Source organism: Stenotrophomonas sp. Marseille-Q4652, assembly GCF_916618915.1.
GTDB lineage: Bacteria > Pseudomonadota > Gammaproteobacteria > Xanthomonadales > Xanthomonadaceae > Stenotrophomonas.
On sequence record NZ_CAKAKE010000001.1, the window covers coordinates 2,326,961 to 2,382,360 of the forward strand.

The 55,400-nt window shown below is 68.4% G+C and carries 55 protein-coding genes (2 of these 55 running past the window's edge); 40 read left to right on the forward strand and 15 right to left on the reverse strand.

What is annotated here, in order from left to right:
- Positions 1-2,023 carry the 3' portion of a bifunctional proline dehydrogenase/L-glutamate gamma-semialdehyde dehydrogenase PutA gene (gene putA / locus LG380_RS11060; RefSeq protein ID WP_225765152.1) on the forward strand. The gene continues 1,217 nt to the left of window position 1, outside the view, so 2,023 of the gene's 3,240 nt are visible here — the last part of the coding sequence; the start codon falls outside the window, past its left edge; it ends in the stop codon at positions 2,021-2,023.
- Positions 2,024-2,153: 130 nt separating this feature from the next.
- Here the strand turns inward: putA and LG380_RS11065 are convergent, their stop codons facing one another.
- Entirely contained in the window at positions 2,154-3,587 is a 1,434-nt protein-coding gene (locus LG380_RS11065; RefSeq protein WP_225765153.1) for an outer membrane protein transport protein, read from the reverse strand.
- Positions 3,588-3,804: 217 nt separating this feature from the next.
- On the opposite strand from LG380_RS11065, the gene LG380_RS11070 reads away from it, so the two are divergent.
- Together LG380_RS11070 and LG380_RS11075 are read left to right on the forward strand one after the other, a co-directional pair.
- Positions 3,805-4,497, forward strand: a complete 693-nt coding sequence (locus LG380_RS11070; RefSeq protein ID WP_225765154.1) for a rhomboid family intramembrane serine protease — start codon at positions 3,805-3,807, stop codon at positions 4,495-4,497.
- A gap of 57 nt (positions 4,498-4,554) precedes the next feature.
- A complete protein-coding gene (locus tag LG380_RS11075) occupies positions 4,555-4,875 on the forward strand; it encodes a DUF1820 family protein (protein ID WP_225765155.1) in 321 nt (106 codons plus the stop codon).
- An 81-nt stretch (positions 4,876-4,956) separates the two neighbouring features.
- On the opposite strand, the gene LG380_RS11080 is transcribed toward LG380_RS11075, so the two are convergent.
- Both LG380_RS11080 and LG380_RS11085 read right to left on the reverse strand, forming a co-directional pair.
- The gene (locus tag LG380_RS11080; protein WP_225765157.1) at positions 4,957-6,315 is read right to left on the reverse strand and encodes a S41 family peptidase; all 1,359 of its coding nucleotides are present in this window, start codon (positions 6,313-6,315) and stop codon (positions 4,957-4,959) included.
- Positions 6,316-6,413: 98 nt separating this feature from the next.
- Positions 6,414-7,625, reverse strand: coding sequence for a peptidoglycan DD-metalloendopeptidase family protein (locus LG380_RS11085; protein WP_225766580.1), 1,212 nt, complete (start codon positions 7,623-7,625; stop codon positions 6,414-6,416).
- A 180-nt stretch (positions 7,626-7,805) separates the two neighbouring features.
- Here LG380_RS11085 and LG380_RS11090 point away from each other — a divergent pair, with 180 nt between their 5' ends.
- The 3 genes from LG380_RS11090 to ubiA all read left to right on the forward strand — a co-directional run bounded on the left by LG380_RS11090 (position 7,806) and on the right by ubiA (position 11,243).
- Positions 7,806-8,468, forward strand: coding sequence for a hypothetical protein (locus LG380_RS11090; protein WP_225765158.1), 663 nt, complete (start codon positions 7,806-7,808; stop codon positions 8,466-8,468).
- Positions 8,469-8,527: 59 nt separating this feature from the next.
- Complete coding sequence (locus LG380_RS11095; RefSeq protein ID WP_225765160.1) at positions 8,528-10,249, forward strand: M28 family metallopeptidase; 1,722 nt, start codon at positions 8,528-8,530, stop codon at positions 10,247-10,249.
- 91 nt (positions 10,250-10,340) lie between these two features.
- The gene (gene ubiA / locus LG380_RS11100) at positions 10,341-11,243 is read left to right on the forward strand and encodes a 4-hydroxybenzoate octaprenyltransferase (RefSeq protein ID WP_225765161.1); all 903 of its coding nucleotides are present in this window, start codon (positions 10,341-10,343) and stop codon (positions 11,241-11,243) included.
- A gap of 15 nt (positions 11,244-11,258) precedes the next feature.
- On the opposite strand, the gene LG380_RS11105 is transcribed toward ubiA, so the two are convergent.
- Positions 11,259-11,927, reverse strand: coding sequence for a ComF family protein (locus LG380_RS11105; protein ID WP_225766582.1), 669 nt, complete (start codon positions 11,925-11,927; stop codon positions 11,259-11,261).
- A gap of 106 nt (positions 11,928-12,033) precedes the next feature.
- On the opposite strand from LG380_RS11105, the gene bioB reads away from it, so the two are divergent.
- From bioB to bioC, 4 genes are all read left to right on the forward strand, one after another.
- Entirely contained in the window at positions 12,034-13,062 is a 1,029-nt protein-coding gene (gene bioB / locus LG380_RS11110) for a biotin synthase BioB (protein WP_225765162.1), read from the forward strand.
- 86 nt (positions 13,063-13,148) lie between these two features.
- Complete coding sequence (gene bioF / locus LG380_RS11115) at positions 13,149-14,360, forward strand: 8-amino-7-oxononanoate synthase (protein ID WP_225765163.1); 1,212 nt, start codon at positions 13,149-13,151, stop codon at positions 14,358-14,360.
- Positions 14,361-14,362: 2 nt separating this feature from the next.
- On the forward strand, positions 14,363-15,121 hold the full coding sequence (bioH, locus tag LG380_RS11120) for a pimeloyl-ACP methyl ester esterase BioH (protein ID WP_225765164.1): 759 nt from the start codon (positions 14,363-14,365) through the stop codon (positions 15,119-15,121).
- A 119-nt stretch (positions 15,122-15,240) separates the two neighbouring features.
- A complete protein-coding gene (gene bioC / locus LG380_RS11125; protein ID WP_225765165.1) occupies positions 15,241-16,128 on the forward strand; it encodes a malonyl-ACP O-methyltransferase BioC in 888 nt (295 codons plus the stop codon).
- 12 nt (positions 16,129-16,140) lie between these two features.
- Here bioC and LG380_RS11130 read toward each other — a convergent pair whose 3' ends face one another.
- Together LG380_RS11130 and LG380_RS11135 are read right to left on the reverse strand one after the other, a co-directional pair.
- Positions 16,141-16,752: a YdcF family protein gene (locus LG380_RS11130; RefSeq protein ID WP_225765166.1), complete on the reverse strand. Its 612-nt coding sequence runs from the start codon at positions 16,750-16,752 to the stop codon at positions 16,141-16,143.
- A complete protein-coding gene (locus LG380_RS11135; RefSeq protein WP_225765167.1) occupies positions 16,749-17,708 on the reverse strand; it encodes a pyridoxal-phosphate dependent enzyme in 960 nt (319 codons plus the stop codon). Before LG380_RS11135 ends, LG380_RS11130 begins: the two co-directional genes overlap by 4 nt.
- Before the next feature lie 141 nt (positions 17,709-17,849).
- Here LG380_RS11135 and LG380_RS11140 point away from each other — a divergent pair, with 141 nt between their 5' ends.
- The 12 genes from LG380_RS11140 (at position 17,850) to LG380_RS11195 (ending at position 30,659) form a co-directional block, all read left to right on the forward strand.
- A complete protein-coding gene (locus LG380_RS11140) occupies positions 17,850-18,398 on the forward strand; it encodes a hypothetical protein (RefSeq protein ID WP_225765168.1) in 549 nt (182 codons plus the stop codon).
- 487 nt (positions 18,399-18,885) lie between these two features.
- On the forward strand, positions 18,886-20,778 hold the full coding sequence (gene mnmG / locus LG380_RS11145) for a tRNA uridine-5-carboxymethylaminomethyl(34) synthesis enzyme MnmG (RefSeq protein WP_225765170.1): 1,893 nt from the start codon (positions 18,886-18,888) through the stop codon (positions 20,776-20,778).
- A 105-nt stretch (positions 20,779-20,883) separates the two neighbouring features.
- Positions 20,884-21,447 carry a gamma carbonic anhydrase family protein gene (locus LG380_RS11150; RefSeq protein WP_225765172.1) on the forward strand — a complete coding sequence of 188 codons (564 nt, stop codon included), beginning with the start codon at positions 20,884-20,886 and terminating at the stop codon, positions 21,445-21,447.
- The gene (locus LG380_RS11155; RefSeq protein WP_225765174.1) at positions 21,444-22,289 is read left to right on the forward strand and encodes a MoxR family ATPase; all 846 of its coding nucleotides are present in this window, start codon (positions 21,444-21,446) and stop codon (positions 22,287-22,289) included. The genes LG380_RS11150 and LG380_RS11155 overlap by 4 nt, the downstream gene beginning before the upstream one ends.
- A gap of 1 nt (position 22,290) precedes the next feature.
- Positions 22,291-22,536 (forward strand): DUF2164 domain-containing protein, encoded by a 246-nt coding sequence (locus tag LG380_RS11160; RefSeq protein ID WP_225765176.1) that lies wholly within the window; start codon positions 22,291-22,293, stop codon positions 22,534-22,536.
- Positions 22,537-22,539: 3 nt separating this feature from the next.
- Positions 22,540-23,718, forward strand: a complete 1,179-nt coding sequence (locus LG380_RS11165) for a VWA domain-containing protein (protein WP_225765178.1) — start codon at positions 22,540-22,542, stop codon at positions 23,716-23,718.
- 141 nt (positions 23,719-23,859) lie between these two features.
- Positions 23,860-24,537: an RDD family protein gene (locus LG380_RS11170; protein WP_225765180.1), complete on the forward strand. Its 678-nt coding sequence runs from the start codon at positions 23,860-23,862 to the stop codon at positions 24,535-24,537.
- Positions 24,534-25,532: a stage II sporulation protein M gene (locus tag LG380_RS11175; RefSeq protein WP_225765183.1), complete on the forward strand. Its 999-nt coding sequence runs from the start codon at positions 24,534-24,536 to the stop codon at positions 25,530-25,532. The genes LG380_RS11170 and LG380_RS11175 overlap by 4 nt, the downstream gene beginning before the upstream one ends.
- On the forward strand, positions 25,522-27,063 hold the full coding sequence (locus LG380_RS11180; protein WP_225765184.1) for a DUF4129 domain-containing protein: 1,542 nt from the start codon (positions 25,522-25,524) through the stop codon (positions 27,061-27,063). Before LG380_RS11175 ends, LG380_RS11180 begins: the two co-directional genes overlap by 11 nt.
- Positions 27,060-28,340 (forward strand): DUF4350 domain-containing protein, encoded by a 1,281-nt coding sequence (locus tag LG380_RS11185; RefSeq protein ID WP_225765186.1) that lies wholly within the window; start codon positions 27,060-27,062, stop codon positions 28,338-28,340. The genes LG380_RS11180 and LG380_RS11185 overlap by 4 nt, the downstream gene beginning before the upstream one ends.
- Positions 28,337-29,326: a MoxR family ATPase gene (locus LG380_RS11190; protein ID WP_225765187.1), complete on the forward strand. Its 990-nt coding sequence runs from the start codon at positions 28,337-28,339 to the stop codon at positions 29,324-29,326. The genes LG380_RS11185 and LG380_RS11190 overlap by 4 nt, the downstream gene beginning before the upstream one ends.
- A gap of 34 nt (positions 29,327-29,360) precedes the next feature.
- On the forward strand, positions 29,361-30,659 hold the full coding sequence (locus LG380_RS11195) for a DUF58 domain-containing protein (RefSeq protein WP_225765188.1): 1,299 nt from the start codon (positions 29,361-29,363) through the stop codon (positions 30,657-30,659).
- A gap of 24 nt (positions 30,660-30,683) precedes the next feature.
- Here the strand turns inward: LG380_RS11195 and LG380_RS11200 are convergent, their stop codons facing one another.
- The 3 genes from LG380_RS11200 to LG380_RS11210 all read right to left on the reverse strand — a co-directional run bounded on the left by LG380_RS11200 (position 30,684) and on the right by LG380_RS11210 (position 33,672).
- On the reverse strand, positions 30,684-31,781 hold the full coding sequence (locus LG380_RS11200) for an NAD(P)-dependent alcohol dehydrogenase (protein WP_225765189.1): 1,098 nt from the start codon (positions 31,779-31,781) through the stop codon (positions 30,684-30,686).
- A 141-nt stretch (positions 31,782-31,922) separates the two neighbouring features.
- Positions 31,923-33,110 carry a glutathionylspermidine synthase family protein gene (locus LG380_RS11205; protein WP_225765190.1) on the reverse strand — a complete coding sequence of 396 codons (1,188 nt, stop codon included), beginning with the start codon at positions 33,108-33,110 and terminating at the stop codon, positions 31,923-31,925.
- A 4-nt stretch (positions 33,111-33,114) separates the two neighbouring features.
- Entirely contained in the window at positions 33,115-33,672 is a 558-nt protein-coding gene (locus tag LG380_RS11210) for a DUF1190 domain-containing protein (protein ID WP_225765191.1), read from the reverse strand.
- Positions 33,673-33,867: 195 nt separating this feature from the next.
- Between LG380_RS11210 and ilvD the strand changes: the two genes are divergently transcribed.
- The gene (gene ilvD, locus LG380_RS11215) at positions 33,868-35,706 is read left to right on the forward strand and encodes a dihydroxy-acid dehydratase (RefSeq protein ID WP_225765192.1); all 1,839 of its coding nucleotides are present in this window, start codon (positions 33,868-33,870) and stop codon (positions 35,704-35,706) included.
- A 33-nt stretch (positions 35,707-35,739) separates the two neighbouring features.
- On the opposite strand, the gene LG380_RS11220 is transcribed toward ilvD, so the two are convergent.
- Together LG380_RS11220 and LG380_RS11225 are read right to left on the reverse strand one after the other, a co-directional pair.
- Positions 35,740-36,807 (reverse strand): integron integrase, encoded by a 1,068-nt coding sequence (locus LG380_RS11220; protein WP_225765193.1) that lies wholly within the window; start codon positions 36,805-36,807, stop codon positions 35,740-35,742.
- A 137-nt stretch (positions 36,808-36,944) separates the two neighbouring features.
- A complete protein-coding gene (locus tag LG380_RS11225) occupies positions 36,945-37,232 on the reverse strand; it encodes a hypothetical protein (protein WP_225765194.1) in 288 nt (95 codons plus the stop codon).
- 198 nt (positions 37,233-37,430) lie between these two features.
- Between LG380_RS11225 and LG380_RS11230 the strand changes: the two genes are divergently transcribed.
- From LG380_RS11230 to LG380_RS11245, 4 genes are all read left to right on the forward strand, one after another.
- Positions 37,431-37,712, forward strand: coding sequence for a hypothetical protein (locus LG380_RS11230; protein ID WP_225765196.1), 282 nt, complete (start codon positions 37,431-37,433; stop codon positions 37,710-37,712).
- 173 nt (positions 37,713-37,885) lie between these two features.
- Positions 37,886-38,218 (forward strand): quaternary ammonium compound efflux SMR transporter QacL, encoded by a 333-nt coding sequence (gene qac, locus LG380_RS11235; RefSeq protein WP_015059047.1) that lies wholly within the window; start codon positions 37,886-37,888, stop codon positions 38,216-38,218.
- Between the two features lie 71 nt (positions 38,219-38,289).
- Positions 38,290-38,637 (forward strand): hypothetical protein, encoded by a 348-nt coding sequence (locus LG380_RS11240; RefSeq protein ID WP_225765198.1) that lies wholly within the window; start codon positions 38,290-38,292, stop codon positions 38,635-38,637.
- A 759-nt stretch (positions 38,638-39,396) separates the two neighbouring features.
- On the forward strand, positions 39,397-39,810 hold the full coding sequence (locus LG380_RS11245) for a hypothetical protein (RefSeq protein ID WP_225765200.1): 414 nt from the start codon (positions 39,397-39,399) through the stop codon (positions 39,808-39,810).
- A gap of 367 nt (positions 39,811-40,177) precedes the next feature.
- On the opposite strand, the gene LG380_RS11250 is transcribed toward LG380_RS11245, so the two are convergent.
- Together LG380_RS11250 and LG380_RS11255 are read right to left on the reverse strand one after the other, a co-directional pair.
- Positions 40,178-41,269 (reverse strand): IS110 family transposase, encoded by a 1,092-nt coding sequence (locus tag LG380_RS11250; protein WP_225765202.1) that lies wholly within the window; start codon positions 41,267-41,269, stop codon positions 40,178-40,180.
- Positions 41,270-41,717: 448 nt separating this feature from the next.
- On the reverse strand, positions 41,718-42,641 hold the full coding sequence (locus tag LG380_RS11255) for an IS110 family transposase (protein WP_225765080.1): 924 nt from the start codon (positions 42,639-42,641) through the stop codon (positions 41,718-41,720).
- Between the two features lie 384 nt (positions 42,642-43,025).
- Here LG380_RS11255 and LG380_RS11260 point away from each other — a divergent pair, with 384 nt between their 5' ends.
- The 8 genes from LG380_RS11260 to LG380_RS11295 all read left to right on the forward strand — a co-directional run bounded on the left by LG380_RS11260 (position 43,026) and on the right by LG380_RS11295 (position 47,128).
- Entirely contained in the window at positions 43,026-43,397 is a 372-nt protein-coding gene (locus tag LG380_RS11260) for a hypothetical protein (RefSeq protein WP_225765204.1), read from the forward strand.
- A gap of 617 nt (positions 43,398-44,014) precedes the next feature.
- Complete coding sequence (locus tag LG380_RS11265) at positions 44,015-44,305, forward strand: hypothetical protein (RefSeq protein WP_225765206.1); 291 nt, start codon at positions 44,015-44,017, stop codon at positions 44,303-44,305.
- Complete coding sequence (locus LG380_RS11270) at positions 44,302-44,805, forward strand: hypothetical protein (protein ID WP_225765208.1); 504 nt, start codon at positions 44,302-44,304, stop codon at positions 44,803-44,805. Before LG380_RS11265 ends, LG380_RS11270 begins: the two co-directional genes overlap by 4 nt.
- Before the next feature lie 42 nt (positions 44,806-44,847).
- Positions 44,848-45,150, forward strand: a complete 303-nt coding sequence (locus LG380_RS11275; RefSeq protein WP_225765210.1) for a hypothetical protein — start codon at positions 44,848-44,850, stop codon at positions 45,148-45,150.
- Complete coding sequence (locus tag LG380_RS11280; RefSeq protein ID WP_225765212.1) at positions 45,147-45,578, forward strand: hypothetical protein; 432 nt, start codon at positions 45,147-45,149, stop codon at positions 45,576-45,578. Before LG380_RS11275 ends, LG380_RS11280 begins: the two co-directional genes overlap by 4 nt.
- Positions 45,579-45,687: 109 nt before the next feature.
- Positions 45,688-46,026, forward strand: a complete 339-nt coding sequence (locus LG380_RS11285; protein ID WP_225765214.1) for a tRNA-binding protein — start codon at positions 45,688-45,690, stop codon at positions 46,024-46,026.
- A gap of 65 nt (positions 46,027-46,091) precedes the next feature.
- Positions 46,092-46,364, forward strand: coding sequence for a DUF1653 domain-containing protein (locus LG380_RS11290; RefSeq protein WP_225765215.1), 273 nt, complete (start codon positions 46,092-46,094; stop codon positions 46,362-46,364).
- The gene (locus LG380_RS11295; RefSeq protein WP_225765217.1) at positions 46,364-47,128 is read left to right on the forward strand and encodes an SDR family oxidoreductase; all 765 of its coding nucleotides are present in this window, start codon (positions 46,364-46,366) and stop codon (positions 47,126-47,128) included. Before LG380_RS11290 ends, LG380_RS11295 begins: the two co-directional genes overlap by 1 nt.
- Before the next feature lie 13 nt (positions 47,129-47,141).
- Here the strand turns inward: LG380_RS11295 and LG380_RS11300 are convergent, their stop codons facing one another.
- A complete protein-coding gene (locus LG380_RS11300; RefSeq protein ID WP_225765218.1) occupies positions 47,142-47,786 on the reverse strand; it encodes an NAD-dependent dehydratase in 645 nt (214 codons plus the stop codon).
- 99 nt (positions 47,787-47,885) lie between these two features.
- Here LG380_RS11300 and LG380_RS11305 point away from each other — a divergent pair, with 99 nt between their 5' ends.
- From LG380_RS11305 to LG380_RS11315, 3 genes are all read left to right on the forward strand, one after another.
- Positions 47,886-49,433 (forward strand): GGDEF domain-containing protein, encoded by a 1,548-nt coding sequence (locus LG380_RS11305; protein WP_225765219.1) that lies wholly within the window; start codon positions 47,886-47,888, stop codon positions 49,431-49,433.
- Between the two features lie 84 nt (positions 49,434-49,517).
- Positions 49,518-50,069, forward strand: coding sequence for an RNA polymerase sigma factor (locus LG380_RS11310; RefSeq protein ID WP_225765220.1), 552 nt, complete (start codon positions 49,518-49,520; stop codon positions 50,067-50,069).
- Entirely contained in the window at positions 50,059-50,727 is a 669-nt protein-coding gene (locus LG380_RS11315; protein WP_225765221.1) for a hypothetical protein, read from the forward strand. Before LG380_RS11310 ends, LG380_RS11315 begins: the two co-directional genes overlap by 11 nt.
- A 15-nt stretch (positions 50,728-50,742) precedes the next feature.
- On the opposite strand, the gene LG380_RS11320 is transcribed toward LG380_RS11315, so the two are convergent.
- Complete coding sequence (locus LG380_RS11320) at positions 50,743-51,654, reverse strand: DUF808 domain-containing protein (protein ID WP_225765222.1); 912 nt, start codon at positions 51,652-51,654, stop codon at positions 50,743-50,745.
- Positions 51,655-51,835: 181 nt separating this feature from the next.
- On the opposite strand from LG380_RS11320, the gene LG380_RS11325 reads away from it, so the two are divergent.
- Together LG380_RS11325 and LG380_RS11330 are read left to right on the forward strand one after the other, a co-directional pair.
- The gene (locus LG380_RS11325; RefSeq protein ID WP_225766584.1) at positions 51,836-53,476 is read left to right on the forward strand and encodes an AarF/UbiB family protein; all 1,641 of its coding nucleotides are present in this window, start codon (positions 51,836-51,838) and stop codon (positions 53,474-53,476) included.
- A 196-nt stretch (positions 53,477-53,672) separates the two neighbouring features.
- Positions 53,673-55,400, forward strand: partial view of a phosphoglycerol transferase I gene (locus LG380_RS11330; RefSeq protein WP_225765223.1) — the 5' portion only. Its footprint extends 378 nt past the window's final position; the window shows 1,728 of its 2,106 coding nt (coding positions 1-1,728); its start codon is at positions 53,673-53,675; its stop codon lies off the right edge, out of view.

The window sequence follows — 55,400 nt, forward strand, 5'->3', positions numbered from 1 at the left end:
GCAGAACACCGACGTGTCCTACCTGGCCTGCGCCAGGCGCCTGTTCGGCCACGCCGACGTGTTGTACCCGATGTTCGCCACCCACAACGCGGCCACCATCGCCGCGGTCCGGCAGATCGCGTGCGGCCGCACCTACGAGCACCAGAAGCTGCACGGCATGGGCGATGACCTGTATGCCGAGGTGATCCCCGCCGACCGACTGGGCGTGCCGTGCCGCGTGTACGCGCCGGTCGGCTCGCACGAGGACCTGCTGCCCTACCTGGTGCGCCGCCTGCTGGAAAACGGCGCCAACTCCAGTTTCGTCAACCGGATCACCGACGAGGACGTGTCCATTGACGAGCTGATTCGCGATCCGGTCGAAGCCGTGTCCTCGTTCGCCTCCATCCCGCATCCCAAGATCCCGCTGCCGGTCGACCTGCTGCGCAGCCAGAACCATGACAGGAACAATTCCATGGGCGTGAACCTCGCCAACGACAACGCGCTGCGCGACCTCGCCGGCCAGCTCCATGCCGCCCTCGCCGCCGCCGGCCCCGATGGCTGGCAGGCCGCACCGCTGGTACCCGGTGCCAGCGCCACCGGCGCGAAGACCGCGGTGACCAACCCGGCCGACCGACGCCAGGTAGTGGGCCACTGGCAGGCCGCGGACAGCGCCACCGTGGAGAAGGCGCTGGCCAATGCCGTGGCCGCGCATCCGGGCTGGAACCGCACCCCGGCCGCCAGCCGGGCCGCGATCCTGGAGAACGCCGCCGACCTGCTGGAAGCACGCATTGCCACCTTCATGGCGCTGTGCGTCAAGGAAGCCGGCAAGAGCCTGCCCGACAGCGTGGCCGAGGTGCGCGAGGCCGTCGACTTCCTGCGCTACTACGCCAAGCTGGCGCGAGAGCAGTTCGGCCACGCCGAAAAGCTGCCCAGCCCGACCGGTGAGTCCAACGAGCTGCAGCTGCATGGCCGCGGCGTGTTCGTGTGCATCAGCCCGTGGAACTTCCCGCTGGCGATCTTCCTGGGCCAGGTGGCCGCGGCGCTGGCCGCCGGCAACAGCGTGATCGCCAAGCCGGCAGAACAGACCAACCTGGTCGGTGCCGCCGCGGTGAAGCTGCTGCACGAAGCCGGCATCCCCGAAGCGGTGCTGCAGTTCCTGCCCGGCGACGGCGCCACCGTCGGCGCGGCCCTGACCGCCGATGCGCGCGTGGCCGGCGTGGCCTTCACCGGCTCCACCGAGACCGCACGTGCGATCAACCGCGCGATGGCCGCGCGTGATGCCGCCATCGGCGTGCTCATCGCCGAGACCGGTGGCCAGAACGCCTTCATCGCCGACTCCTCGGCCCTGCCCGAGCAGCTGGTCAAGGACGCGATCGGCTCGGCCTTCACCTCGGCCGGCCAGCGCTGCTCGGCCGCACGCGTGCTGTTCGTGCAGGACGACATCGCCGACAAGGTGATGGGCATGCTGGCTGGCGCCATGGCCGAGCTGAAGGTCGGCAACCCGGGCGAGCTGTCCACCGACGTCGGCCCGGTGATCGACGCCGATGCGCTGAAGATCCTCGAGGAGCACGCCGCGCGCATGGACCGCGAGGCGCGCCTGATCGCCGTCGCGCCGATGTTGGAGGACACCGCCCACGGCACGTTCTTCGCCCCGCGCGCCTACGAGCTGAAGGAGCTGGACCAGTTGCAGCGCGAGGTGTTCGGGCCGGTGCTGCACGTTATCCGCTGGAAGGCCGACCAGCTCGATGCGGTGATCGACCAGATCAACGCCACCGGCTACGGCCTGACCCTGGGCGTGCACTCGCGCATCGACGAGACCGTCGAGCGCGTCGCCTCGCGGGTCAACGTCGGCAACGTCTACGTCAACCGCAACCAGATCGGCGCGGTGGTGGGCGTGCAGCCGTTCGGTGGCCAGGGTCTGTCCGGTACCGGTCCCAAGGCCGGCGGCCCGCACTACCTGCTGCGCTTTGCCACCGAGAAGACGGTGACGGTGAACACCACCGCCGCCGGCGGCAACGCGTCGCTGCTGACGCTGGGCGACTGAGGAAAACCGGTACCCAGTGATGCAAAAAACCCCGCGAAAGCGGGGTTTTTCATGTCTGCGCAGCCTTGGCCACAGGCCAAAAAAGAACCCCGCCGGAGCGGGGTTCCCTTGCAGCTCATGGAGCGTTCGATCAGAACTTGTAGTTGATCGAGGCAGCCAGGATGTCGCCGCCCACGTCGTACTTGCCCTGCAGCACGTTGCCGGTGGCGCTGGTGACGTTGATCGCCGGCGAGTTGGTGAACAGGTGGGTGTAGCCGAAGTTGAACTCGGTCTGCTCCGACGGGGTCCAGCCCAGGCCAATCGAGACCCACTTGCGGGTCACGTCCGGCACGCGCACGTCGCGGTGGGCGTAGCTGGTCGGGGACTCGTCATAGGCCAGGCCGCCACGCAGGGTGACGGTGTCGCTCAGCTTGTACTCGGTACCGATCGAACCGTAGGTGGTGTCGTCGTACTGGAACGACAGCACGCTGTCCGGCTGGTTGGAGGCGAAGTCCACGGTCACCTGGTCGAACGCGCTCTTCCACGCGGTGCGGCTGACGTCGGCCATCACGGTCCAGCGGTCATTGACGCGGTGGGTGACCGAGATGGTGGCCGAGGCCGGCAGGGTCAGGGTGGCCTTGCCGCTGCTGTCGGTGAACAGGCCGCTGGCCGGCTGGCCCAGGGCCACGCCGACGTTGGCCGGCACGGTGAAGTCACCGGTGCCGCCGGTGATCTTGTGCTTGACCTTGGAGCGGTAGCTGATGGCGATGTTGGTGTCTTCGCTCGGGCTCAGGGTCGTGCCCAGGGTGTAGCCGATGGCGTTGTTGTCGCCTTCGATGGTCACGAAACCATCAGCGCTGCCCGGGTAGAAGCCCTGGCCAGCGGCGGCCATGGCAGCCTGGTTGGCGATCGCGGCCAGCTGGGCCGGATTGGTGATGCCGGCGGCCTGGGCCTGGGCAACGGCGCGCTGCTGGGCCTGGCCATTGATCACCGAGCCCATGTCCAGGGCGTTGGAGATCTCCATGGTCAGGTGCTCGACGAACACCGAGGCGCCGAAGGACACGTACGGGTTGACGTCATACGAGAACGAGGCACCCAGGTCGATGGCCTTCAGGTCGGTGGTGACGCCGTGGTAGCGGCCCACCCAGTCGTTGTCGTATTCGGTCTTGAAGCCGAACGGCACGCTCAGGGACATGCCGAAGTGCATGTTGTCATCGCCCAGCGGCATGTAGAAGTACGCAGCCGGGACCGGCGCGATCATGCCGGCGTCGCCACCGTTGCCACCGGACACCGGGGTGCCGTTGGAGTTGCGGGCGCCGTACTTCTCGAAATCGGCCGAGAAGCTGATGGCGCTCAGGTCGGCCTGGAACTGGCGACCTTCGAGCAGGCGCATCGAGGCCGGGTTGGTCGCGACGACCGAGGCATCGCCCCAGGCGCTGGTGGAACCAGCGAACGCGCGGCCGAGGCCCTTGGCGGAATTTTCCTTCAGCTGGAAGGCAGCAGCGCTGGCGTCGCCAACAGCCAGGACACCGGCAATACCCACGGCCAGGGCGGTGACGCGGGCGATATTGGAAGCGATGGACATATGTTTTTTCTCTCCGGAAAACGGTGATGGTTCGTCTTTTGCGCGCCTGCGTCCCACCCTCGCGTACGACGGATGGAACGCGCCGGAGTCCCCTCCCGACATACGACGCCGTATGCAGTATACCCAGCACCGTTAACTAAACAATAACGACGAAAGGGTAAGGAACGGGCCGGATTGTGGACGGTTCCGGGCAGCCCCGGGGTACGCTTCCCACCCCATGTTCATCTCCATTCCGACCCGCAGGAAGCCGGCGCTGCGCTGGGCCGCCCCGCTGCTCTTCCTGGCCATCTGGATCGCGTTCCTGTGGTCCCTGTCGCGGCCGGACGAGGCGCGCGGGGTGCTGTGGATGGACTGGGGCGCCCTCTCCACCGGCCTGGACCACCCCCGCGACTGGTGGGCGGCGCTGCGCGATGGCAGCGTGCTGCGGTTGTTCACCGCGCTGTTCCTGCACGCGGACTGGTCGCACCTGCTGGGCAACCTGGTGTTCCTGCTGATCTTCGGCCTGCCGGCCGAACGGGTGCTCGGGCCGTGGCGGCTTCTGCTCCTGTTCCTGGTCGGCGGCGCGGTAGCCAACCTGGTCGCGCTCTACATGATGGGCACCCCGGGCCGGGTGATCATCGGCGCCAGTGGCGCGGTGTCGGCGCTGATCGGCACCTACCTGGCGCTGTTCCCGGGCGCGCGGCTGGGCGTGGTGCTGCCGCTGGGGCTGTTCCTGGAATTCATCCGCGCCCCGGCCTACCTGCTGATCGGTGTGTGGGCGGGCCTGCAGGTGGTGTTCGCCTACATCGGCCCGAGCTTCGGCAAGGTCGCCTGGGCCGCGCACGTGGCCGGCTTCGTGTTCGGCGTGGCCTACGGGCTGTACGTGCGCGCGGCCATTGCCCGCCGGTTGCGCAAGCGCCACGGTTTCTGAGCCGTGGGCGGCCTTGCCCGGGTGGGTCGCGTCGACCCGCACCCTATAATCCGCGCCATGAGCAAGCCCCTGTACAAAGTGACGTTCCTCAACCACGGCAAGGTCTACGAGGTGTATGCCGGGCGCGTGGGCAGCAGCCACCTGTGGGGATTCAACGAAGTGGCCGACCTGGTGTTCGACCTGCGCGACGGCGTGCTGGTCGACCCGACCGAAGAGCGCCTTCGCGACGAGTTCGCCAACACCAAGGTGCTGCACCTGCCGATGCAGAGCATCGTGCGCATCGAGGAAGTGGAGAAGAAGGGCCAGTCGGCGATCCGCGACGCGGCCACCGGTGAGAAGGTGGTCACCCCGTTCCCGCTGCCGGCCCGGCCGCGCTGACCTTTCCTCCCGTCATCCCATGGACGACACAGGCCGCTGGCTCCTGCCAGCGGCCTTGCTGTTGGACCGCGCAGGGGCCGATCAATCCGCCGCAGGGGCTGCGACCGGTTTGCCGGCGGCCACGGCCTCGCGTACCGACGGCTGCGAGCTGGGCTGCTTGAGTTCGGCCAGGGCAGCGGCGATCGGTTTGTCGCCGGGCAGCACCGCACCGGCCTTGTAGCCTTCGCCGGCCTCGCCGCCCTCCTCGTCACCACGCAGGTGGCCCGGCAGCGTGGCCTCGCTGTAGTCGGCGCTGGTGGCCACTTCCTCGCCCTCGGCGGCCTCAGGCTGCAGTTCAACGTCCGGGACGATGCCGGTGGCCTGGATCGAGCGGCCGCTGGGCGTGTAGTAACGCGCGGTCGTGAGCTTGACCGAGTCGCCATTGTCCAGCGGCAGCACGGTCTGCACCGAGCCCTTGCCGAAGGTGCGGCTGCCGATCACCCGCGCGCGGCCGTTGTCGCGCAACGCACCGGCAACCACTTCCGAGGCGCTGGCCGACCCGGCGTCCACCAGCACCATTACCGGTGCGCCGTTGAGCAGGTCGCCCGGGGTCGCGTCGAAGCGGGTGTCGCTGATCGACAGGCGGCCGCGGGTACTGACGATGCCGCCCTTCTCCAGCAGGTCGTCGGCCACCTGTACCGCGGCGGTGAGCAGGCCGCCGGGATTGCTGCGCAGGTCCAGTACCAGGCCCTCGAGCCGGCCGTTGGCCTTGTCCTGCAGCTGGCGCACGTGCTTCTGGAAGTCGGCACCGGTGTCGGCCTGGAAGGTGCTGATGCGCACGTAGCCATAGCCCGGTTCCAGCAGGCGGCTGCGCACGCTGGTGACGCGGATCGTCTCGCGGGTAATCGACAGGTCGAACGGTTCCTTGCGACCGTCGCGCACCACGGTCACCACCACGCTGGAGCCTGAGGGCCCACGCAGCGGCTCCATCGCCTCGATCGCGCTGATCGGCTTGCCGTCGATGGCGACGATGACGTCACCGGCACGCAGACCGGCGCGGGCGGCCGGGGTGTCGTCGATCGGTGACACGACCTTGAGCGTGTTGTCCGGCTGCTGCAGCAGTTCCACGCCGATACCGTCATAGGCACCGGTGGCCTGCTCGTCGAAGGCTTCCGCGTCGGCGCGGTCGAAATAGGTGCTGTGCGGATCCAGGTCCAGCAGCAGGCCGCGGATCGCCGACTGCATCAGCCTGGCATCGTCCACCGGCTCGACGTAGGCCGCACGCACCGCGTTGAACACCGCCACATACCGGCGGATCTCGTCCAGCGGCACCCTGGAGGTCACCGACTCCTTGGCGTCGGCGTCCTCGCTGCCTGCTGCCGCGGGGCCGGGCTGGTTCTGGGCCCAGGCCAGGGCGGGCAGCAGGGCAAGCAACAGGGCAGCGGGACGGATGACGCGCATGGACCACTCCGGAAGAAAGGAAGACGCGCCGGTGGCGCGCGTGGCGGATTATGCGTCAGGGCTGGCTAAATTCCCGTTGAACCCAGCCATGCCAGGGCTCAGCGTCGTTGCAGCCAGCTCGACGGATCGACCGGCTGCCCATTGCGGCGCAGTTCGAAGTAGAGCGCCGGCACGCCCTGCCCGCCGGAGTTGCCGACCCGCGCCACCGCCTCGCCGCGCTTGATGCGCGCGCCGGCATCGCGCAGCAGCGCGTCGTTGTGCGCGTACAGGCTCATGTAGCCGTTGCCGTGGTCGATGATCAGGATCATCCCGTAGCCGGTCATCCAGTCGGAGAACACCACGGTGCCATCGGCCACCGCGGTCACCGGCGTACCGGCCGGTGCCCCGATCAGCACCCCGCTGCTGGCACGCCCGTCGGGCAGGCGTCCGCCATAACGGGACAGCAGGTTGCCCGACACCGGCCAGCCCAGCCCGCCCACGCGGGGCGGCGGCGCACTGGCAGTCACCCGTGGCGGCACCTTGCCGGCGCGGGGGCGTTCAGTGCCTGCCGGCGGCTTGGCCGCAGCTGCCCTGGCGGCTGCCGCGGCGGCGGCACGACGCTCGCGCTCGGCCTTGGCCGCGGCCTGGCGCAGATTGCGCAGCAGCGTTTCAAGCGACTGCGCGTCGCGGCCCAGCGCCTGTTCGCGCTCGGCCCGGTCGCGGTAACGCTGGTCCAGTTCGGCCATGAGCCTTTCCCGCTCGCGGCGGTCACGCTCGAGCGTGCTGGCCTGCTGCCGGTGCGCGTCGCGGGCACGTTGCAGTTCATCGCGGCGCTGGGTGACCTGCTGCTCGAGGCTGGCCAGGGTTTCCAGCTCGCCGGCCAGGGTGGCGATGCGCGAGGTCCGCTCGCGTTGCAGGTAACGGTGGTAGGCCAGGGTGCGGTTGGCATCGGCCACGGTGTCCTGCGACAGCAGCAGCTTCAGCGGCGCGTGGTTGCCGAGCCGGTAGGCACCACGCAAAAGGCCGGCCAGTTGCTGGCGCTGCTGCGCCAGGCCCTGCTGCATGCGGTCGCGTTCGCCCTGCAGGCGGGCCAGCTCCTGCTGCTCGCGGGCGATGGCCGCCTCGGTTTCGGACAGCGCGCGCGCGGCACGGGACACCTTCTCGTCAGCCTCGCGCAGCTGGCGCGCGGCCTGGCCGCGCTCGCTTTCGATCCTGCGCCGCTCCTGGGCCACGCTGCGCAGCTCGCCGCGCACCTGCTCCAGCTTCTTCTGCGCCTCGCGGGTGTCCTGGGCCGGGGCCAGCGCCACCCAGCAGCCCACCAGCAGTGCCATCCCCACGCGCACGCCACGACGGCGCGGGCGGGCCGCAACGTCAACCGGGGCGTGGTCAGGCGGGCGAAGGCGCAAGGCAGGTCCAGTGACTTCAGGCAGGTGCGGATTGTAACCATGCATGCTTCCATGGCTTCAGCTGGTCACGCACCCGGCGGACCAGACCTGATCCGGAGGCAACCCATGAAGCAGAACCATCTTGCCCCGCTGCTCCTGCTCGCCCTGGCCGCCAGCCCGGCGCTGGCCAGCAACGACATCAGCAAGGTCAACGGCAGCATCCACGCCGAAGCAGGCCAGCAGTACCGCGACCTGGAAACCGTGAACGGCAGCATCAAGGTCGCCGAGGGCGTGCAGGCGCGACAGATCGAGACCGTCAACGGCAGCGTCACCCTTGGCGACCGCGTGCACGCGCACAGCGTGGAGACGGTCAACGGCGACATCCGCCTCGGCCGCGACGTGGTCATCACCGACGACCTCGAATCGGTCAACGGCAGCGTGTTCACCGACCAGGGCAGCCGCATCGGCGGCAGCATCGAGACCGTCAACGGCAACATCGGCCTGGTCCGCACCGAGCTGGCGCGCGGCATCGAGACCATCAACGGCGACATCACCGTGGGCATCGGCTCGCACGTGCGCGGCGGGGTGAAGGTCCGCAAGGCCAAGGTCAACCTGTCGCTCACCCCGCAGCGGAAGCAGCGCGTGATCGTCGGCCCTGGCGCGGTGGTCGACGGCCCGCTGGATTTCGAACGCGAGGTCGTGCTGTACGTGCACGCCAGCGCCAAGGTCGGCCCGATCAGCGGTGCCACCGCGCAGCGCTACGAGACCGATACCGCACCGCGCGACTGAACGGCCTGCTGATCCCGGTTTGCATAGAATCGGGGCATCGTCGCCCAACAGGAGCCTCCATGCCCCGCAAGTTGATGTCGTGCCTGGCTGTTGCCATGGCCCTGAGTGCCTGCCAGCGCGAGCCGCAGGCCCCGGACCAGTCCCAGGCACAGGCCGTGGACGTGGCTCCCGCCGCGCCCGGCCATGCGTTCTCGCCGCAGATCACCGCCGACGATTTCGCCGAGCTGGTGAAGACCCTGTCCTCGGATGACTTCGAAGGCCGCGCCCCGGGCACCCGCGGCGAGGAACTGACGGTCAACTACATCCGCGACCAGATGCAGCGCATCGGCCTGCAGCCGGGCAACGGCGACAGCTGGTTCCAGGAAGTGCCGATGGTCGAGAGCACGGCCGGCGCGGACACGGTCCTGCGCGTGGAGCGCAACGGCAAGGTCAAGGAACTGGAGTTCGGCACCGACATGATGATCGGCACCCGCAGCGGGCAGGCCGAAGTCAGGGTCGATGGCAGCGAGATGGTGTTCGTCGGCTACGGCGTGGACGCGCCGGAGCAGGACTGGAACGACTACGCCGGCCAGGACTGGACCGGCAAGACCGTGGTGATGTTCGTCAATGACCCCGGCTTCCACGTCGATGACGACAAGCTGTTCGAAGGCAAGCGCATGACCTATTACGGGCGCTGGACCTACAAGTTCGAGGAAGCCGCGCGCAAGGGTGCCGCCGCCGCGCTGATCATCCACGATGCCCCCGGCGCAGCCTATGGATGGGACGTGGTGAAGAATTCCTGGTCCGGTCCGCAGTACGACCTGCCGGCCAAGGATGATCCGGCCCCGCGCCTGCCGGCACAGGGCTGGCTCAGCGCCGAGGCCGCACGTGCGCTGTTCGCCGAGGCCGGGCTGGACCTGGACAAGGCCTACCGCGATGCCAGCAAGCGCGGCTTCAAGCCGGTGCCGCTGGGCGCGAAGCTGTCGCTGGAGCTCAGCAGCACCATCACCGAGAAGAAGTCGCGCAACGTGGTCGGCGTGCTGCCGGGCCAGGGCCGCGCCGACGAGGCGGTGCTGTACATGGCCCACTGGGACCACCTGGGCAAGCGCGAGGGCGACGAAGGCGACGACATCTACAACGGCGCGGTGGACAACGCCACCGGCGTGGCCGGTGTCCTCGAGATCGCCGAGGCGATGGCCAACCAGCAGCCGCGCCCGGAGCGCTCGGCGGTGTTCCTGGCGGTGACGCTGGAGGAATCGGGCCTGCTCGGTTCGCAGTACTACGTCGCCCATCCGACCTTCCCGCTGGAGAAGATCGCCGGGGTGATCAACATCGACGCGATGTCGATCTATGGCCGCACCCGCGACGTGACCGTCACCGGCATGGGCAGCTCGGAGCTGGAGGACATCCTCAAGCCGCTGGCGGCAATGCAGAACCGCGTGCTGCGTGGCGAGCAGTCGGTGCAGAGCGGCTCCTACTTCCGTTCGGACCATTTCAGCTTCGCCAAGGCCGGCGTGCCGGCGCTGTACGCCGGTGGCGGCAGCGACCTGCGCGAGGGCGGCACTGCCGCGTCCAAGCGCATCCGCGAGGAGTACGGCCGCACCCGCTACCACGCCCCGGGCGATGAGTACGATCCGGCGGTCTGGAAGCTGGACGGCACCGTGGAGGACCTGGAGCTGCTGTACGGCGTGGGCAGGGAGCTGGCTTCCGGTGATCGCTGGCCCAACTGGTACGAGGGCAATCCGTTCAAGGCCGCGCGCGATGCACAGATGCGCACGCGCCCGGCTGGCGGCAGCCGCTGAGCCGGAGGAAATGGTTGATCGGGGACGGCGCCTGCGGGCGCCGTCGTCGTTCCCGGGGCAGGCACCGGCAGGCAACTGGTAACCTTTGCCGATGGCTTACGAACGTTACGAACAACCGGATTCGGGCGCGCCATCGCGCGCGATGCAGTTCTGGAAACTGATGCGTGCCGACCGCCCGATCGGCACGTTGCTGCTGCTGTGGCCGACCTGGTGGGCGCTGTGGCTGGCGGCCGGCGGGCTGCCCTCGCTGTGGATCCTGTTCGTGTTCACCGCCGGCGTGTGGTTGACCCGCTCGGCCGGCTGCGTGATCAACGACTACGCCGACCGCTGGCTGGATCCGCACGTCAAACGCACCCGGGACCGTCCGCTGGCCACGGGCGCGGTGTCCGGTCGCGAGGCGCTTGCGTTGTTCGCCGGGCTGATGCTGGTGGCCTTCGCGCTTGTGCTCACACTCAACCGGCTGACGATCCTGCTCAGCTTCGTCGGCGTGTTCCTGGCCGCCAGCTACCCCTACCTCAAACGCTACACCCACCTGCCCCAGGTCTACCTGGGCCTGGCCTTCGGCTGGGGCATCCCGATGGCGTTCGCCGCGGTGCAGGGCGAGGTGCCGGCACTGGCCTGGCTGCTGTACGTGGCCAACATCGTCTGGTCCACCGCCTACGACACCTGGTACGCGATGGTCGACCGCGACGACGACATCCGCATGGGCTCGCACTCCACCGCGATCCTGTTCGGTGACCTGGACCTGGTCATCCAGGGCGTGCTGTACGCGCTGTTCCTGGGTGCGATGGCGATGGTCGGGCAGCGCGCAGGCCTTGGCCTGGCCTACTGGATCGGACTGGGCGTGGCCGCGGTACTGGTGGCCTGGGAGTTCTTCCTCGCCCGCCACCGCGGGCGCGAGGCCTGCTTCAAGGCGTTCCTGCACAACAACTGGGTCGGGATGGCCCTGTTCGCCGGCATCGCCTTTGCCCTGGCCTGGCCGGAACTGGGCTGAGATTGCCGCGCAGTGCTACGGCACCCGCGCACACACCCAGGCATCGACCCGCTCCACCCCGGCCCGGCGCAGGGCCATCGCCGCCGCACGCAGCGTCGCGCCTGTGGTCATCACGTCATCGACCAGGGCCACGTGTGCGGGCAGGCCCCGCCGCGCCACGAAGGCGCCGCGCAGGTTGCGGCGGCGTGCGGACGCATCCAGTTCCGACTGCGCATGGGTGGCACGCACCCGCTGCAGCCCCTCGACCAGCGGCAATCCCAGCTCCCGGGCCACTGGCCGGGCCAGTTCCAGCGCCTGGTCGTAGCCACGCTGGCGCAGGCGCCTGCGATGCAGCGACACCGGCACCACGGCCTGCGGGCGCGGCGCCTGCTGCAGGGCCTCGACCATCAGCTGCGCCAACAGCCGGCCGGCGGCGAGGTCCTGGTGGAACTTGAAGCGTCGCAGCAGCCGATCCACCGGGGCGGCGTACACCAGCGCCGCACGCACCTGCAGCAACGAGCCACGCACCCGTTGGCAGGCACCGCACAGCTCGGCGCTTTCGCCGGCCGGCAGCGGCAATGCACAGCGCGCGCAGGCCGGCTGGTTCCATGGCAGGGCCGCATGACATTCGCCACACAGGTCACGGCCTGCGCCGCCGCGGGCCGCGCAGGCCAGGCAACGGGCCGGCAGCAGCCAGGTTCCAATCCCTGAGCATGACCTGTAAACCACTCGGAATAATTGATTGTTGACAGGGCGAGGCATGCTCACCAGACTGCCCGGCTTTCGCTGCCCACGCTGTCAGGTAATCCCGATGCCCCCTGTCATCCGTCACGACTGGCACCTCGACGAACTGCTCGCCCTGTTCGAGCTGCCACTGCCGGAGCTGCTGCACCGGGCCGCCAGCATGCACCGCACGCATTTCGATCCGGCCCAGGTGCAGGTCTCGACCCTGCTCTCGGTCAAGACCGGTGGCTGCCCGGAGGACTGCGGCTACTGCCCGCAGGCGCAGCGTTACGCCACCGGGGTGGATGCGCAGAAGCTGATGGACACCGAAGCCGTGCTCGAGCGCGCCCGCCAGGCCCGGGCCGCCGGCGCCTCGCGTTTCTGCATGGGCGCGGCGTGGCGTTCGCCCAAGGACCGTGACATCCCCAAGGTGGCGGCGATGATCCGCGAGGTGAAGGCGCTGGGCCTGGAGACCTGCGCCACCTTGGGCATGCTCGAAGGCCACCAGGCCCGCGCGCTCAAGGAAGCCGGGCTGGACTACTACAACCACAACCTCGACACCGCGCCGGACTACTACGACTCGGTCATCCACACCCGCCAGTACCAGGACCGCCTGGACACGCTGGCGCACGTGCGCGAGGCGGGGCTGAAGACCTGCTGCGGCGGCATCGTCGGCATGGGCGAGACCCGCGCGCAGCGCGCCGGCCTGCTGCAGGCCCTGGCCAACCTGCCCGCGCATCCGGATTCGGTGCCGATCAACCGCCTGGTGCAGGTCGCCGGCACCCCGCTGCATGGCAGCCCCGAGCTGGATCCGTTCGAATTCGTGCGGATGATCGCGGTGGCCCGCATCACCATGCCGCGGTCGATGGTGCGGCTGTCGGCCGGGCGCGAGACGATGAGCGATGAGCTGCAGGCACTGTGCTTCCTCGCCGGTGCCAACTCGATCTTCTACGGCGAGAAGCTGCTGACCACCGGCAACCCCGACACCGCGCGCGACCGCCAGCTGTTCGCGCGGCTGGGCCTGGTGCCGATGGAAGTGACCGTGGATGCCGACGACCACGATCATCCGGGGACTGTGCACATGGACATCGCTGCCGAGTGCGCCGACCCGGCCTGAGGCCGGCCCCGGCCCTACGCGGCTGCACGCAATCCGCTGCAGCTAGCGGTTACGCTATCGGCCCTTTCGACCATGAAGCCTTGACCATGGCCCGCCCCGACCTGCACGAACGCATCCAGGCCCAGCAGAAACTGCGTGGCGCCCAGGGCCGCACCCGCGCCCGCCGGACCGTAAGCCGTCGCGATGGCGTGCGGCTGGAAGTCGACGGCCGCTGGCTCACCGGCTTCTGCAGCAACGACTACCTCGGCCTGGCCCAGCAGTTCGAGGTCGTGGCCGCACTGCAGGACGCGGCCGCGCGCGACGGTGCCGGCAGCACCGCCTCGCACCTGATCTGCGGCCACCACGCCAACCACGACGCGCTCGAGCGCGAGATGGCCGAATGGCTGGGCTATCCGCGTGCACTGCTGTTCGACAGCGGCTTCAGCGCCAACCTGGCCGTGCAGCAGGCGCTGCTGGGCGATGACAACGACGTCTGCGTGCAGGACCGGCTCAACCACGCCAGCCTGCTCGATGCCTCGCGCCTGGCCGGCTGCCGCCTGCGCCGCTATCCGCACCTGGATACCGAAGGCGCGATGCGCCAGCTCAAGCACGCGCCCGATGGCGCGGCGATGCTCGTCACCGATGGCGTCTTCAGCATGGATGGCGACATCGCCCCGCTGCGCTCGCTGTCGCTGGTGGCGCGCATGCAGCAGGCGCTGTTCTACGTGGACGATGCCCACGGCGTGGGCGTGGTCGGCGAGGACGGTCGCGGCTGCGTGGCCGATGCCGGCCTGGGCGTGAACGAAGTGCCGCTGCAGCTGGCCACGCTGGGCAAGTCCCTGGGCGGCCACGGCGCGGTGGTGCTGGGCGACGAGGCGCTGATCCAGCACCTGTCCGAGACCGCCCGCCCGTACATCTACACCACCGCCCTGCCACCCGCGCTGGCCGCGGCCTCGCTGGCGGCGATCAAGCTGGCCCGCCGCGACCACTGGCGCCGCGAGAAGCTGACCGAACTGATCGCGCTGTTCCGCGAGGGCGCACGCCGCAACGGACTGGAGCTGATGCCCTCGGAAACGCCGATCCAGCCGTTGCTGTGCGGCGACGAGAGCCACACCGTGGCCATGGCCAACCGCCTGGTGGAGGCTGGCTTCCTGGTCAGCGCGATCCGTCCGCCGACCGTGCCCGAAGGCAAGTCGCGGCTGCGGGTCACCCTGTCGGCACTGCACACCCCCGCGGAGGTCAACGCGCTGCTGGAGGCCATCGCCCGCGCCCGCGACGTGGCCAGCTTCCAGCAGTCGCTGCTGGCCAGCGGCAGCTAGGCATGCATATCGAGGTCACCGGCACCGGCCCGGCCCTGGTCCTGATCCATGGCTGGGCGCTGCACGGCGGGATCTTCGCTCCGCTGGTGGAACGGCTGGCACCGCACTTCCAGCTGCACGTGGTCGACCTGCCCGGCCATGGCCACAGCCGAGACGACACCACCGCACTGCGCCTGCCGCAGGTGGTCCGCGCGATCGCCGCGGCCACGCCGCCGGGGGTGTGGTGTGGCTGGTCGCTGGGTGGCCTGTTCGCGCTGCACGGCGCGGCCACGTTGCCGCAGGTGCGCGGGCTGGCCATGCTCGCGGCCACGCCGCGCTTCGTCATCGACGGCAGCTGGCCGCATGGCGTGCAGCCCCAGGTGTTCGCGCAGTTCGGCAGCGACCTGCAGGCCGACTACCGCGGCACCCTGGACCGGTTCCTGGCGCTGGACGTGGTGGGTTCCGAACACGCCCGCAGCGAGCTGCGCACCCTGCGCCAGACCCTGGCCGATCGTGGCGAACCGGCACCGCGTGCGCTGCACGAAGGCCTGGCCCTGCTCGAGGGCACCGACCTGCGCGGCGCGCTGCCTGCGCTCGGCAAGCCCGGGCTGTGGATCGCCGGCCAGCGCGACCGGCTGGTCCCACCGGCCGGCATGCATGCGGCCGCTACCCTGGCCGGCCACCCGGCCCACACCATCAGCGGCGGCGGGCACGCGCCCTTCCTCGGCCACGCCGACCAGGTGGCCGCCCTGCTGCATGACTTCGTGGCGGGCTGCGGATGATCCCCGGCCCGGCCGACTGCCACGGCTGACCCGGCGCCATTCCTGCCCGGCTCATCCACTCCTTCCTACACTGCACTGCTGCCGCGCGCAGCGGCCCGCCTGACCTCCACGCCCTGCCCATGCCCTCTATGTTCGATCCCCGCCACGTCCGCCGCGCGTTTTCGCGCGCCGCTTCCAGCTACGACGCCGCCGCCGCGCTGCAGCGCGAAGTGCAGAAGCGGCTGCTCGAATCGCTGGACTACCTGGACGATCGCGCGCCGCAGGTGGTGCTGGATGTCGGCAGCGGCCCGGCCCACGCCAGCGCTGCGATGAAGAAGCGCTGGCCCAGGTCGCAGGTGATCGCGCTGGACCTGGCCGAACCGATGCTGCGCGAGGCGAAGAAGCAGGCCGGCTGGTGGCGTCCGTTCTCGCGCGTGTGCGCCGATGCCCAGGCCCTGCCGCTGCAGGACCAGAGCGTGGACGTGATCTTCTGCAACCTGTGCCTGCAGTGGGTGGACGACCTGCCAGCGGTATTCGCCGGCTTCCGCCGGGTGCTCAAGCCCGGCGGCCTGCTGCTGTGCTCCACCTTCGGCCCGGACACCCTGGTCGAGCTCAACGAGGCCTTTGCCGCGGCCGATGACATCCCGCACGTGAGCCGCTTCCCGGCCATCGCCCAGTTCGGCGATGCGCTGATGATGGCCGGCTTCCGCGACCCGGTGCTGGACCGCGACCTGTTCACCCTGACCTATGACGACCTGCCGGCACTGATGCGCGAACTGCGTGCGATCGGCGCCACCAATGCAATGCGCAGCCGTCGCCACACCCTCACCGGGCGCGGCCGCTTTGCCGCCGCGCAGGCCGCCTACGAACCGCTGCGCCGCGCCGACGGCAAGCTGCCCAGCAGCTGGGAAGTGATCTACGCCCACGCCTGGGCGCCGGAGCCGGGTGCGCCGATCCGCGAGCATGGTCATGACGTCGCCGCGGTGCCGGTCTCGGCGATCCCGATCCGCCGCAAGCCGCGCGACTGACCAGGTACGGAATCAGCGACCGCGCAGCACCAGGTCGCGGTGGAAGAAGTAGATCTCCTGCGCCAGGAAGCGCCAGCGCGTCTGGAAGCTGCGGAAGCGCGTGCTTGGCGTCGACGAGGCACGCGCGTCGATGCCCAGCTCGCTGCACAGGCGCAGCGCGCGGGCCATGTGCAGCGGGTCGCTGACCACGATCACCCGGTGCAGGTCGTGCTGGCGCATCAGCGCGCGCGCCTGCTCCAGGTTCTGCCGGGTGGTACGTGATTCGGTCTCGATCAGGATCGCTTCTTCCGGCACCTGCTGGCGCAGCGCGTAGCGCCTGGCCACCTGCGATTCGGCAAAGCGCGCGCCCGCCCCGCCATAGCCACCGGTGAAGATCAGCACGGGGGCGTAGCCACGCCGGTACAGATCCAGGCCGTGGCGGATGCGTTCCTCGAACACCGGCGACGGCTTGGCGTCATAGGCGGCGGCACCGAGCACGATGATCGCGTCGGCCGGCGCGGCCTGGTCGCGGTCGCCGACCCAGACGATCCAGCCGGCCACGCCCAGCAGCCACAGCAGCGCGATAACGCCCAGGCGCCAGGCCCAGCCCAGCAGGCCCCGCCGCGAACGCCGGCGCCGGCTCATGGCCGGCTCCACGGCAGCGAATCCAGGTCGACGTTGCCACCGGACAGCACCAGGCCGACCCTGCGCCCGGCAAAACGCTGCGGCTGCGCCAGCACCGCGGCCAGGGTGATGGCCGAGGACGGCTCCACCACCTGCTTGAGCACCTGCCAGAGCAGGCGCATCGCGGCGACCACTGCCGCATCGTCGACGGTGATGACCTGCGCCACGCCATTGAGCAGGGCGAAATTGGGTTCCCCCAGGATCCCGCGCAGGCCGTCGCACACGGTGTCCGGTTTGAAGTCGACCAGGCGTTGCCCTGAAGCCAGCGAGCGCGCGGTGTCGGCAGCGCCTTCCGGCTCGGCAAGCACCAGCTCGGCGCTGGATCCGGCCTGGCGCAACGCCAGCGCGGTACCGGCGGCCAGGCCGCCACCGCCGACCGGGACCACCAGCGCCTGCAGGTCCGGCTCGGCATGCAGCAGCTCCAGCGCGGCCGTGCCTTGGCCAGCAATCACCTGCGCGTCGGCATAGGGATGCACCAGCGTCGCACCGGTCTCGGCCTGCACCTGCGCGCAGCGCTGCTCGCGCGCGGCAATGCCCGGCTCGCAGCGCCACAGCGTCGCGCCGTGGCGGACGATGTTGGTCAGCTTGGCCGCGACCGCGCCTTCGGGCACCACAACATGGCAGGGGATGCCGCGCGAGCGCGCGGCCAGCGCCAGTGCGGCGCCATGGTTGCCGGAGGAATGGGTGACCACGCCGCGCGCGGCCTGCGCCTCGTCCAGCGCCCAGACCGAATTGCAGGCACCGCGGAACTTGAACGCACCGCTGCGCTGCAGGTGTTCGGCCTTGAAGGACAGGCGCGCCCCGCTGATCGCATCCAGTTCGCGCGAGCGCAGGACCGGGGTCAGCGCCGCATGCGGCGCGATTCGAGCCGCGGCGGCCAGGACCTCGGCAGCACCGGGCAGGGAGGCATCACTCATGCGCAAAGGTTAACGTAGCCCCGCGTGGCAGGACTACCGCGTCGCTCCGAAGCTGGACGGTTCAGCCAGATCCGGACAAGTTAAGGACCGATTCAATGCAGCGCCGCGAAGCTGGCAGCCTGCCCACAGGGGGATACGCGCGTGAAATACCGTCTGATCATCGCCGCCGGCCTCGCACTCGGTCTGTCCGGTTGCGTCACCTACGATTACGTGGGCGGCGGCTCAGGTGGTTACTACCACGGCACGCCGTCGACCCAGTACCGCTATCCCTACGGCTACCCGTATGGCTATGACGCCCCGGGTTACGGCTACTACGGCAGCTGGGGCTATTACGGTCCCACCTACATCTACCGGCCGCGTCCGGTGCAGCCGCCGCCCCGCCCGGGCCACCGCCCGCCGCCGCGCCCCGGCAACTACCAGCCCGGCCGTCCGGGGAACCACCAGCCTGGTCGCCCGACCCAGCCGCCACCGCCGGCCGGCAATGGCAGCAACAAGTCGCCGTGGCGCAACCTGGACGGCCTGCGCCCCCCGCGCAATGACGGCCAGCCCCGCAACGTGCCGCGCCCGCAGCAGCAGTCCCGCCCGGCGGCCGTGCAGGCCCCGCGCCCGGCCATGCAGAACCGGCCGGCGCCGCAGCGGCGCGAGAGCCCCCGTCGCAGCACTGAGACCCCGCGCACACAAGAGCCATAAAGGGGCTTGCAATTGGTCTCGGAACGGGGCCAATCTACGCAGGCCAAGTGACGGCCCGCGTCGGTTTGTGACCCACAACGGCTCCAAACGTTCCACCGCTTCAATGTCGATGTCCGACAGGAAATCTGGATCCCCCCTGTTCCGGCCCTGTCGGGCGTCGGCGCCCATAAAGCAGAAAGCCCCGGTTTCCCGGGGCTTTCTGCTTTTCCACTGCAGCCAGAGCACCGCTCGGGCCTTGTTACTGCAAGGGTAAGGGTGACAGTCCCCCGACTGTCGACCCTCCTGCTTCCCCATCGTGCGCGTAGCTGGCCCCTGTTCCAATTCCAGCCATTGCGCCGTGATGTCGCATGCCACGGTGGGTGCGGGTGGATGAACGCAGGTTCCGTGCCAAGTGCTGCCCGCGCCGCCCGGGATCCGGCGCGGCGCTAGAATCTGCGCCTCCGCGCGCGCGCACCACCGCTGCCGCGCCGCCTGCCGAAGAACCCTGATGAAAGACTCCTTCCACCACTACGACGTGATCGTCATTGGCGGCGGCCACGCCGGCACCGAGGCCGCGCTGGCGTCGGCACGCAGCGGCGCGCGCACCCTGCTGCTGACCCACAACGTGGAAACGGTCGGGGCGATGAGCTGCAACCCGGCCATCGGCGGCATCGGCAAGGGCCACCTGGTCAAGGAGATCGACGCCCTCGGCGGTGCGATGGCGCATGCCGCCGACCTGGCCGGCATCCAGTGGCGCACCCTCAATGCCTCCAAGGGCCCGGCCGTGCGCGCCACGCGCTGCCAGGCCGACCGCAACCTGTACCGGATGGCGATCCGCCGCATTGTCGAGGCGCAGGAAAACCTGACCGTGTTCCAGGCTGCGGTCGATGACCTGGTGATCGAAGGCGACGCCGTGCGCGGCGCCATCACCCAGACCGGGCTGACCTTCCACGCCGCGGCGGTGGTGCTGACCGCCGGCACCTTCCTGGCCGGCAAGATCCACATCGGCCCGACCCAGTACACCGCCGGGCGCATGGGCGATCCGCCGGCCACCACCCTGGCCGCGCGCCTGCGCGAGCGCCCGTTCGCGATCGATCGCCTGAAGACCGGCACGCCGCCGCGCATCGACGGCCGCTCGCTGGACTATTCGGTGATGGAGGAGCAGCCCGGCGACGACCCGATGCCGGTGATGTCCTTCCTCGGTTCGGTGGACGAACACCCGCGCCAGGTCAGCTGCTGGATCACCCACACCAGCCAGCAGACCCACGACATCATCCGCGGCGCGCTGGACCGCTCGCCGCTGTACAGCGGCCAGATCGAGGGCATCGGCCCGCGCTACTGCCCGTCCATCGAGGACAAGGTGGTGCGCTTTGCCGAGAAGGAAAGCCACCAGATCTTCGTCGAGCCCGAAGGGCTGGACGTGGTGGAAATCTACCCCAACGGCATTTCCACCTCGCTGCCGTTCGACGTGCAGCTGGCCCTGGTGCGCAGCATCCGCGGCATGGAGAACGCGCACATCACCCGACCCGGCTACGCCATCGAATACGACTTCTTCGATCCGCGCGGGCTCAAGCCGACGCTGGAGACGCGACTGGTGTCGGGCCTGTTCTTCGCCGGCCAGATCAACGGCACCACCGGTTACGAGGAAGCCGCCGCGCAGGGCCTGCTGGCCGGCATCAACGCCGCCCGCCAGACCCGCGAGCAGGACGGCTGGTGCCCGCGCCGCGACGAGGCCTACCTGGGCGTGCTGGTCGATGACCTGATCACCCACGGCACCAGCGAGCCGTACCGCATGTTCACCAGCCGCGCCGAATACCGGCTGCAGCTGCGCGAGGACAACGCCGACGTGCGCCTGACCCCGGCCGGCCGCGAACTGGGCCTGGTGGATGACCGCCGCTGGTCCGCGTTCGGCGCCAAGCAGGACGCCGTCGCCGCCGAGACCGCACGCCTGAAGGCGCTGTGGGCGACACCGGCCAATGCGCTGGGCCGGGAACTCGAGCAGGCCACCGGCGTGGCGGTCAGCCGCGAAACCAACGTGCTGGACCTGATCAAGCGCCCGGAGCTGGACTACGCAAAGCTGATGGCCGTGCCCAGCCTGGGCCCGGGCGTGGACGATCCCAAGGTCGCCGAGCAGGTCGAAATCGGGGTCAAGTACGCCGGCTACCTGGACCGCCAGCGCGAGGAGATCGAGCGCCAGCAGCGCCACGAGAACACGGCGATCGCCGAAGGCTTCGACTTCGCCAGCGTGCGTGGCCTCTCGGCCGAGGTGCTGCAGAAGCTCGAGCGCGTGCGCCCGCTGACCATCGGCCAGGCCCAGCGCATCCCGGGCATGACTCCGGCGGCGATTTCGCTGCTGCTGGTGCACCTGGAACGCGCGCGCCGCGGCAGCAGGGTCGCCTGATCCCGGCACCACGCAGGGCACGCTGGTCGCGACCTGCGGCCACGCTATGATCGCAGGCCGCCTGCGGGGGCCGATTGCCCCCGCGCCGAGCCTTACGGAGTGCCCATGCCTGCCCTGCGTCCCTTCCTGGACAAATCGCCCGCCATCGGCGCGCGTGCCTATATCGACCCGGCCTGCACGATCATCGGTGACGTCGTCATCGGCGAGGATGCCTCGGTATGGCCGGGCACGGTGATCCGCGGCGACGTCAACCACGTGCGCATCGGTACGCGCACCAACGTGCAGGACGGCACCGTCATCCATGTCAGCCATGACAGCCCGTACAACAAGGGTGGCTACCCGACCCTGATCGGCGACGGCGTCACCGTCGGCCACGGCTGCATCATCCATGCCTGCACGATTGGCGATTACTGCCTGATCGGCATGGGCGCGTGCATCCTCGACGGCGCCGTGGTCGAGGGCAATGCCTTCATCGCCGCCGGCGCGGTGGTCGGCCCGGGCAAGGTGGTGCGCAGCGGCGAGCTGTGGGCCGGCAATCCGGCGCGGCTGATGCGCCAGCTGAGCGAGAAGGACATCGAGGGCCTGCGCTATTCCGCCGACCACTACGTGCGGGTCAAGGACCAGTACCTGGGCATGGTCGCTGCTGGTCAGCAGGAGCATGGCGCATGAAGTTCACCGGCACCGAGCGCTACATCGCCACGCCCGACCTGATGGCCGCGGTCAATGCCGCCATGACCCTGGAAAAGCCGCTGCTGCTCAAGGGCGAGCCGGGCACCGGCAAGACCCTGCTGGCCGAGGAAGTGGCCGCCGCACTCGACGCGCCGCTGATCACCTGGCACATCAAGTCCACCACCAAGGCGCAGCAGGGCCTGTACGAGTACGACGCGGTCAGCCGCCTGCGTGATTCGCAGCTGGGCGAGGCCCGCGTGCACGACGTGGCCAACTACATCCGCCGCGGCAAGCTGTGGGAGGCCTTCGACAGCGAACAGCGCGCGGTGCTGCTGATCGACGAGATCGACAAGGCCGACATCGAGTTCCCCAACGATCTTCTGCACGAGCTGGACCGCATGGCCTTCGACGTCTACGAGACCGGCCAGACCGTACGTGCGCGCCACCGCCCGGTGATCCTGATCACCTCCAACAACGAGAAGGAGCTGCCGGACGCCTTCCTGCGCCGCTGCTTCTTCCACTACATCGCCGTCCCCGACGGCGACACGCTCAGGCGCATCGTCGACGTGCACTTCCCGGCCATCGACCAGCAGCTGGTCGCCCGCGCCCTGCGTGCGTTCTTCGAGCTGCGCGAGGTGCCCGGCCTGAAGAAAAAGCCGACCACCTCCGAACTGATCGACTGGCTGCGCCTGCTGATGGCCGACGAACTGGCCGCACGCCAGCTGGCCGATGCACCGGCGGAGAAGGCGCTGCCGCCGCTGGCCGGCGCGCTGATCAAGAACGAACAGGACCAGCAGCTGCTGGAGCGGCTGATGTTCCTGCATCGCCGGCAGGGTCGCTGACATGGCCGGCATCCAGTTTTCCCGCGAGCAACAGGACATGCTGGCCGCCGACCTGCAGCGCTGGCTGCTGGACAACACCAGCGCCGAGCTCGGCCGCTTCGAGGCCGGCTTCCTGCTCGACCACGTCAGCCAGCTGCTCGGTGCGTACTGGTACAACCAGGGCGTGCGCGATGCACAGGCGGTGCTGGCGCGGCGCGTGGACGACCTGCAGGAAGCACTGGAGCAGCTCGAGCAGGCGGAGGGCTGAGGCGTGTTCCTGCGCCTGTTCGAGGCCCTGCGCCGCGAACGCGTGCCGGTGACGGTGCGCGAATGGCTGGACCTGCTGGCCGCGCTGCAGGCCGGCGCAGGCGAACCCACGCCCGAGGGGCTGCACGCACTGGCGCGCACCGTGCTGGTCAAGGACGAGCGCCACTACGACCGCTTCGACCGTGCCTTCGGCCATTTCCTTGGCGAGGTGGCCGCCGCGCCGGATGAGGCGCTTGCAAAGGTGATTCCCGAGGACTGGCTGAGCGATGCGCTGCAACGCCAGCTCAGCGATGAGGAAAAGGCAAAGCTGCAGCAGGTCGGCTCGCTGGACGAGCTGATGAGGAAATTCGCCGAGCGCCTGGCCGAGCAGCACGAGCGCCACGAAGGCGGCAACCGCTGGATCGGCACCGGTGGCACCAGTCCGTTCGGACATTCGGGCTGGCACCCGGGCGGCATGCGCGTGGGCGGGGAAAGCCGCCACCGCAGCGCGGCCAAGATCTGGGAGAAACGCAGCTTCGCCGAGCTCGACGGCGATGCCGAGCTGGGCCCGCGCAACCTGAAGATGGCGCTGCGACGGCTGCGCAAGTTCGCCCGCACCGGCGCGGCGGAGGAGTTCGACCTCGAAGGCACGGTCGCGGCGACCGCGCGCGATGGCGGCCTGCTCAACGTGGCCATGCGTCCGGAGCGGCGCAACGCGGTCAGCGTGCTGTTGCTGCTGGACATCGGCGGTTCGATGGACGACCACGTGGCCGCGGCCGAAGCGCTGTTCGGTGCGGCGCGGGCCGAGTTCAAGCACCTGGTGCACTACTACTTCCACAATTTCTTCTACGACACGCTGTGGACCCAGGCCCGTCGCGCCGAGGCCGACGAGGTGCGAACGCTGGACGTGCTGCGTCGTTACGGCCCGGACTGGCGCGTGGTGATCGTCGGTGACGCGGCGATGCATCCGTGGGAAATCCTCGCCCAGGGCGGCTGCAACGAGGCCTGGAACGAGGAACCCGGGCAGGTGTGGTTCCAGCGCCTGGCCGCGCACTTCCCGCACATCGCGTGGATCAATCCGGTGCCGCCGCCGCGCTGGGAACACACCCACTCCACCGTGCTGGTGCGGCAGCTGGTCGAGCAGCGCATGTATCCACTCACGCCCGACGGCATTGCCGCGGCGATGACCCGGCTGGCGAAGTAGCCGCGCCCGGCGTCTAGGAAAAAGCAGCCGTCCCGGGCTACAGTCCGGCCTCCAAGGACAGTCGAGAGCCGCATGCCGATGGCAGCCGGCCGGAAGGAACCCCCGGCCTTTGTTCCCGCCGTACCCGGCACGCCGCCATTGGTGCTGGACACCTACCGTGAGGTCATCACCCCGGAAGGCGTGCCGCTGCAGCTGCCGGCCGCAGGTCCGGTGCCGCGCGCACTGGCATGGCTGCTGGACCTGTGCGTGCGGCTGGCGATCCTGTTGCTGATGGCGCTGCCGCTGGGCGTGCTCGGTGGCCTCGGCCAGGGGCTGTACCAGGCGCTGATGTTCCTGGTGTTCTGGGCCTATCCGATCGTGCTCGAGGCCTGGACCGGGCAGACCCTGGGCAAGCGCCTGCTTGGCCTGCGCGTGGTCGCCAGCGATGGTGCGCCCGCCAGCTGGCTGGCGGTGATCGTGCGCAACCTGCTGCGCACGGTGGACATGCTGCCCTTCGGCTACGCCGTCGGCGTGATTGCCAGCCTGTGCGATGCGCACGGCCGCCGCCTCGGCGACATGGTCGCCGGCACCCTGGTCGTGCATGTGCCGCCGCGTCAGCCTGCGGTCCGCAGCGCGGTGGAAACGGTGCTGCCGCCGCCGGTCGCGCTGCAGCCGGCAGAACAACTGGCGCTGGTCGCCTTTGCCGAACGCGGCCCGCAACTGTCGGTCGCCCGCCAGGGCGAGCTGGCCGACCTGCTGGCCCCACTCAGCGGCGCCCGCGGCCAGCCAGGCGTGCTGCGCCTGTACGCAATGGCCAACTGGCTGCTGGGGCGGCGATGAGGCAGGAACAGTTCGTCGCCCGCCACCAGCACGAGTGGCAGCAGTTCGAGCGCTGGCTGCAGGTGCGTGGCAACAGCGCGCGCAGGGCGCGTGGCACGGTCGATGCGGACACTGCCGGCGACGAGACCATCCCCGAACGCTACCGCCGCCTGTGCCAGCAGCTGGCGCTGGCCCGTGGCCGCGGATACAGCCCGCAGCTGACCGCGTACCTGCAGGAGCTGATGCAGCGCGGCCACAACCTGCTCTACCGCGCACCACCACCACGCTGGCGCCGCGCGGTGGAATTCCTGATGGCCGGCTTCCCGCGCCAGGTGCGGCAACAGTCCGGCTGCATGTGGGCGGCGCTGTTGCTGTTCGCGGTACCGCTGTTGGGTATCTACGTGCTGGTGCAGTTCCGTCCGGACCTGGTCCACCTGCTGCTGACCCCGGCGCAGACCGCCGACCTCGAGCGGATGTACGACCCGGCCGCGCACAAGCTGGGCCGCGACAGTGGCAGCGACTGGAGGATGTTCGGCCACTACATCATGCACAACACCAGCATCGCCCTGCGCACCTTTGCCAGTGGCCTGCTGGCGGGCCTGGGCACGATCCTGGTGCTGCTCCACAACGGGCTGTTCATGGGGGCAGTGATGGGCCACCTGACGCAGGCCGGGCTGGGGGGGCAGCTCTGGCGTTTCGTGGTCGGGCATGGCGCGTTCGAGCTGACCGGCATCGTCATCGCCGGCGGCGCCGGCCTGCAGCTTGGCCTGAAGCTGCTGGCGCCCGGTCGCCGGCGCCGGGCCGATGCCTTGCGCGAGGGCGGCATCATCGGCGCGCGGCTGTGCCTGGGCGTGGCCTTCATGATGCTGGTGGCGGCCTTCATCGAGGCGTTCTGGTCCTCCAGCTCGACCCTGCCGGCGTGGATCATGTACTCGGTGGCGGCCGTGCTGTGGCTGCTGGTGCTGGCCTGGCTCCTGTTCGGCGGGCGTGGCGGCGGGAGCGACGATGCGAATTGACCAACTCACCGTCGTGCTGCGCGCCCGCAGCCAGTGGGAGGCGATGGAACTGGGCATGGCGCTGGTCCGGCGCCATGCCGGCCCGATCTGGAAGGCATGGCTGCTGGTCACCCTGCCGGTGCTGGTGCTGCTCAACCTGCTGGGCTGGGCCAGCGGGCAGTTCTGGCTGGCCGGGCTGCTGATGTGGTGGCTCAAGCCAGTGTTCGAGCGTATTCCCTTGTTCGTGATCTCGCGCGGCGTGTTCGGCGCTGCGCCGGGCGCGGGCGAGACCGTGCGTGCGCAGCTGCGCTGGGGCTGGCGTGGGCTGGGCGCCTACCTGGGCTGGCGCCGGCTCAGTCCGGCGCGCTCGCTGCTGATGCCGGTAGACCTGCTCGAGGGCAATGCCGGCAATGCCGGCGCACGGCGCCGGGTGCTGGCCGGCCCTGCCTACGGCCACGCCAGCCTGCTGACCCTGGTTTGCGCCAATTTCGAACTGGCGCTGCAGGCCGCCTGCATCGTCGCCATCTTCATGTTCGTGCCGGTGGAGATGCTGTCCGAATCGCTGCGGGCGGCCTGGGCGCTGATCGGCGCGCAGACGCCGGCCTGGGCCAGGGTCGGCAGCAATGTGGTGATGTGGCTGGCAATGACCATGGTCGGCCCGTTCTACGTCGGCGCCGGCTTTGGCCTGTACCTCAACCGCCGCACCCAGATCGAAGCCTGGGACGTGGAGCTGGCATTCCGCCGCCTGCGCCAGCGCCTGCTGGCCAGTGTCGCGCCGTTGATGCTTGTGCTTGCGCTGGTCCTGCCGGTGCCGGGCCTGCATGCGCAGGACCCCACCACTGCGCCGGCGCCCGAAGCCAACACGCAAAAGCCGGCCAACCCTCCCCCGCCGCCGCCCCTGCTGCGTGATGCGGCAGTGGACACCCGCGGTTTCGAACAGGCCGTGCAGCGCGCCTACGAGGACGAACTGCTGGGCGGCGAGCGCACGGTGGTGAACTGGAAGCGCAAGGACCTGGACCAGACGCAGTCGACCTCCCCGCGGATGGATGAGTTCTTCCGCCGCATTGCCGCCATCGGCGCGTGGCTTGGCGAATGGGGGCTGTGGATCCTCGTCGGTGCACTGGTGCTGGCCCTGCTGCTGGCCATGCGCTGGTGGCTGCCGTGGCTGCGCGGCGGCACCCGTCGCGCACGCACCACGGAGACGCCGGTACGGCACGAGGAACTGCTGCTGCCCGATGCCCTGCCGCCCGATGTACTGGCCAGCGCGCGGCGACTGTGGGACGAAGGCCGCCCGCGCCATGCGCTGGCCCTGCTGTACCGCGCCAGCGTGGAGGCCGTCTGCAAGCGCAGTGGCCAGGTGCTGCCGCCGGGCGCCACCGAGGCCCAGTGCCTGCGGCTGGCACGGCAACTGCCGGAGGCGGGCGAGCGCGAACTGTTCGCACGCGTGGTCAAGGTCTGGCAGTACGCGGCCTATGCCGGGCGTCTGCCCCGCGCCGACGACTTCGACCAGCTGCTGCTGCAGCTGCAACCGCACCTGCGGAGGACGCCGTGAGCCCGCGGCTGCGCTGGTTGCTGGGTATCGGAATGCTCGTGCTGGTGCTGGCCGGCGCGGGCTGGCTCTCGCTCGCCTACGAGCAGGTGCCGGAAAAGGTGCCGGTGCCATCGCGCGGCGAGCCCACCTACAACCCGTTCTACGCCCTGCGCCAGGCGCTGCGCATCGATGGCGTACAGGCCGAATCGCGCCGCCGCCTGGACCTGGAACGGATGCAGCTGCAGCCGGGCGACACCGTCGTGCTGCTGCAGGACCCGCAGTACCTGTCGGTTGCCGAGGTGCAGGGCCTGCTGGACTGGGTCGCCCGCGGCGGCCACCTGGTGATCCGCGTTCCGTGGGTGCTGGACCCGGGCCAGCCACGCAAGCATGGACTGCTGTCGCGGCTGGGCATCGTGCCGGGCAGGACCCTCGTCTGCCTGCCACTGGAGCTGCCCGGCAAGGACCCGCATACCGAGTTCTGCCACGGCACCGGCTTCCACCTGGAGCACTCGGTCGAGGCCGAGCTCACCTGGGGAGCCAGCGCCACGTCGCGCTCGGCCCGGCGCATGGCACCACCGTCCGTTGGCACCGACCTTTCCTCGCCTGAAGCGAGGGCGTACATGGACGACCTGCGCGGCGCGAGAGGGCTGGGCCACGCACGGCTGCGCTGGTCGCGCGGACGCGTCGACGTACTGGCCGACATGGATTTCATGCTCAACAACGGCAACGAACTGCGCCGGCACCAGGCCTCCCCCGTGGTGCTGGGCATCACGTCCAAGGGCGAGGGCCTGCGCGATCCCACCCACCGCATCCTCACCCGCCACGTGCTGGCCCCGAATTACGGCAAGGGCACGTTCCATCTGGTCTACGAGGCAGGCTCGCCTTCGCTGGTCTCCAGCGTGCTGCGGCAGGGCTGGGCGGCGTGGATCCCGCTGCTGCTGGCCCTGCTGGCCTGGCTGTGGGCACGCGCCCAGCGCTTCGGGCCGCTGCTGCCGGTGCCGCGCCAGGAGCGCCGCTCGCTGCTCGAACACATCCGCGCCAGCGGCCAGCACCTGCTGCGCTACGGCAAGGCGCCGCTGCTGCACGAGGCGGTGCGCCGTGCCTTCCTCGCCCGCCTGCAGCGGCGCGCGCCGCTGGCCGCCGCCCTGCATGGCGAAGCCCAGGTCCACGCCATCGCCCAGCGCCTGCAGTGGCCTCCCGCACGCGTGGCCGAAGCGCTGAAGACGCCCGCCTCCAACGACCATGCCGCCCTGCGCGAACGCATCCGCCTGCTCATCCAGATGAGAAACCAGCTATGACCGAACCAACCCCCATCCCGCCCGCCATTCCCGGCGACGGCCTGCTCGAGCGCGTGGACGCCCTGCGCCAGGCCGTGGGCCAGGCCTTCATTGGCCAGCCGGAGGTGCTGGACCAGATCCTGGTGGCGCTGCTGGCCGGTGGCCATGTGCTGATCGAGGGCGTGCCCGGCCTTGGCAAGACCCTGCTGGTACGGGCGCTGGCGCAGGCACTGGACCTGACCTATGCACGCGTGCAGTTCACCCCGGACCTGATGCCCAGCGATGTCAGCGGCCACGCGGTCTACGACCCGAAGAGCGAGAGCTTCCGCATCCGCCGCGGCCCGGTGTTCACCCACCTGCTGCTGGCCGACGAGATCAACCGCGCCCCGGCCAAGACCCAGTCGGCACTGCTGGAAGTAATGCAGGAAGGCCAGGTCACCATCGAAGGCCAGTCGTTCGCGCTGGCACCGCCGTTCATGGCGCTGGCCACGCAGAACCCGGTCGAACAGGAAGGCACCTATCCACTGCCCGAGGCGCAGCTTGACCGCTTCCTGCTCAAGGTGCTGATCGACTACCCGACGCTGGAGGACGAAAAGCGCATGGTCGATGCCGTGACCACCGGCCGCAGCGCCGGCGACTTCGACCTGTCGCGGGTGCCGCGCGTGTTCGATGCCGCCCAGGTGGTCGAACTGCAGCGCGAGGTCGCCGCCGTCAGCGTCGATCCGGAAGTGGTGGACTACGCGGTGCGCATCGTCGCGGCCACCCGCCGCTGGCCGGGGATTTCGCTTGGCGCCGGCCCGCGCGGCAGCATCGCGCTGGTGCGCGCGGCGCGTGCGCAGGCGGTGCTGGGTGGCCGGGACTTCGTCACCCCGGATGACGTGCGCGAGATCGCCCGTCCCGCGCTGCGTCACCGCATCACCCTGGCGCCGGAACTGCAGATCGAAGGCCAGTCGGTCGACGACGCACTGGCCGCGCTGCTGGCCAAGGTCGAAGCCCCGCGCAAATGAGCCCGCGCCTGCCATCCGCCGCAGGAACAATGCGATGAGGCCGGCCCCGCTGCTGGTGGCCCTGCTGGTGCTGTGGGGCGGGCTCGGCGTCGCCACGTCGCTGGGTTATGCGCCGCTGGCCACGTGGATCGCGATGGGCGCCACACTCGCCGTGGTGGCCATCATCGATGCATTGCGGCTGCGGCGCGCGCCCTCGCCGCACGTGTCGCGGCAATTGCCCGATGCGCTGGCGCTGGGCGTGGAACGCACCGCCACGCTGCGGCTGGAAGGCTACGGACACCAGCGCGTGGAGGTGTTCGATGACGTGCCAGGTGGCTGGCCGCTGCAGGGGATGCCGCGCACGCTGGACCTGCGCCCGGCCAGCGAAGCAAGCGTGGACTACCGCTTCACCCCGACCGCGCGCGGTGACTTCCAGTTCCCCGGTGTGCAGCTGCGCCTGCATTCGCCGTGGCGGCTGTGGCGCCAGCACCGCCTGCTGCCGCCGGCGCAGCCGGTGCGGGTGTTCCCCAACTTCGTCCCGCTCACCCGCTTTGCGCTGTTCAGTGCCGAACAGGCCTCGCGGCTGGTCGGCGCGCACCTCAAGCGCCGGCGCGGCGAGGGCACCGACTTCCACCAGATGCGCGAGTACCGCGTCGGCGACAGCCTGCGCCAGATCGACTGGAAGGCGACCTCGCGCGCACGCAAGTTGATCTCGCGCGAATACCAGGACGAGAAGAACCAGCAGCTGGTGGTGCTGCTCGATGGCGGCCGGCGCATGCTCGCCGAGGAAGGCGGGCTGTCGCACTTCGACCACGTGCTCAACGCCTCGCTGGTGGTGTCCTACCTGGCCCTGCGCCAGGGCGATGCGGTGGGTCTGATGGCCACCGGCAGCGCGCGCCGCTGGGTGGCGCCGCAGCGTGGCACCGGCGCCATCGACACCCTGCTGCGCGCCAGCTACGACCTGCAGGCGCAGCCGGTGGCCACCGACTACCTGGCCGCGGCCACCGAACTGTCACTGCGCCAGCAGCGCCGTTCACTGGTGATGCTGCTGACCAACGTGCGCGACGAGGACATCGAGGACCTGCTGGCGGCAGTGCGTCTGCTGCAGAAGCGGCACCTGGTGTGCGTGGCCAGCCTGCGCGAGCGTGAACTGGACGATGCCCTGGTCCGCGAAGTGCACGAACTGCCCGACGCGGTGCAGGCCGGCGCCCTCGCCCGCTACCTGCAGCAACGCGGCGAGGCGCATGACGCCCTGCGCAGCCACCGGGTGATGGTGCTGGACGTCACCGCCGGGGAACTGCCGGCCGCGCTGGTCGAGCGCTACCTGGCGGTCAAGCGCGACGGCCTGCTGTAGCCCCCGCGCCACCGCGCGCGATGCTTACGGCTTGATCGCGATCTTCAGCACGCCATCGCGCTGGTTCGCGAACAGGTCGTAGGCCTCGACGATGTCGTCGAGCCGGCGCTCGTGGGTGACCAGCACGCCCAGGTCCAGGCGGTTGGCGGCGATCACGTTCATCAGCCGGCGCATGCGCTCCTTGCCGCCCGGGCACAGCGCGGTGCGGATGGTGTGGTCGCCCAGGCCGGCGGCGAACTGCGCCAGCGGGATCGACAGGTCTTCCGAATACACGCCCAGGCTGGACAGCGTGCCGCCGGGCCTCAGCACCTTCATCGCCTGGCCGAAGGTGGCCTGCGTGCCCAGCGCCTCGATCGAACTGTCGGCACCCTTGCCGCCGGTGAGCTTCATCACCTCGTCCACCACGTCGACCTCGCGGAAGTTCAGCGTCACATCCGCACCCATCTGCCGGGCGATGTCCAGGCGGTGGTTGTTGCCGTCCACGGCGATGATGGTGGTGGCGCCGAGCAGCCGCGCGCCGGCGGTCGCGCACAGGCCGATCGGGCCCTGCGCGAACACCACCACGGTGTCGCCGATGCGGATGTTGGCGTTCTCCGCGCCCTTGAAGCCGGTGGACATGATGTCCGGGCACATCAGCACCTGCTCGTCGGTCAGCCCATCCGGGATCGGTGCCAGGTTGGCCTGCGCATCGGGCACCAGCACATACTCGGCCTGGGTGCCGTCGATCAGGTTGCCGAACCGCCAGCCGGCGGTGGCCTTGTAGCCATGGCAGGCGCAGCGGCCATCAGCCACCAGGTAGCTGCCGTCCTGGCTGGGATAGCCATCCTGCGCGGCGTAGCTGTTGAAGTTGGGGCAGATCGCACCGGCGATCACCCGCTGCCCTTCGCGGTATCCCTGCACGGCGCTGCCGAGCTTCTCGATCACGCCCACCGGCTCGTGGCCGACGGTGAGGCCCTGCACCACCGGGTACTCACCCTTGAGGATGTGCACGTCGGTGCCGCAGATGGTGGTGGTGGTGATGCGGATCAGCGCATCGTTGGGACCGACATCCGGGATCGGCTTGTCGACCAGTTCAATGCGGCCTTTCTCGATGAAGGCGGCGGCTTTCATCATGCGTGCCATGGCGTGCTCCTCCGTGCGGGTGACAGGACGGGCACGCCGCAGCCATCGCCACGGGGGCGCCCGCCTGCAGTCTGGCAGCGCCGCCGGCGGTGGCCTTGATCTGGCGCAAATGAAGCGGCCGGGACATGCCCGGCCGCGTATTCACAGATAGATGCGGGTGCTGCCCGGCGGCGCGTCGTCGATGATCGCGTGCGGCAGGAAGCGCGCACTGTCGCGGGTGATGCGGCTGTCGTCCTCGCGGATGCCGATGCCGCAGGCGTGGTCGCCCACCACCCAGCTGCCGACCAGCGGGTAGTTGCCCTCGAACGCCGGCAGCGGATGCAGCGCCTGCACGATCGACGGCCCGGCGTAGGGGCCCTCGCTCTCCTGCCAGCTGCCATCGGCCAGGTGCATCGCCACGTTGGCGCCCTCGCGCGAATGCAGCGGCTTGCGCACCCAGCCCCGCGGCAGCGCGCTGCCATCGTCGAAATACGACTCCAGCAGGTTGGGATGGCCGCGGTGGCGCTCCCACAGCAGCGGCAGGATGCCCTTGTTGCTCAGCACCGCCTTCCACGCCGGCTCCAGCAGCTGCACGCCGGATTTCGGCAACGCCGCACCGAACTCCTCGCGCATCAGGTCTTCCAGCGGATACAGCTTGAACAGGCTGCCGATCACCACGTCGTCCAGGTCGGTGAAGCGGCCGTCTTCGGACAGGCCGATGTCCTCGATGGCGATCGCCTGCCCGTGCAGCCCGGCCTGGGCCGCGCAGTCACGCAGGTAGGCCACCGTGCCCTGGTCCTCCTCGGACTCACGCACCGCGCTGAAGTACAGCGGCGGCGGCAGCATCGCCGACAGTTCGGCGAAGCGCTCGACCAGGGTCTCGTGGATCGAGTTGAACTGGTCGACCTGGTCGGGCAGCGCGCCACGGTTGCGCTGGTCCTCCAGCCATTGCCACTGGAAGAACGACGCCTCGTACAGCGAGGTCGGGGTGTCGTAGTTCAGCTCGTACAGCTTGGCCGGGCCGTTGCCGTCATAGGCGAAGTCCAGCCGGCCATACAGGTGCGGGTGGCGCTGGCGCCAGCTGTCGGCAATCCAGTCGCGGAACGGCTCGGGGATGGCCAGCTGCGCCATCAGCGCCTCGCTGGCCACCACCTCGTCCACCAGGTCCAGCGCCATGGCATGCAGCTCGGCGCTGGGATCCTCCAGGTCGTCCTCGATCTGGCGCAGGGTGAAGGCGTAGTACGCGGTTTCGTCCCAGTACGGCTTGCCGTCGATGGTGTGGAAGCGGAAGCCGGCCTCGGCGGCCCGGGCGCGCCAGTTGGCGCGCTCGGCAATTGCAATACGCCTCACTGCATCAACCGCCGACGCTGCTGCGGCTGCGGCTGTTGTTGCCGAAACCACCGCGGCTGGCGGTGACGGCACGGTTGGGCTGGCTGGTGACCGGCGCCAGGCCGGCCTTGCCGGCGCCAATGCGGCTGGCGGTGTTCAGTCCGCCGCTGCCACCCGGGGCCGGACGCGCCCAGGCGTTGGCCTTGTCCTTGAACGCTGGCGCGGCGGCCGGAGCAGCCGCGGCGCGGTTGGCGCCGAGCATCTGCGACATGAAGAAGCCCATCATCATCGGGCCCACGAACGAGTGGCCGGCGCTGGTGCGCTGTTCCACGCACTGCTCGGCCGGGTATTCCTGGGCGCACTGCTCGCGCGAGGCGTACTGCGGCGCGGTGTCGGCCGACTGGGCCTGGGCCTGGGCAAAGGCCTGGCGGCAGGACGAGGGGTCACCGGTTTCGGCCGCGCAGGCCTCCACCGAGGTGTACAGGCCTTCCTGCACCTGGACCTGCTGCTCCTGCTGGCAGGCGGTGAACAGCAGCGGCGCGGCGCTCATCAGCAGCAGCGCGGTGGTCTTGGATCGCTTCATGCGGTCTCCGGCGTAGTCGAAAAGTCTGTACGAATGATGCCTGATCCCGCCCGCCCACGTCAGAAGCGTGGCTGACCGGGCGTTGCCGGCCTTCATCGCGGGCACACGCAGCGGCGGCAACGGTTGCAGCTGAAACCGGGAATCTTCGGCAGAATCGGCCGGCACCTACCGTTTTCCGCCGTAGCGATCTCCCCCATGCCTGAATACCGTTCCCGGACTTCGACCGCTGGCCGCAACATGGCCGGTGCCCGCGCGCTGTGGCGCGCCACCGGCATGAAGGACGACGACTTCCACAAGCCGATCGTCGCCATCGCCAACTCCTTCACCCAGTTCGTGCCCGGGCACGTGCACCTGAAGGATCTCGGCCAGCTGGTCGCGCGCGAGATCGAGGCCGCCGGTGGCGTGGCCAAGGAGTTCAACACCATCGCCGTGGACGACGGCATCGCGATGGGCCATGACGGCATGCTGTATTCGCTTCCCAGCCGCGAGATCATCGCCGACAGCGTCGAATACATGGCCAACGCGCACTGTGCCGACGCGCTGGTGTGCATCTCCAACTGCGACAAGATCACCCCGGGCATGCTGATGGCCGCGCTGCGGCTCAACATCCCGGTGGTGTTCGTGTCCGGCGGGCCGATGGAAGCGGGCAAGACGCGGCTGGCCGAGCACAAGCTGGACCTGATCGATGCGATGGTCGCCGCCGGCGATGACCGCGTGTCCGACGAGCAGGTCGCGGCGATCGAGCGCAGCGCCTGCCCCACCTGTGGTTCGTGCTCGGGCATGTTCACCGCCAACTCGATGAACTGCCTGACCGAGGCGCTGGGCCTCTCCTTGCCGGGCAACGGCACCGTGGTCGCCACCCACGCCGACCGTGAGGCGCTGTTCAAGCGCGCCGGCCGGCTGGTCGTCGAGCTGTGCCATCGCTGGTACGGCGCCGAGGACACCACCGCCCTGCCGCGTGGCATCGCCACCTTCGAGGCGTTCGAGAACGCGATGACCCTGGACATCGCCATGGGCGGCTCGACCAACACCATCCTGCACCTGCTCGCCGCTGCGCAGGAGGCCGGCGTGGCCTTCGACCAGCGCGACATCGACCGCCTGTCGCGGCGCGTGCCGCAGTTGTGCAAGGTCGCGCCGAACACGCCCAAGTACCACATCGAGGACGTGCACCGTGCCGGCGGCATCATCGCCATCCTTGGCGAGCTGGCGCGTGGCGGCCTGCTGCACACCGACGTGCCGACCGTGCATGCGAAGTCGCTGGGCGAGGCCATCGCCAAGTGGGACATCACCCAGACCGACGACGAGGCCGTGCACACCTTCTACAAGGCCGGCCCGGCGGGCATCCCGACGCAGATCGCCTTCAGCCAGGCCACGCGCTGGTCGTCGCTGGATCTTGATCGCGCCGAAGGCTGCATCCGCGATGTCGCCCACGCCTTCTCGTCTGAAGGTGGGCTGGCCGTGCTCTACGGCAACCTCGCCGCCGATGGCTGCGTGGTCAAGACCGCCGGCGTGGACGAGTCGATCCATGTGTTCGAGGGCACCGCGCGCGTCTACGAGAGCCAGGACGCGGCGGTGGCCGGCATCCTCGGCAACCAGGTGCAGGCCGGCGAGGTGGTGGTGATCCGCTACGAAGGCCCCAAGGGCGGCCCGGGCATGCAGGAGATGCTGTATCCGACCTCGTACCTGAAGTCCAAGGGCCTGGGCAAGGCCTGCGCCCTGCTCACCGACGGCCGCTTCTCCGGTGGCACCTCGGGCCTGAGCATCGGCCACTGCTCACCGGAAGCCGCCGCCGGCGGCGCCATCGGCCTGGTCCGTGACGGCGACCGCATCCTGATCGACATCCCCAACCGCGCGATCAACCTGCTGCTCGGCGACGACGAGCTGACTGCACGCCGTCGCGAACAGGACGCCCGCGGCTGGAAGCCGGCGCAGCCGCGCCCGCGCAAGGTGACCGGCGCGCTGAAGGCCTACGCCCTGCTCGCCACCAGCGCCGACAAGGGCGCGGTGCGCAACCTCGCTGCCCTGGACGCCTGAGCAGCCAGGTCGTCCCGGCCGTGTCGCGCACGATTACGTCCGGGACGGTGCAATGCCGGCATCGACAGGTATCGCTCCGTCCGTCGTTCCATGCGCGGGCGGCAGCCGGTCCAGTGGGCTGAGCAGCGATCCAGCGCCACGTCCCAGCACGTGCGTATAGATCTGCGTCGTCGCCACATCCTTGTGGCCCAGCAGTTCCTGCACCGTGCGGATGTCGTGCCCCGCTTCCAGCAGGTGGGTGGCGAAGGAATGCCGCAGCGAATGACAGGTTGCAGGCTTGGCGATGCCGGCCTGCGCACGTGCGAGCTTGATCGCCCGTTGCAGCGCCTCTTCACTGGCGTGATGCCGACCGATGCCCCCGCTACGCGGATCGGTGGAGAGCTTGAGCGAGGGAAACAGGTACTGCCAGCCCGGCTCGATGGCGGCGAGGGGGTACTTGCGCGCCAGCGCGTCGGGAAGATGCACCCGTCCCCTGCCCGCCTCCAGGTCCGACCGGTGCTGCAGCAGCGCACGCTCCACCTGACGCCGCAATCGGCCACACAACGAATCGGGCAACGGTACGCGGCGGTCCTTGTTGCCCTTGCCACTACGTACGCAGATCTCGCGTCTTGCGAAATCGACGTCCTTGACGCGAAGGCGCAGGCATTCCATCAGCCGCATGCCCGTGCCGTACAACAGCCGCGCCATCAGGTCCAGGCTTCCCTCCGGCATCGCCGCCAGCAGACGTGCGACCTCGTCCTGCGACAGGACGACCGGCAGGCGCCGCGGGCGTTTGGCGCGCACCACCTCTTCCATCCATGGCAGATCAATCTGCAGGACATTGCGGTAGAGGAACAGCAGCGCGGACAGCGCCTGGTTCTGGGTGGCTGCCGATACGTTTCCCTCCGTAGCCAGCCGGGTGAGGAAGGCCTCGACCTCGCGCGCGCCCATTTCGGAAGGATGACGTTTTCCGTTGGCAAGGATGAAGCGCCGGATCCAGCCGATGTAGGCCTGCTCGGTACGGATGCTGTAATGCCGGAGCCGTACCTGCTGCCGCACCTGATCCAGCAAGCGGGGCCGGTTTTCCCGTGTTACACCGGCTTCCAAGGGGGTGTAATCCATATCGCGTCATCCATGCGGCCCAATCCCGCGATCCTGTCCCACCGCCCGATCCGCAGGAGCCGGCCAAGGCATTGATACTAGGAATTTTCCGGTTCCAAGGCCGGTCCCATCCCGGCATACTCCGTGCTACACCGCAATTAGGCGGTCCAATAGGTGTTATGCCGCAACTTCGGCTGCGTTTTGAAAGAGAACCCGCCGACTACCGGGATGGTCGCCCACGCAGAGAAATGTCCGCTCTTGCGGCCAAGCCAGTACCGCGTGCCCATCGCCATGCCCGGCCCGAATCGGAGCTTCATGCCTTCGATTGCCGGTGCCCACCAAAGCGCCCAGCGCCAATACCCGCACCTGTGTTGCCAAGATGCCAGCGTGAAGCGGTTTTCTTCGTTCGTTTCCCGCTTGCCAATGTGAAGCCTTCCGATTTTCATTGTTCGCTCCGTTGTTGGTTGCTGCATAACAATTCGGTGCAGGCGAGGCCGGATCACTGCATCGCCTGGTTGTGGTTTCTCGCCGGCCCGCCTGACCTCAGGCGTTAGGCGGCAAATCAAACAACAGGGGGATCTGTGAAAAGAGCACTACTTCTCGTGGCATTGTTGAGCGCGGCTGCGCTCATAACTTCTTGCAGCATGACGCTGCCGGTTCGCGGCAACGTCATGAACTCCAGCGAGACGTTCACTGGCACAGCTACCGGTTACATGGACGGCGGCGGCAACCTAACGATCGTCACATCCAAAGGCGCCACCTGCAAAGGCAACTTTGTGTATGTGAGCCGGCGCGACGGTGAGGGCGTGTTCACCTGCGACGACGGTCGCACCGGCCCGTTCTCCTTCGTGTCCACGGGCACGCGAGGCACGGGCAAGGGTGACCTTGGCGGTGAGCGCTTTATCTTCACGTTCGGCAAGCAGTAGTTGCCGCCTAACAATTCATTCAAGCCGACGCCGCTTCGCGGCGCGGCTTAACTCAGGTGTTAGATGCCAGATTTGGCGTTGCGTATGCTCACAGAAAATCGACAGCCGCAAGACTGTTTTTGGCAACTCATAGCCACCACTATTTATCCTTCATACCGTAGAGGAGATTGCACGTGAAGAACTGGCTCTTTCTGGCTATTGCAATATTTGGTGAGGTCGTCGCAACTTCCGCACTGAAGTCCAGCCATGGATTCACCAAGTTAGTTCCTTCTGTTGTAGTTGTGGCTGGCTACGGGCTTGCGTTCTATTTCCTCTCTCTCGCAATCAAGTCCATCCCGGTCGGCATTGCTTATGCTGTTTGGGCTGGCCTCGGCATCGTACTTGTGGCAGCTATCGCTTGGATCTTCCATGGCCAGAAACTAGACTTGTGGGCGTTCGTTGGCATGGGACTTATCGTTAGTGGCGTCGCCGTTCTAAATCTGCTATCCAAGGTCAGCGCACATTGATCGGGCTGGCATCTAACAATTCATTCAAGCCGACGCCGCTTCGCGGCGCGGCTTAATTCAGGTGTTAGGCCATGGCAGATAGAACACAGCGAGCGTGGTATTGGCATTTCGTGGACGCAGCAGCGCAGATTCCGCTCAGAGGGTGGCTGTGGCTCATCGGCGTAGTCTTGGCTATCCCGACCAGCTACTACGGCTTTGTCTGGGTGCAGGCCAAGCTCGTCAAACAGCAGGCGAACTGTTACACCGATCTATACACGAACATCGGTTCAGCCACGCCTGCCACTCACGAGGCGCAGATTCAAGAGGTGCTGAACCAACTTGCCCAATACAACGCTTGTAACCAGGCAGTGGACCCGAAGATCGGCACAATCGAGTTCGTGAAGAAAGAGTACGAGCGCGGCAAGGTCAACGGGCCATAGCCTAACAATTCGTCCAAGCCGACGCCGCTTCGCGGCGCGGCTTAACTCAGGTGTTAGGCTCTCAATGCAACTACAGGGGGACTCATGAAAAGGCTATTGGTGCTATCTGCTTTTCTGATCAGCGGGACCGCGGTTGCGAAAGGCCCCGAGCCAGTCTCGATCGGCAGTGGTCGTTACATGCTCACAGACCGCAACGTCACGATCTTCGGCTCACCTGACGGCATCGTCGTCAACCTAATCCGGACGGCTCACGCTTACTGCGCCAAGAAGACAGGGTCCGAGGCCGAGCTTCTCGACACATCTGGCTCTGGTGGGGGGCCCGCAGGACCTGCCAGCGCAACGATACAGTTCCACTGTCCTACCGCGCCCGCTATTGCCAGGCCGAGCGGCGGGAGGTATTTCCAAATGCTCTCTGGCACCGACGTGGTTGCAGAGATAGCGATGGCTGACTCGGCTGCATGCACGGACGTGCTCGGGGCGCCGGGGGCCGCACAATGTGCATCAACTTCCGCGGCCGATCGTCTTCCGGTCCGCGCAATCTTCGAAGACCCTGCTGACAACAAAGTTGTCGTACTTGAAGCGGCAGACATCGAAACTTGCAACTCCTTCGTATCGGGCGTCGCATCTGGTGGTTCGCTAAATACCATCAAGCCGTGCACTGCGAAGTGAGAGCCTAACAATTCGTCCAAGCCGACGCCGCTTCGCGGCGCGGCTTAACTCAGGTGTTAGGCCGCTAAGGAAACATAGCTGGAGAGCGCGATGAAGAGGATTGGTGCCGTACTTGCTTTCTGTATGACTCTGTCGCTAATGGGCTGCGCAAGCGTCGCTCAGCCAACATCAGACGAACTAGCGAACGCTGACTACGGGCCGGTGATCTCAAAGGAGGCAGCGGAGGTTCTTGCGAGAGGGGTTCTCGATATGCACTTGAAGGATCCGTACAGCGCAGTAATGAAGTGCGAAGAGCCGAAGCAGGGGTGGAGAAACGACGACCTGTTTAGCAAGTACAAGAAACACTACGGCTATGTGCTCACCTGCATGGTGAACGCCAAGAATAGTTTCGGCGCCTTTGGCGGCTACAAAAAGTATGAGTTCGTCATCAACAATGGCACCGTCATTGCCGCATACGCGGAGGCTCAGATCCAGACCAGTACATACATGGAGAAGATCAGGTAGCGGCCTAACAATTCCGTAAGGAGCTTCCCGTCAACCCCGAGTGCATGATCTCCGCGCCTTGAGCGTCAGGCATTTGCTGTTGCCGGCTTTTTCGATCTTGCTGCAGGACCACTCGCCAGAGTGATTCGGTGATTCAGGCGTTGCCAGACTGCATGTCCGTAATCGGTCTTGTTGGATCGGCGTTGCGATCCGGACCAGGGTAAACACCGCACCCGAAGGCCTCTCTCATTCATCGGTTTGGCCCATGCACGGGGATCAGCCGTGTCATGCGATGGCGCCACCTTGTTAGTCAGGCTCTCTTCGGGGCGGTCTGACCGCTTGCTACCTCGTCGCTCTGGCGTTGAACACTGTGTGCCGTGTACCGCTTTCAGGCGGCCGCGGCTTGGGTCTTTCGCTTCGCGGGCCTCTGCACCATCGGGTGCCTGAGCCAGGCTTCGGCATCGTAATTCTCGTCACGTGCCAGCATCGCCCACAGCTGCCGCGCGTGTTTGTTGGCAATCGCCACCAGCACTTTGCCGAACGGCATGCGTTGCGCCAAGCCGCGGATCCAGATCTGTTCGGCCGCGGCTTTGTCCAGCGGCACTGCGTTCGCGCGTTGCAGACTGCTTCTCGCGCCCTGGATGAGCAGGGTGCGCAGGTAACTGTCACCGCGACGACTGATCTGCCCAAGACGTTGCTTGCCGCCGCTGGAATGCTGAGTCGGGGTCAGCCCCAGCCACGCCGAGAGTTGCCTGCCATGCGTGAACTCGCGGCCATCGCCGATCGTGGCGACCACCGCATCGGCGGTCAGCGGTCCGACACCGAGAATCCGTTGCGCGCGCACGCTGCGCGCGTCGGCTTTGGCGTGGGCGGCAATGCCGGCATCGCACCCGCTGATTCGCTCGCGCACCTGTTGCCAGTGTTGCTGCAGATCATCGAGCAACCCGTGCAGCATCGTCGGCAACTGCTGGCGCACGGTCTCATCCCCAAGCGCGCGACGCAGCGCGTGGTCGCTGCGCGCCACCACCACGCCGAACTCGGCGAGCAGACCACGCAGACGGTTGCTGATCGCCAGGCCCTCGGCCTTGTAGCCTTCGCGCACGCGATGCCAGCTCAGCCGCGCCTGCTGGTCGACCGTCTTCACTGCCACGAAGCGCATGTTGCCCTGTCGCGCGGCCGTGGCGATCGCCTCGGCATCGTTGCGGTCGTTCTTGTTGCCCTGTGACTTGCGGAACGGTTTGACGAACTGCGCCGCCATCAGGCGCGGCACCAGCCCATGCTCGAGGCAGCGCCGCGCCCAGTGATGCGCGCCGCTACACGCTTCCATCGCCACCACCGTGCCGGGCGGCAGCTGGACCAACCACGCGGCAAAGGCATCACGCTTGAGGTCACGGCGCTGTCGCACCCGCCCCGCGGCGTCCAGTTCGGCCACTGAGAACACCTGCTTTGCCAGGTCCACACCCATGGTTATAGTGCCCATTGGAGACTTCCCCTTCGTTTGATTGTTCGTCGAAACACAATCATGGCACTCGATGCCGAGCGGCTTGCCGCTGAAGTGGGAAGTCTCCTTTTTACTCGTTCAAGCCGACGCCGCTTCGCGGCGCGGCTTAACTCAGGTGTTAGGCCCCAGGAGATTTCTATGTCGAGCTTTGGGAACTGCTGTGGTGACATGAAGGATGCGATGACATCGCCGCCAGAAAAGCTGCTTCGGGTTGAGGACAACGGTGTCCTGTACTTGACGGTTGGATATGCCAATACAGACCAAGGTGTCGGTTGGTTTGATCAAGCTGTTCTGTATTGCCCCTTTTGCGGCACAGCTCTCCAGTCCCGCGCAGAGATACAGCGCCGTACTGGGGCCTAACAATTCATTCAAGCCGACGCCGCTTCGCGGCGCGGCTTAATTCAGCAACTGTCTTGAAGCGCGCCGCTCAAGCCAGCGCCAAGCCTTCCATCCTGAGCTCGTCACGTCGCTTGGCGTTGACGATGCCAAGCAGCTTGCGCATGCACGCCACCAACGCAACCTTGCCCAACTTCCCGCGTGCCCTGAGCTGCTGGTAGTGCGCCTTCATCAGCGGATCCCAACGCACCGCCGAGAGCGTGGCCATGTACAGCGCGACGCGGACCGGAGCGCGCCCACCCCGGATCCGGCGTTTGCCTTGTCCTTGGCCGCTGTCCCGGTTCATCGGCGCCACGCCGGTGAGTTTGGCGATCTGACGACGGTCGAGGTGGCCAAGCTCCGGCAGTAGCGCAAGGACGGTGGCCTGGAACACCGGCCCGAGACCTTTGCTTGAACGCAGCGCGGGTGAAGCGTGTTCCTGGATCAAGGCCTTCATCGACCGCTCGATGGCGGCAAGTTCCCGGGTCAGTGCGGCCACGGTCCGTGCAACCAGCTTGCGGACCTCCGGTGGGGCCATGGCCGCCTGTTGCTTCTGCGCCTGAAGCAGCACGACCACCTGGCCACGGCGCCGAAGCCAGTCGCGGAGCTCCCGCTGCCATGCGGGCGGTGCCACATGGCGGCGCAGGCGATCACCGAACATTCCGGCCATCAGCGCCAGGAGCCTGGCATCGATGGCGTCGGTCTTGGCCAGCTCACCGGTGGCCCGGGCGAAATCCCGCGCCTGACGCGGGTTGACCCGCGCAATCCAGAGCCCGGCATCGCAACAGGCCTCAAGTAGCGGCTCTTCGTAACCGCCGGTGGCCTCGACCACGATCCGCTGCACGTCCATTGCCTCCAGGCGCTTGATCAGCTTGGTGATCCCCGCCCGGTTGTTGGCGAAGCGGTCCACGCCCGGCTGCCCATCTACGGCCAGATCCAGATTGGCCTTGCCCACGTCGATCCCTGCTGCCCGCATGCCCGTTCTCCGCTAGAGTTGGCCGGTCGAGAGCATCGCGCCCGAGGCCCACGCTTATCAGTTCGAGGGCAACCTCGATCAACTGTTCGGGCGCAGGGCGCGAGATCCGGCGTGCGGCCCCTGCTGAATTACGGTGGTGCTGACACCGAGGCGTTATCGGGCGCGCACGCCGGGCTCTCGGCTCTTAGGCTAGGGGAAACTCAAGACATAAGGCGTTAGGTTGCAAATGAGAGTCACGTGGCGTCCCTAAAGATCACACGCGCAGTTGCTGCGAGAGCGCGGATTGGCCGCGTTGATAGTCGCCCGCTCGAAACACCTGAGGCCGTACTTGGGGACTGGTACGTGACGCTTACCCAGGTCGACGGAAGGAATGCCTTTGTATATATGAGCGAGCGCTCTCTCCTCAGCTTCCTCATGCTAGAAGGCGAGCGAGTCACGCCGGCAAAGCTGTTCAGCTCCTTCATCGGCGGCCTATTGCTCACGCTTGAAACGGCAGGACACTCCGAGCAAACCAGAGACCGCGTCCTCGCTGAGTACGCTGTCGGTGCAATCGATCGTGCAACAGATCTCTCGCTGCTCGGCTCCCTAACCAATGTCGCACTGGATTACGCGGCGTTCATCGAGCACGATGGCGGCCTATCTCGCTGTAACATCAGTGACGTCGTCATGAGCATCAACACACGTCCGGCCAAGCGACTCGGGTTTGACAGTCCGCTGGAAGTGACTGCGTTGTTGCTGCGTGGCGTTGCAACCTAACAATTCGTCCAAGCCGACGCCGCTTCGCGGCGCGGCTTAACTCAGGTGTTAGGCCGCATAAGGACACATCTCGCGATGACTTACGTTTTAGCCATCATTGCCATTTCCATCGCCATTTTGACCTTGACTGTACTGAAGCCGAAGCCTCGCGAAGTTTCGTCTCTTCCAAGCCCATCACAAGATGTCATAGCGCTCATTGGGCTTGGGGAAAAGGTTGCTGCAATCCGGGCTTATAGAAAACAAACTGGAGCCTCGTTGCTTGAGGCTCGGCGGGTTGTTGAGCTCTATGCTGCCTAACAACTCATCCAAGCCGACGCTTTCGGCGCGGCTTGATTCAAGGTGTTAGGCCACTGGAGGCCAACTGTGTCGGAGCCGAAGATATCTCCTCGTAAGCTCGCCGCTCTCTTTGCACTTTCCCTTGGCGGTGGCCTGGTCGGCACCATGTCGAAGATCGAATGGAACCTGCGTGGGTGGGTCCGGTAAGTCTCGTGGGGTCTATCGCCCTGCTGCTCGTCGGCGTGCTCTCGGCGCCTTGGGCTAGCCGTGCATTGCGGCGCAAGCCCACCCGGCCAGTGGCCTGACAGTTCGTCCGAGCCGACGCCGCTTGAGGGCTCGGCTTGAACCAAGGTGTGAGGGTCGCCGCGGTACGCGCCTATCGGCAACACACCGGCACTTCGCTGCTGGAAGCCCACCGGATCATTGCCCAGTGGGCTCAGGGGCTGTCCGGGCCGGCCAGTCACACGATTGAACATCGACAGGCAGGAGGCGGGATGGGGCTGTTCGAGCTCAAGGGTGAGGGCATGAAGCGCAACCTGCCCGGCCCCATCGGCGTCGGAGTTGCCGTTGGTTCCATGCCGATGGGCGTCCCTGTCGATATCGCGCTGGGCCTGGGCGGGAAGCCAGGATGATCGCCCCCCTCCTCGCCACCCTGCTGTCCGGGCCAACCGCGCTTCCCGGAGAGGCCACCCGCAGCATCCATCCGGTGCGCCTGATGACCGACGCGCCGGCGCGCTGCGTATCGCTGCCCTCCGGCCAAGGCATGTCTTTCGTGTTGGACCGGGACGAGCTGGACGCCATCATCGATGCCGCCCCGAAGCACTGGACCACCGAGGCAGAGCGCCAGGCCTTCATCCGTGCCCGTCGTGCCAGGGCCCTGCTCGATGCCGTGGAAGGAACCGATGCGTTGGGCTGCGCGGTGGCCGGCCGTCCCGCCGACAGTGAATACCTCGTCCTGCACCTGGGTGAACAGGGCCGGCTGCGTGCCTGGGATGCTGGGGCGGGTGCGTTTGTACCCCTCGTCGAACGGCTCGAATACAACCTCGACTGTCGCCAGGGTCTGTTCGGTACCTATACTTTCCGCAAGCCGGGCGGCGAGGAATTCTTCTTCCTCATGTCCTGCATCCGGTAACGCAACAGTCCCGCAACGAGGAAATCCACAGGAGGCGTTGCCATGAACAGGACCCAGGCAGAAGCCATTGCCGATGCGATGCTGGCGCGCGACCCGGAGCGGGAGGAGCGGCTGCGCCTGCGCCGCGAAGCCGAGGCACGGCAGCTGCGCGAAGGCCGCAAGTTGGCTGTCGTCGCGCTGGTGGCGATGGCGGTGGGCGGCGTCATCGCTTACCTGACCGATCATCACTTCGCCACGGGCGCGCTGTACACGGCGCTTGCAGCACTGGGACTGTCGCGGTTGCACACGACGCACGAGCGTCGTCGCGGCGAGGCCGGCACCCGGGCCCGCCACAAGGCCGAATGATCCACGGCACCCTGATCCGGGCTTGGCGCACGGCAGGTGTCGCCGGATGGGTGGCGTGCCTGCTGCTCGCCGGGTGCGACGGGCGGCCCGCCGGTGACGCGCAGCGTGCACACGGGGATCCGCAACGGATTTCATCGGCGGGCTTCGAGGAGAGGGCCACCGCACTGGAGGCCTGCCAGCAGAAGCTGGAGCTGGCCTTCGAGCTGGGACTGGTACAGAACCTGGATACGGACAGCGCGCGCCCAGCACTGGTCGTCGGGCCGGGATGGTCGCTGCTGCAGCCCGGGCAGCAGCACGGCATTGCCCACGCTGCGGCGTGCTTCATCGGCGGTGGCGAGGCGGGACGGCGCGAAGTCCTCGACCTGCGCGATGCGGCCAGCGGCGACGTGGTGGCGACATGGTCCGGCGAGGCGCTGCAGACGCAATAGGCCTGCCCGCCCATCGCGTCTCCTGACCCGGCGTTGCCGGTCATGCGATAGTCCCGGACCACTGTGTCCAATGCCGGCGCAGTGATGGCAACCAACCTGCCGGGGACACATGGACACCATTGGTTTTGATGACTTCCTGAAGGTGGAACTGCGCGTCGGACGCATCATCGAGGCGTCGGTGTTCGAGCAGGCGCGCAAGCCGGCCTACGTGCTGCGCGTGGATTTCGGCGAGGAACTGGGGACGCGCAAGTCCAGCGCGCAGATCACCGCGCTGTATACGCCGGAGGAACTGGTCGGGCGACTGGTGGTGGCAGTGATCAACTTCCCGCCCAAACAGATCGGCCCGCTGATGTCCGAATGCCTGGTCACCGGCTTCCATGACGAGAACGGCGACGTCGCGCTGTGCGTGCCCGACCGGCCAGTGCCGCTGGGCACGCGCCTGCTCTGAGCGCGCGCGGTCGCGGCCGGGAGGCCGCGGGCGCACACTATCGGCCCCGCTTCCGGAGTCGATCCATGTCATCGCTGCCACCGCTTCCGTCGATCACGCCCGGCCGTTACCGGCACTACAAGGGCAACGACTACCAGGTGCTGGGCGTGGCCCGGCACAGCGAGACGCTGGAAGCGCTGGTGGTGTACCGCCCGCTGTACGGGGAAGGCGCGCTGTGGGCGCGGCCGCACGCGATGTTCTGCAGCGAGGTGGAAGTGGACGGCCAGCCGGTGCCGCGCTTTGCACTGGTGACTGCGGCTGGCAAGGACACATCCGCGTCGGCGGAAGGAGGGCACTGATGGGTGATCCACGCGAACTGGGGGGCCTGCGCGTACTGGTTGCCGGTGGCAGCCGCGGCATTGGCCTGGCCATTGCGCAGGCACTGGCTGCTGCCGGCGCGCGGCTGTCGCTGTGCGCGCGGGGCGCGGAAGGCCTGCGCCGCGCTGCGGAGGACATCAGCCAGCGCGGTGACATGCCGCCGCACTGGCAGGCCTGCGACCTGGCCGATCCGTTGCAGATCGGCACGTGGGTCGAGGCCGCAGCGGAGGCGCTGGGCGGCATCGACGTGGTGGTCAACAACGCATCGGGCTACGGCAACGGCGTGGACGATGCCAGCTGGCAGGCCGGGTTCGACGTGGACCTGATGGCCGCGGTGCGCTGCAACCGCGCCGCGCTGCCGCACCTGCGGCGCAGCGCCGGCGGGGTGATCCTCAACGTCAGTTCGATCAATGCGCTGCGGCCCACGCCACGTGCAGCCGCTTATTCAACCGCCAAGGCCGCGCTGAACTACTACACGGTGAACCTGGCCACCGAACTGGCGCGCGAGCGCATCCGGGTCAACGCCCTCGCCCCGGGTTCGATCGAGTTCCCCGGTGGACTGTGGGACCGGCGCCGCAGCGAGGAGCCGGAGCTTTACCGCAAGGTACGCGACAGCATCCCGTTCGGCGGCTTTGGCACGGTGGAGGACGTGGCCCAGGCCGCGCTGTTCCTGGTGTCGCCGCGGGCGCGCTGGATCACCGGGCAGGTGCTGGCGGTGGATGGCGGCCAGGTGCTGCCGGGCTGACCGCCCCGCCGCGTCAGCCGTCCTGCCCGGTCAGCCGGGCCGATTCGATTTCCCGCACGCCCGGGACCGGCTGCAGCGCGGCGTCGACCATCGCCGCGGCAATGGCCTCGGCCGGGTTGACCCGCAGCCGGCGTGGCAGCACCGGCCCCAGCGCGCCGAGCACGCGCTGCCCCAGCTGCTCGGCCGGCCTTGGCTGCTCGCGCTCGCCGCCGATCAGGCCCGGGCGCACCAGCACCAGTGATTCAAAGCCCAGCGTGCGCAGGTCGCGCTCCAGTTCACCCTTGACCCGGTTGTAGAAGATGGCCGAGCCCGGGTCCGCGCCCATCGCCGAGTTCAGTACGAAAGCCGGGCAGCCGTGCGTGCGCAGGCAGCGCGCCGCGGCCAGCGGGTAATCGTGGTCGACCCGGGCAAAGGCCTCGCGCGAGCCGGCCTGGGCGCGGGTGGTGCCCAGTGCGCAGATCGCCGCATCCACCTGCCACCACGGCGCATCGGCCGGCAGCCGCTCGAAGTCGACCTGGGGGCTGTCCAGCTTCGGGTGGGCCTGCCCCAGCGGCCGGCGTACCGGCGCCACCACTTGCGCCACTGCCGGATTGGCCAGCAGCCGCTCCAGCACGTGGCCGCCCACCAGCCCGCTGGCTCCCAGCACCATCACCCTCATCGCCACCTCCCGGCTCAAGCAGGCTGCCAGCGTGCCGATATCGGATGACCAATGCCACCACCGGCAGCCTCCGCCACGCCCCTCCCGCCAGGATCGTCCATGCCCGATGACACAGCCCCTGCCGCCTCCCCGTCCCCGGGCCTGGGCCGCATCCTGGCCCGGCGCCAGGCCCAGGCGGCCGGTGCAGCGCAGGAACCGGCGGTTGCGGTGAGCGGCGGCAGCGCGGTGGCCCTGCAGCACCTGTTCGTCCGCGCCAACGAGCCGGCCGAGCTGCTGCTGGCCTTCGCCCACGGCATGGCCACCCTGCCCGGCGAGCTGGCCGACATGGGCAAGCGGCTGGAGAGCGCGCACGCCGAATCGGACTGGAACCGCTACGGCCGGCTGCTGCGGCTGCTGATCGACAAGTACATCCGCACCGTGGAGCTGGACGGCCCGGGTTCGGGCAACGACACCCAGCGTTTGCGCGGGCTGCTGGGCCACACCCTGGGCGTGGCCGTGGCCAGCCTGGTCGAGGACAGCACCGAGCTGCAGCAGGAAACCCGGCAGGTGCTGGCGGCGCTGGATGGCTGGCGCAGCGGACAGCCGCTGGACCCGATCGAATACCGCGTGCGCGAACTGTCCCACCAGGTCGGCGTGCGCAGCCACGGGCTGCAGGAACAGCGCGACATGCTGCTGAGCCTGTTCGACCTGCTGCTGGAGAACATCGCCGAGCTGCTGGACGAGCGCAGCTGGCTGCAGGGCCAGATCGCCGCGGTGCGGGGGCTGCTGGGCAGTCCGCTGGATCCCGGTGCGGTCGAGCGCACCCGCAACAACCTGCGCGAGGTGATCTACAAGCAGGGCCTGCTCAAGCAGGGCATCGCCGAATCCAAGGCGGCAATGAAGGACCTGATGGGCGATTTCGTCGAGCAGCTCGGCGGCATGGCGATCAGCACCGGCGAGTACCACGACCGCATCGCCGGCTATTCGCTGGCGGTGCGCCAGGTGCGCAGCATCAACGACCTCAACCAGCTGCTGCAGGACGTACTGCACGACACCGGCCGGGTGCAGGCGCAGGCGCTGCTGACCCGCGACCACCTGGCCCACGCCCGCGCCGAGGCCGAGGCGGCCGAACAGCGCATCCAGGCGCTGGAGCGGCAGCTGGAGGAAGTCAGCAGCCTGGTGCAGGTCGATCCACTGACCGGTGCGTTGAATCGCCGCGGGCTGGAAGCGCTGCTCGAGCGCGAATGCCAGCGTGCGCAGGCCAGCGGCCACCCGCTGTGCGTGGCGCTGATGGACCTGGACGATTTCCACGTCACCAACGACAACCACGGCCACGACGGCGGCGACCGCGCCCTGCACCACCTGGTCACCGTGGCCCGCGCGCAGCTGCGCAGCACCGACGGCATCGCCCGCATGGGCGGCGACGAGTTCGTGCTGGTGCTGGCCTCGACCGGGCTGGAGGAAGGCCTGGCCACCACGCGCCGTCTGCAGCTCGCGCTGCAGCAGCGTCCGGTGATGCATGGCGAGGTGCGCATCCATGTCGGTTTCAGCGCTGGCGTGGCCGAGCTGCGCACCGGCGAAAGCGGCAGCGATGCCCTGCGGCGCGCCGACCAGGCGATGTATACCGCCAAGCGGGCCGGCAAGGCCCAGGTGCAGGCCGCGTTCTGACGCCAGGCCGGGCGGCGCCAACGCCTGCGCTGCCGTTGTGATATTTCCTGCCCCGGTGCGAATCACCCCGGCATGGAAACCCTGGTGAAATCCCCGTTCCAGTCCGCCGCCGACCCAGGCCAGGCGCGCGAGCGCTTTGCCAGCCTGCTGCAGGCCCACCACGGCATCGTGCTCAGGGTGGCGCGCAGCTACTGCGCCGATCCGCAGGACCGCGCTGACCTGGTGCAGGAGATCAGCATCCAGGCCTGGCGTGCCTTCCCCGGCTACGACGAAGGCCGCGCGCGGTTTTCCACCTGGCTGTACCGCATCGCGCTGAACGTGGCGATCTCGCAGCTGCGCGGGCAGCGCCTGCGCGAGCGCTACCGCGCCCCGTTCGAGCACGCCGATGCCTGCGCTGCGCCGCAGCCCGACGACGGCCGCGACGAGGACCTGCGCCGGCTTGAAGCCGCCATCGCCTCGCTGCCACCCCTGGACCGGGCGCTGATGCTGCTGGCGCTGGACGACCACGGACACCGCGAGATCGGCGAGATCCTGGGCCTGTCGGCAGCCAACGTCGGCACCCGCCTGCACCGGTTGCGCGAACGCATCAGGCGCCAGCTGCTGGGCGAAGACACGAGGAACGGGCATGGACAGTGAACTGCAACAGCTACGCGCGACCTGGCAGCGCCAGGACCTGCGCATGGACGGCATCGAGGCACTGGCGCTGCAGGCCTGGCGCGAGCCGCGGCAGCAGCGCGTACGCAAGGAACTGCGCCGCTTCGGCAGCGGCCAGCTGCTCTGGCTGCTGGCGTGGATCGGCCTGACCGCGTGGGTGGCGGGCTACTGGGTAGCGAACCGGCAGGTGCCGCACCTGCTGCTGCCCGGGTTGGCCCTGCACCTGTACGGCATCGCCGCGATCTGGATCTCGGCCACGCGCGCGCTGCTGGCGGTGCGCGTGCAGGCCACCGGTCCGGTAGTGCAGCAGGCACTGCGGCTGGCGCAGCTGCGCCGCTTCACCGCGCTCGGCGAGCTGGCCCTCGGCCTGCCGTGGTGGTGGCTGTGGCTGCTGGCCACCCAGGTGGGACTGCACGCGGCGCTGGGCATCGACCTGTATGCGCAGGCACCGCGCTGGTTCATGGCCACGCTGGGGTGTGGCGTGGTGGCGATGGGCGCCAGTGTCTGGCTGGCCCGCCACGGGCTGCGTCGGGCGTCGCCGGGCTCGCGCATCGAGCGGCTGCTGGATTCGCTGTCCGGCTGCAGCCTGTCCCGCGCCCGCACCGAACTGCGGCAGATCGAGCGCTTCGAGCGCGAGTGAGGCCCGGCGCGGGCCTCAGTGCGCGGCCGGCTGCCCGCGCAGGCGCTGGAACGCGGTGACCCCTGCCAGCACCACCGCGCCGATCAGGAGGCCGACCAGCACGCTGCCCAGTGCGTTGGCCACGACCTCCCATCCGGGCGACGGCGCCATGCCCAGCACGAAGTGGTGCAGCGCCGGGATCGCGTGGACCAGGATGCCGCCGCCGACCAGGAACATCGCCGCGGTGCCGGCGATCGACAGGCTCTTCATCAGCCAGGGCGTGGCGTGCAGGATGCCGGCGCCGATGCGCCTGCGTGCGCCGCCCTTGCGGCACAGGTACAGGCCGATGTCATCGAGCTTCACGATCAGCGCGACCAGGCCGTAGACGAAGGCGGTCATCGCCACGGCGATGATCGCCAGCGTCGAGACCTGCTGGGTGAACGGTGCATCGGCGACCACGCCCAGCGACAGCACGATGATCTCGGCCGAGAGGATGAAGTCGGTACGGATCGCGCCGCGGATCTTGTCCTTCTCCCACGCGACCACGTCGGCGGTCTCGTCGGCCAGCACCTTCAGGCGCTCGGCGCGACGCTGCTCATCCTCCTCCTTCGAGTGCAGGAAGCGGTGTGCCAGCTTCTCCACGCCCTCGAAGCACAGGAAGGCGCCGCCGAGCATCATCAGCGGGGTGATCGCCCACGGCAGCCAGGCGCTGATCGCCAGCGCCGCCGGCACCAGGATCGCCTTGTTCAGCAGCGACCCCTTGGCCACCGCCCACACCACCGGCAGCTCGCGCGCGGCGGTCACACCGGTCACCTGCTGCGCGTTGAGCGCCAGGTCATCGCCGAGCACACCGGCTGTCTTCTTGGCCGCCACCTTGGTCAGGATGGACACGTCGTCGAGCAGGGTGGCGATGTCGTCGAGCAGGGCAAACAGGCTGGCACCGGCCATGGGTGTTCCACGAATGAGGGGCGAAGGCGCGAATTCTCGCCGATCCGGCGTCAGCGTGGTGGGACGTATTCACCGGGCCACCACCCCCCGCTGCCCACACTTCCGGCCATTACCCGCATCCCCGTTCCCGGAGCCGACCTTGAGCAACAACAATGCAGCCAGCAATGCCCCCGTCGGCGGCATGAGCCGCCGCAGCCAGATCCTGCGCCTGTTGCTGCGCTACCGGAACTCGGGGGTGTTTTCGGGCATGAACCTGGACCCCGGTGGCGTCACCGAACTGCCGCCGGAAGGCGATGCCGAGCAGTTCGTCACCGACCTGGAGGCGCTGGGCCCGACCTTCGTCAAGCTCGGGCAGATGCTCTCCACCCGCCCGGACATGGTGCCGCCGGACTACATCGCCGCGCTCGAGCGCATGCAGGAGAACGTCGCCCCGGTGCCGCTGGAGCGGATCGAGGAGGTGATCGAGAAGGACCTCGGCGCCCCGGTGTCGCGACTGTTCGGCAGCTTCGATCCGGTACCGCTGGGCTGCGCCTCGATCGCCCAGGTGCACCGCGCCACGCTGCGCGACGGCACCCCGGTGGCGGTCAAGGTGCAGAAGCCCGAGGTCGCGGTGCAGCTGCGTTCGGACCTGGAGGTACTGCGCAACTTCGCCAATGCCGCCGACCGGCTGACCAGCATCGGCCGCCGCGTGCGCCTGGCCGACTGGCTCAACGAGTTCGGCAAGACCCTGGTGGCCGAGCTGGACTACTGCAACGAGGCCGAGAACCTGGCCCGCTTCGGCCAGCACCTGGCGCCGTTCCCGGAGCTGTGGGTGCCGCAGCCGGTGTGGGACCTGAGCAGCCACCGCGTGCTGACCATGGAGCTGGCCAACGGCGTGCGCGTGGACTCGATCCCCGACGTGCGCCGCACCGAGGAATCGATGGAACCGCTGGCCAGCGCGCTGATCCGCGGTTACCTGGACCAGATCTTCGTGCATGGCGAGATCCATGCCGACCCGCACCCGGGCAACCTGCGTGTCACCCCGGACAAGCGCCTGGCGATCTTCGACCTGGGCATGGTCGCGCACGTGCCGCCTCGCCTGCGCGAGCGCCTGCTCAAGCTGCTGTTCGCCGCCGTCGATGGCCGCGGCGAGGAAGTGGCCGAGGAAATCATCGGCATCAGCACCCGGCTGGAGGATTACGACGAGGAGCGCTACCTGCGCGAAACCGGACAGATGATCGCCCGCTATGCCGCGCACGGGAACCACTCCGAAGGCCGCGTGGTGCTGGACCTGGTGCGCATCGCCACGGCCTGTGGCCTGCGCACGCCGCCGGAACTGAGCCTGCTGGGCAAGGCCCTGCTCAACCTCGAATCGGTGTGCCGTGCCCTGTGCCCGGACCTGGACACCCGCGACGTGGTGGAAAAGCAGCTGCAGCACGTGATGCGCGCGCGGCTGAAGAAGTCGCTGTCGGCGGCCAACCTCGCCAGCGAGGCGATGGAGCTGCAGGCGCTGATGCGCGAAGGCCCGCGCAAGGTGTCCGACATCCTGGCCCTGGTCGCCGAGAACCGCCTGCAGGTGCGCGTGGCCGGGCTGGAAGAGTCACGGCTGATGGAAAGCCTGCAGAAGATCGCCAACCGCGTCGCCGCCGGCATCATCACCGCCTCGCTGATCATGGCCTCCTCGCTGATGATGAAGGTGGAGACCGGCCTGCATTTCCTCGGCTATCCGGCCTTTGCGATGGTGCTGTTCCTGCTCGGCGTGATCCTGGGGCTGGGCATCATTGCCAGTGCGCTGATGTTCGACCGCCGCACGCGGGCTCGCGAGGAACGCGGCCACCGCTGACGCGCGTGTTTTCCGCGGTATTGGCAGCAACGGCGTGCTGCGCGTGCAGCACGCCAGTGTGCGCAACAAACATTTCAGTCAGGTTTCCGCTGGCATGATCGCCCGCTCCGGTGTCCCGGGCTCGGGACAGGGGACGCGGGCGTGATGCAACGGAAGCGTTGTCGCCTGTTGCTTTCCAACATGCGAACGACGACTTATGCCCTGGATGCTCTGGCTGTGCCTGCCGTTGCTTGTATACCTGCTGCTGGCCTCGCCGAGGCTGGCCTGGTTGAAGGCGGCCCTGCTGTCGCTGTTCCTGCTGCTGCTCAGCAGCTGGTGGCTGATCGACCAGCTCAGCGGTGATGGCATCAATGCCGCCACGCTGTACCACCTGCGCGCGGACATGGAAGGCGCCGGCGTCGGTGATTTCCGCAGTTACATCGCCATGTTCGCGGGCCTGGTCATGCTTTCGCTCGTGCCACTGGCTCTGCTGCGGGTGCGCCGGTTCCGCCTGCCCGGCAACGGCATGGCGATCTTCGCCGGCTTTGCCGCGCTGCTGGTCACCAGCACGCTGCTGAGCCCGCTGTATCCGGACGCACGCCGGCTTTACCAGCACATGCAGCCGGTGGACTACGCCCAGGTGGCGCCCGAATACCGTGTGCCGGCGCAACCGCTGGCGCGGCCGAAAAACATCGTGTGGATCTATGGCGAGAGCCTGGAACGCACCTACTTCGATGAAACCGTGTTCCCCGGGCTGATACCCAACCTGAAGCGGCTGGCCGGTGAAGCACTGGACGTACGCGGGCTGGATTCGGCCGAAGGCAGTGGCTGGACCATCGCCGGGCTGGTGGCCTCGATGTGCGGCGTGCCGCTGACCACCGCGCAGGGCGACGAGAACAGCATGGGCCGCATGGGCCGCTTCCTGCCCGAGGCGGTGTGCCTGGGTGATTACCTCAAGCAGCAGGGCTACACCACCCATTACCTCGGTGGCGCCAATGGCCAGTTCGCCGGCAAGGGCCAGTTCCTGGCCAGCCACGGCTTCGACGCGGTCCACGACCTGTCCTGGTTCAAGCAGCAGTCCATCCCCAGGCGGCATTTCTCCAACTGGGGCCTGCACGACGACGTGCTGCTGGACACCGCCTACGAGCGCTTCCTCGAGCTCTCGCGCGCCGGCCAGCCGTTCATGGTGACCACGCTGACCATGGACACCCACCATCCGGCCGGCCACCTGCCGGTGGCGTGCAAGCGCACGCGCTACCGCTCAGGACACGGCGACATCGGCCTGCTGCATGCACTCAAGTGCACCGACCGGCTGATCTCGCGACTGGTCGACCGCATCCGCAGCAGCGAGTTCGCCGCCGACACGCTGGTGGTGGTCGCCTCCGACCACCTGGCCATGCCCAACCACCTCAGCCACCTGCTGGAGGAGATGCCGCGCGAGAACCTGCTGCTGTTCCTCGGCGACGGCATCGCCCCGCGCCAGCTCAGCGCGCAGGCCGGCACCACGCTCGATACCGGCGCCACCTTGCTCAACCTTCTGGATCCGGCCATCAATGCGATAGGCTTTGGCCGCTCGCTGCTTGATCCGGCCACCGGGGTGAGTGCCAGCGCCGCGGCGCGGCAGGGCGATGGCAAGGACTATTCGCGTTACCTGGCGTTCTCGCGCTCGCTGTGGCTGGGCAATGACACCCCGCGCATGTTGCGGCTGGAGGACGACCAGGTGATGGTCGGCGTGCAGCAGGTACAGCCGCCGGTGCTGCTCGAGTACGACGAGCGCTGGGCGCTGAAGTCGGTGTACCTGGAAAACACCTCGCAGCAGTTCGAGAAGGCCGACCCGGCCAACACCCTGGCCTATGTCGACCGCTGCACCGCGTTCGAGGACCGCTCGGCCGATGGCGAGTGGTGCGCACTGCTGGTCAGCCAGGACCGCGGCATCAAGCTGTTC

What these genes read in the sequence shown, in the direction of transcription:
- LG380_RS11065 (WP_225765153.1), bottom strand. Translation starts at nt 3,587, where the DNA reads ATGTCCATCGCTTCCAATATCGCCCGCGTCACCGCCCTGGCCGTGGGT.
- LG380_RS11225 (WP_225765194.1), bottom strand. Translation starts at nt 37,232, where the DNA reads ATGAAAATCGGAAGGCTTCACATTGGCAAGCGGGAAACGAACGAAGAA.
- LG380_RS11160 (WP_225765176.1), top strand. Translation starts at nt 22,291, where the DNA reads ATGGCCGGCATCCAGTTTTCCCGCGAGCAACAGGACATGCTGGCCGCC.
- LG380_RS11135 (WP_225765167.1), bottom strand. Translation starts at nt 17,708, where the DNA reads ATGAGTGATGCCTCCCTGCCCGGTGCTGCCGAGGTCCTGGCCGCCGCG.
- bioF (WP_225765163.1), top strand. Translation starts at nt 13,149, where the DNA reads ATGGCCCGCCCCGACCTGCACGAACGCATCCAGGCCCAGCAGAAACTG.
- LG380_RS11095 (WP_225765160.1), top strand. Translation starts at nt 8,528, where the DNA reads ATGCCCCGCAAGTTGATGTCGTGCCTGGCTGTTGCCATGGCCCTGAGT.
- LG380_RS11320 (WP_225765222.1), bottom strand. Translation starts at nt 51,654, where the DNA reads ATGGCCGGTGCCAGCCTGTTTGCCCTGCTCGACGACATCGCCACCCTG.
- bioH (WP_225765164.1), top strand. Translation starts at nt 14,363, where the DNA reads ATGCATATCGAGGTCACCGGCACCGGCCCGGCCCTGGTCCTGATCCAT.
- LG380_RS11260 (WP_225765204.1), top strand. Translation starts at nt 43,026, where the DNA reads ATGAGCGAGCGCTCTCTCCTCAGCTTCCTCATGCTAGAAGGCGAGCGA.
- LG380_RS11315 (WP_225765221.1), top strand. Translation starts at nt 50,059, where the DNA reads ATGGACAGTGAACTGCAACAGCTACGCGCGACCTGGCAGCGCCAGGAC.
- LG380_RS11130 (WP_225765166.1), bottom strand. Translation starts at nt 16,752, where the DNA reads ATGAGCCGGCGCCGGCGTTCGCGGCGGGGCCTGCTGGGCTGGGCCTGG.
- LG380_RS11240 (WP_225765198.1), top strand. Translation starts at nt 38,290, where the DNA reads ATGGCAGATAGAACACAGCGAGCGTGGTATTGGCATTTCGTGGACGCA.
- LG380_RS11230 (WP_225765196.1), top strand. Translation starts at nt 37,431, where the DNA reads ATGACGCTGCCGGTTCGCGGCAACGTCATGAACTCCAGCGAGACGTTC.
- bioB (WP_225765162.1), top strand. Translation starts at nt 12,034, where the DNA reads ATGCCCCCTGTCATCCGTCACGACTGGCACCTCGACGAACTGCTCGCC.
- LG380_RS11275 (WP_225765210.1), top strand. Translation starts at nt 44,848, where the DNA reads ATGAACAGGACCCAGGCAGAAGCCATTGCCGATGCGATGCTGGCGCGC.
- mnmG (WP_225765170.1), top strand. Translation starts at nt 18,886, where the DNA reads ATGAAAGACTCCTTCCACCACTACGACGTGATCGTCATTGGCGGCGGC.
- LG380_RS11280 (WP_225765212.1), top strand. Translation starts at nt 45,147, where the DNA reads ATGATCCACGGCACCCTGATCCGGGCTTGGCGCACGGCAGGTGTCGCC.
- ilvD (WP_225765192.1), top strand. Translation starts at nt 33,868, where the DNA reads ATGCCTGAATACCGTTCCCGGACTTCGACCGCTGGCCGCAACATGGCC.
- LG380_RS11245 (WP_225765200.1), top strand. Translation starts at nt 39,397, where the DNA reads ATGAAGAGGATTGGTGCCGTACTTGCTTTCTGTATGACTCTGTCGCTA.
- LG380_RS11070 (WP_225765154.1), top strand. Translation starts at nt 3,805, where the DNA reads ATGTTCATCTCCATTCCGACCCGCAGGAAGCCGGCGCTGCGCTGGGCC.
- LG380_RS11290 (WP_225765215.1), top strand. Translation starts at nt 46,092, where the DNA reads ATGTCATCGCTGCCACCGCTTCCGTCGATCACGCCCGGCCGTTACCGG.
- LG380_RS11175 (WP_225765183.1), top strand. Translation starts at nt 24,534, where the DNA reads ATGAGGCAGGAACAGTTCGTCGCCCGCCACCAGCACGAGTGGCAGCAG.
- LG380_RS11200 (WP_225765189.1), bottom strand. Translation starts at nt 31,781, where the DNA reads ATGGCACGCATGATGAAAGCCGCCGCCTTCATCGAGAAAGGCCGCATT.
- LG380_RS11195 (WP_225765188.1), top strand. Translation starts at nt 29,361, where the DNA reads ATGAGGCCGGCCCCGCTGCTGGTGGCCCTGCTGGTGCTGTGGGGCGGG.
- ubiA (WP_225765161.1), top strand. Translation starts at nt 10,341, where the DNA reads ATGGCTTACGAACGTTACGAACAACCGGATTCGGGCGCGCCATCGCGC.
- LG380_RS11285 (WP_225765214.1), top strand. Translation starts at nt 45,688, where the DNA reads ATGGACACCATTGGTTTTGATGACTTCCTGAAGGTGGAACTGCGCGTC.
- LG380_RS11210 (WP_225765191.1), bottom strand. Translation starts at nt 33,672, where the DNA reads ATGAAGCGATCCAAGACCACCGCGCTGCTGCTGATGAGCGCCGCGCCG.
- LG380_RS11075 (WP_225765155.1), top strand. Translation starts at nt 4,555, where the DNA reads ATGAGCAAGCCCCTGTACAAAGTGACGTTCCTCAACCACGGCAAGGTC.
- LG380_RS11255 (WP_225765080.1), bottom strand. Translation starts at nt 42,641, where the DNA reads ATGCGGGCAGCAGGGATCGACGTGGGCAAGGCCAATCTGGATCTGGCC.
- bioC (WP_225765165.1), top strand. Translation starts at nt 15,241, where the DNA reads ATGCCCTCTATGTTCGATCCCCGCCACGTCCGCCGCGCGTTTTCGCGC.
- LG380_RS11155 (WP_225765174.1), top strand. Translation starts at nt 21,444, where the DNA reads ATGAAGTTCACCGGCACCGAGCGCTACATCGCCACGCCCGACCTGATG.
- LG380_RS11080 (WP_225765157.1), bottom strand. Translation starts at nt 6,315, where the DNA reads ATGCGCGTCATCCGTCCCGCTGCCCTGTTGCTTGCCCTGCTGCCCGCC.
- LG380_RS11220 (WP_225765193.1), bottom strand. Translation starts at nt 36,807, where the DNA reads ATGGATTACACCCCCTTGGAAGCCGGTGTAACACGGGAAAACCGGCCC.
- LG380_RS11305 (WP_225765219.1), top strand. Translation starts at nt 47,886, where the DNA reads ATGCCCGATGACACAGCCCCTGCCGCCTCCCCGTCCCCGGGCCTGGGC.
- LG380_RS11325 (WP_225766584.1), top strand. Translation starts at nt 51,836, where the DNA reads ATGAGCCGCCGCAGCCAGATCCTGCGCCTGTTGCTGCGCTACCGGAAC.
- LG380_RS11270 (WP_225765208.1), top strand. Translation starts at nt 44,302, where the DNA reads ATGATCGCCCCCCTCCTCGCCACCCTGCTGTCCGGGCCAACCGCGCTT.
- LG380_RS11090 (WP_225765158.1), top strand. Translation starts at nt 7,806, where the DNA reads ATGAAGCAGAACCATCTTGCCCCGCTGCTCCTGCTCGCCCTGGCCGCC.
- LG380_RS11150 (WP_225765172.1), top strand. Translation starts at nt 20,884, where the DNA reads ATGCCTGCCCTGCGTCCCTTCCTGGACAAATCGCCCGCCATCGGCGCG.
- LG380_RS11295 (WP_225765217.1), top strand. Translation starts at nt 46,364, where the DNA reads ATGGGTGATCCACGCGAACTGGGGGGCCTGCGCGTACTGGTTGCCGGT.
- LG380_RS11085 (WP_225766580.1), bottom strand. Translation starts at nt 7,625, where the DNA reads ATGGCACTGCTGGTGGGCTGCTGGGTGGCGCTGGCCCCGGCCCAGGAC.
- LG380_RS11190 (WP_225765187.1), top strand. Translation starts at nt 28,337, where the DNA reads ATGACCGAACCAACCCCCATCCCGCCCGCCATTCCCGGCGACGGCCTG.
- LG380_RS11180 (WP_225765184.1), top strand. Translation starts at nt 25,522, where the DNA reads ATGCGAATTGACCAACTCACCGTCGTGCTGCGCGCCCGCAGCCAGTGG.
- LG380_RS11300 (WP_225765218.1), bottom strand. Translation starts at nt 47,786, where the DNA reads ATGAGGGTGATGGTGCTGGGAGCCAGCGGGCTGGTGGGCGGCCACGTG.
- LG380_RS11250 (WP_225765202.1), bottom strand. Translation starts at nt 41,269, where the DNA reads ATGGGCACTATAACCATGGGTGTGGACCTGGCAAAGCAGGTGTTCTCA.